General features: G+C 28.8%; 57 protein-coding genes and 2 tRNA genes (2 of these 59 only partly in view). 29 read left to right on the top strand and 30 right to left on the bottom strand.

The features are described from left to right. The 3 genes in view from H9W90_RS04865 to H9W90_RS04855 are tightly spaced (at most 30 nt apart) and all read left to right on the top strand, a layout consistent with a single transcriptional unit that may run on beyond the window. A protein-coding gene (locus H9W90_RS04865) for a hypothetical protein (protein ID WP_187483336.1) crosses the window boundary here: on the top strand, positions 1–275 show its 3' portion. Its footprint begins 52 nt before the window's first position; the window shows 275 of its 327 coding nt (coding positions 53–327); its start codon lies beyond the left edge, outside the window; the stop codon is at positions 273–275. Between the two features lie 2 nt (positions 276–277). Then, complete coding sequence (locus tag H9W90_RS04860; protein WP_187483335.1) at positions 278–1,108, top strand: N-formylglutamate amidohydrolase; 831 nt, start codon at positions 278–280, stop codon at positions 1,106–1,108. A gap of 30 nt (positions 1,109–1,138) precedes the next feature. Further along, complete coding sequence (locus H9W90_RS04855; RefSeq protein ID WP_187483334.1) at positions 1,139–2,299, top strand: peptidase MATCAP family protein; 1,161 nt, start codon at positions 1,139–1,141, stop codon at positions 2,297–2,299. Position 2,300: 1 nt separating this feature from the next. On the opposite strand, the gene H9W90_RS04850 is transcribed toward H9W90_RS04855, so the two are convergent. Together H9W90_RS04850 and H9W90_RS04845 are read right to left on the bottom strand one after the other, a co-directional pair. After that, positions 2,301–3,482 (bottom strand): aspartate aminotransferase family protein, encoded by a 1,182-nt coding sequence (locus tag H9W90_RS04850; RefSeq protein WP_187483929.1) that lies wholly within the window; start codon positions 3,480–3,482, stop codon positions 2,301–2,303. Between the two features lie 2 nt (positions 3,483–3,484). Beyond that, the gene (locus H9W90_RS04845; RefSeq protein WP_254712527.1) at positions 3,485–5,140 is read right to left on the bottom strand and encodes an OstA-like protein; all 1,656 of its coding nucleotides are present in this window, start codon (positions 5,138–5,140) and stop codon (positions 3,485–3,487) included. Between the two features lie 173 nt (positions 5,141–5,313). Here H9W90_RS04845 and H9W90_RS04840 point away from each other — a divergent pair, with 173 nt between their 5' ends. Beyond that, complete coding sequence (locus tag H9W90_RS04840) at positions 5,314–6,750, top strand: pyridoxal phosphate-dependent decarboxylase family protein (protein ID WP_187483333.1); 1,437 nt, start codon at positions 5,314–5,316, stop codon at positions 6,748–6,750. Here H9W90_RS04840 and H9W90_RS04835 read toward each other — a convergent pair. Continuing rightward, a complete protein-coding gene (locus H9W90_RS04835; RefSeq protein WP_187483332.1) occupies positions 6,719–7,939 on the bottom strand; it encodes a hypothetical protein in 1,221 nt (406 codons plus the stop codon). The genes H9W90_RS04840 and H9W90_RS04835 overlap by 32 nt on opposite strands. Beyond that, a complete protein-coding gene (locus H9W90_RS04830; RefSeq protein ID WP_187483331.1) occupies positions 7,936–8,373 on the bottom strand; it encodes an RrF2 family transcriptional regulator in 438 nt (145 codons plus the stop codon). The genes H9W90_RS04835 and H9W90_RS04830 overlap by 4 nt, the downstream gene beginning before the upstream one ends. Positions 8,374–8,517: 144 nt before the next feature. On the opposite strand from H9W90_RS04830, the gene nirK reads away from it, so the two are divergent. The 5 genes from nirK to H9W90_RS04805 are packed head-to-tail and all read left to right on the top strand — an operon-like array spanning position 8,518 to position 12,230. Further along, on the top strand, positions 8,518–9,972 hold the full coding sequence (gene nirK, locus H9W90_RS04825) for a copper-containing nitrite reductase (protein WP_187483330.1): 1,455 nt from the start codon (positions 8,518–8,520) through the stop codon (positions 9,970–9,972). 2 nt (positions 9,973–9,974) lie between these two features. Continuing rightward, entirely contained in the window at positions 9,975–10,742 is a 768-nt protein-coding gene (locus tag H9W90_RS04820; RefSeq protein ID WP_187483329.1) for a formylglycine-generating enzyme family protein, read from the top strand. Between the two features lie 7 nt (positions 10,743–10,749). Continuing rightward, on the top strand, positions 10,750–11,472 hold the full coding sequence (locus H9W90_RS04815; protein WP_187483328.1) for an SCO family protein: 723 nt from the start codon (positions 10,750–10,752) through the stop codon (positions 11,470–11,472). Between the two features lie 6 nt (positions 11,473–11,478). After that, positions 11,479–11,862 carry a group III truncated hemoglobin gene (locus H9W90_RS04810; protein WP_187483327.1) on the top strand — a complete coding sequence of 128 codons (384 nt, stop codon included), beginning with the start codon at positions 11,479–11,481 and terminating at the stop codon, positions 11,860–11,862. Between the two features lie 29 nt (positions 11,863–11,891). Beyond that, positions 11,892–12,230 carry a cupin domain-containing protein gene (locus tag H9W90_RS04805; RefSeq protein WP_187483326.1) on the top strand — a complete coding sequence of 113 codons (339 nt, stop codon included), beginning with the start codon at positions 11,892–11,894 and terminating at the stop codon, positions 12,228–12,230. Positions 12,231–12,389: 159 nt separating this feature from the next. Here the strand turns inward: H9W90_RS04805 and H9W90_RS04800 are convergent, their stop codons facing one another. The 4 genes from H9W90_RS04800 to H9W90_RS04785 all read right to left on the bottom strand — a co-directional run bounded on the left by H9W90_RS04800 (position 12,390) and on the right by H9W90_RS04785 (position 17,747). After that, on the bottom strand, positions 12,390–13,661 hold the full coding sequence (locus H9W90_RS04800; RefSeq protein ID WP_187483325.1) for an adenylosuccinate synthase: 1,272 nt from the start codon (positions 13,659–13,661) through the stop codon (positions 12,390–12,392). 40 nt (positions 13,662–13,701) lie between these two features. After that, complete coding sequence (locus H9W90_RS04795; RefSeq protein ID WP_187483324.1) at positions 13,702–14,151, bottom strand: Fur family transcriptional regulator; 450 nt, start codon at positions 14,149–14,151, stop codon at positions 13,702–13,704. Between the two features lie 72 nt (positions 14,152–14,223). Next, positions 14,224–16,443 (bottom strand): RelA/SpoT family protein, encoded by a 2,220-nt coding sequence (locus H9W90_RS04790; RefSeq protein ID WP_187483323.1) that lies wholly within the window; start codon positions 16,441–16,443, stop codon positions 14,224–14,226. A gap of 71 nt (positions 16,444–16,514) precedes the next feature. Further along, positions 16,515–17,747: a M48 family metallopeptidase gene (locus H9W90_RS04785; RefSeq protein ID WP_187483322.1), complete on the bottom strand. Its 1,233-nt coding sequence runs from the start codon at positions 17,745–17,747 to the stop codon at positions 16,515–16,517. A gap of 169 nt (positions 17,748–17,916) precedes the next feature. Between H9W90_RS04785 and H9W90_RS15480 the strand changes: the two genes are divergently transcribed. Next, positions 17,917–18,045, top strand: a complete 129-nt coding sequence (locus H9W90_RS15480) for a hypothetical protein (protein WP_302849811.1) — start codon at positions 17,917–17,919, stop codon at positions 18,043–18,045. A gap of 77 nt (positions 18,046–18,122) precedes the next feature. Here the strand turns inward: H9W90_RS15480 and H9W90_RS04780 are convergent, their stop codons facing one another. From H9W90_RS04780 to H9W90_RS04770, 3 genes are all read right to left on the bottom strand, one after another. Next, positions 18,123–18,926 carry a carboxypeptidase-like regulatory domain-containing protein gene (locus H9W90_RS04780; RefSeq protein WP_187483321.1) on the bottom strand — a complete coding sequence of 268 codons (804 nt, stop codon included), beginning with the start codon at positions 18,924–18,926 and terminating at the stop codon, positions 18,123–18,125. Positions 18,927–19,005: 79 nt separating this feature from the next. Beyond that, positions 19,006–19,089 (bottom strand) — tRNA-Leu (locus H9W90_RS04775). Positions 19,090–19,137: 48 nt separating this feature from the next. Next, positions 19,138–19,210 (bottom strand) — tRNA-Lys (locus H9W90_RS04770). Positions 19,211–19,306: 96 nt separating this feature from the next. On the opposite strand from H9W90_RS04770, the gene H9W90_RS04765 reads away from it, so the two are divergent. Then, positions 19,307–19,822: a shikimate kinase gene (locus tag H9W90_RS04765; RefSeq protein ID WP_187483320.1), complete on the top strand. Its 516-nt coding sequence runs from the start codon at positions 19,307–19,309 to the stop codon at positions 19,820–19,822. On the opposite strand, the gene H9W90_RS04760 is transcribed toward H9W90_RS04765, so the two are convergent. Both H9W90_RS04760 and H9W90_RS04755 read right to left on the bottom strand, forming a co-directional pair. Next, a complete protein-coding gene (locus H9W90_RS04760) occupies positions 19,814–20,317 on the bottom strand; it encodes a phosphoribosyltransferase domain-containing protein (RefSeq protein ID WP_187483319.1) in 504 nt (167 codons plus the stop codon). The two genes, H9W90_RS04765 and H9W90_RS04760, sit on opposite strands and share 9 nt — an antisense overlap. After that, positions 20,314–20,694 (bottom strand): RNA-binding S4 domain-containing protein, encoded by a 381-nt coding sequence (locus tag H9W90_RS04755; RefSeq protein WP_187483318.1) that lies wholly within the window; start codon positions 20,692–20,694, stop codon positions 20,314–20,316. The genes H9W90_RS04760 and H9W90_RS04755 overlap by 4 nt, the downstream gene beginning before the upstream one ends. A gap of 81 nt (positions 20,695–20,775) precedes the next feature. Here H9W90_RS04755 and H9W90_RS04750 point away from each other — a divergent pair, with 81 nt between their 5' ends. Continuing rightward, positions 20,776–21,648 carry an FKBP-type peptidyl-prolyl cis-trans isomerase gene (locus H9W90_RS04750; protein ID WP_187483317.1) on the top strand — a complete coding sequence of 291 codons (873 nt, stop codon included), beginning with the start codon at positions 20,776–20,778 and terminating at the stop codon, positions 21,646–21,648. A 79-nt stretch (positions 21,649–21,727) separates the two neighbouring features. Here H9W90_RS04750 and H9W90_RS04745 read toward each other — a convergent pair whose 3' ends face one another. The 5 genes from H9W90_RS04745 to smpB form a co-directional block, all read right to left on the bottom strand. Beyond that, on the bottom strand, positions 21,728–22,321 hold the full coding sequence (locus H9W90_RS04745) for an outer membrane beta-barrel protein (RefSeq protein WP_187483316.1): 594 nt from the start codon (positions 22,319–22,321) through the stop codon (positions 21,728–21,730). A 50-nt stretch (positions 22,322–22,371) separates the two neighbouring features. Beyond that, complete coding sequence (locus H9W90_RS04740) at positions 22,372–23,325, bottom strand: transketolase family protein (RefSeq protein ID WP_187483315.1); 954 nt, start codon at positions 23,323–23,325, stop codon at positions 22,372–22,374. A 123-nt stretch (positions 23,326–23,448) separates the two neighbouring features. Then, positions 23,449–24,027: a Maf family nucleotide pyrophosphatase gene (locus tag H9W90_RS04735; protein ID WP_187483314.1), complete on the bottom strand. Its 579-nt coding sequence runs from the start codon at positions 24,025–24,027 to the stop codon at positions 23,449–23,451. Then, positions 24,028–24,954, bottom strand: a complete 927-nt coding sequence (locus H9W90_RS04730) for a geranylgeranylglycerol-phosphate geranylgeranyltransferase (RefSeq protein WP_187483313.1) — start codon at positions 24,952–24,954, stop codon at positions 24,028–24,030. 9 nt (positions 24,955–24,963) lie between these two features. Further along, on the bottom strand, positions 24,964–25,428 hold the full coding sequence (smpB, locus tag H9W90_RS04725; RefSeq protein WP_187483312.1) for an SsrA-binding protein SmpB: 465 nt from the start codon (positions 25,426–25,428) through the stop codon (positions 24,964–24,966). Between the two features lie 82 nt (positions 25,429–25,510). Between smpB and H9W90_RS04720 the strand changes: the two genes are divergently transcribed. Then, positions 25,511–26,266: a DUF6503 family protein gene (locus H9W90_RS04720; RefSeq protein WP_254712526.1), complete on the top strand. Its 756-nt coding sequence runs from the start codon at positions 25,511–25,513 to the stop codon at positions 26,264–26,266. 20 nt (positions 26,267–26,286) lie between these two features. Here the strand turns inward: H9W90_RS04720 and H9W90_RS04715 are convergent, their stop codons facing one another. Together H9W90_RS04715 and clpB are read right to left on the bottom strand one after the other, a co-directional pair. Next, positions 26,287–26,784: a SixA phosphatase family protein gene (locus H9W90_RS04715; protein WP_187483311.1), complete on the bottom strand. Its 498-nt coding sequence runs from the start codon at positions 26,782–26,784 to the stop codon at positions 26,287–26,289. Positions 26,785–26,873: 89 nt separating this feature from the next. Beyond that, positions 26,874–29,483, bottom strand: a complete 2,610-nt coding sequence (clpB, locus tag H9W90_RS04710; protein ID WP_187483310.1) for an ATP-dependent chaperone ClpB — start codon at positions 29,481–29,483, stop codon at positions 26,874–26,876. Positions 29,484–29,682: 199 nt separating this feature from the next. On the opposite strand from clpB, the gene ytxJ reads away from it, so the two are divergent. The 7 genes from ytxJ (at position 29,683) to H9W90_RS04675 (ending at position 37,635) form a co-directional block, all read left to right on the top strand. After that, on the top strand, positions 29,683–30,084 hold the full coding sequence (ytxJ, locus tag H9W90_RS04705) for a bacillithiol system redox-active protein YtxJ (RefSeq protein WP_187483309.1): 402 nt from the start codon (positions 29,683–29,685) through the stop codon (positions 30,082–30,084). A 60-nt stretch (positions 30,085–30,144) separates the two neighbouring features. Next, positions 30,145–31,695, top strand: coding sequence for a DEAD/DEAH box helicase (locus H9W90_RS04700; RefSeq protein WP_088353420.1), 1,551 nt, complete (start codon positions 30,145–30,147; stop codon positions 31,693–31,695). 552 nt (positions 31,696–32,247) lie between these two features. Continuing rightward, the gene (locus tag H9W90_RS04695; protein ID WP_187483308.1) at positions 32,248–33,639 is read left to right on the top strand and encodes an arginine decarboxylase; all 1,392 of its coding nucleotides are present in this window, start codon (positions 32,248–32,250) and stop codon (positions 33,637–33,639) included. Positions 33,640–33,684: 45 nt separating this feature from the next. Continuing rightward, positions 33,685–34,629 (top strand): agmatinase, encoded by a 945-nt coding sequence (gene speB / locus H9W90_RS04690; protein ID WP_187483307.1) that lies wholly within the window; start codon positions 33,685–33,687, stop codon positions 34,627–34,629. A 6-nt stretch (positions 34,630–34,635) separates the two neighbouring features. After that, a complete protein-coding gene (locus tag H9W90_RS04685) occupies positions 34,636–36,171 on the top strand; it encodes a carbon-nitrogen hydrolase family protein (RefSeq protein ID WP_187483306.1) in 1,536 nt (511 codons plus the stop codon). A 128-nt stretch (positions 36,172–36,299) separates the two neighbouring features. Beyond that, entirely contained in the window at positions 36,300–37,268 is a 969-nt protein-coding gene (locus H9W90_RS04680) for a deoxyhypusine synthase family protein (protein ID WP_187483305.1), read from the top strand. An 88-nt stretch (positions 37,269–37,356) separates the two neighbouring features. After that, a complete protein-coding gene (locus H9W90_RS04675) occupies positions 37,357–37,635 on the top strand; it encodes a hypothetical protein (protein ID WP_187483304.1) in 279 nt (92 codons plus the stop codon). A gap of 210 nt (positions 37,636–37,845) precedes the next feature. Here H9W90_RS04675 and H9W90_RS04670 read toward each other — a convergent pair whose 3' ends face one another. Together H9W90_RS04670 and fahA are read right to left on the bottom strand one after the other, a co-directional pair. Beyond that, positions 37,846–38,301 carry a hypothetical protein gene (locus tag H9W90_RS04670; RefSeq protein ID WP_187483303.1) on the bottom strand — a complete coding sequence of 152 codons (456 nt, stop codon included), beginning with the start codon at positions 38,299–38,301 and terminating at the stop codon, positions 37,846–37,848. Between the two features lie 191 nt (positions 38,302–38,492). Then, positions 38,493–39,770, bottom strand: a complete 1,278-nt coding sequence (gene fahA, locus H9W90_RS04665) for a fumarylacetoacetase (protein WP_187483302.1) — start codon at positions 39,768–39,770, stop codon at positions 38,493–38,495. 196 nt (positions 39,771–39,966) lie between these two features. Between fahA and glyA the strand changes: the two genes are divergently transcribed. Together glyA and H9W90_RS04655 are read left to right on the top strand one after the other, a co-directional pair. Then, entirely contained in the window at positions 39,967–41,241 is a 1,275-nt protein-coding gene (gene glyA / locus H9W90_RS04660) for a serine hydroxymethyltransferase (protein ID WP_187483301.1), read from the top strand. Positions 41,242–41,392: 151 nt separating this feature from the next. Next, on the top strand, positions 41,393–43,111 hold the full coding sequence (locus H9W90_RS04655; protein ID WP_187483300.1) for an FG-GAP-like repeat-containing protein: 1,719 nt from the start codon (positions 41,393–41,395) through the stop codon (positions 43,109–43,111). Between the two features lie 84 nt (positions 43,112–43,195). On the opposite strand, the gene H9W90_RS04650 is transcribed toward H9W90_RS04655, so the two are convergent. The 3 genes from H9W90_RS04650 to H9W90_RS04640 form a co-directional block, all read right to left on the bottom strand. Further along, a complete protein-coding gene (locus H9W90_RS04650) occupies positions 43,196–43,381 on the bottom strand; it encodes a CsbD family protein (RefSeq protein ID WP_187483299.1) in 186 nt (61 codons plus the stop codon). A 115-nt stretch (positions 43,382–43,496) separates the two neighbouring features. Next, on the bottom strand, positions 43,497–43,736 hold the full coding sequence (locus H9W90_RS04645) for a hypothetical protein (protein WP_187483298.1): 240 nt from the start codon (positions 43,734–43,736) through the stop codon (positions 43,497–43,499). A gap of 87 nt (positions 43,737–43,823) precedes the next feature. After that, a complete protein-coding gene (locus H9W90_RS04640; protein WP_187483926.1) occupies positions 43,824–45,167 on the bottom strand; it encodes a DNA recombination protein RmuC in 1,344 nt (447 codons plus the stop codon). Positions 45,168–45,211: 44 nt separating this feature from the next. Here H9W90_RS04640 and H9W90_RS04635 point away from each other — a divergent pair, with 44 nt between their 5' ends. Then, positions 45,212–45,751, top strand: coding sequence for a 1-acyl-sn-glycerol-3-phosphate acyltransferase (locus tag H9W90_RS04635; RefSeq protein WP_187483297.1), 540 nt, complete (start codon positions 45,212–45,214; stop codon positions 45,749–45,751). Positions 45,752–45,903: 152 nt separating this feature from the next. Here the strand turns inward: H9W90_RS04635 and pepT are convergent, their stop codons facing one another. The 3 genes from pepT to H9W90_RS04620 are packed head-to-tail and all read right to left on the bottom strand — an operon-like array spanning position 45,904 to position 48,753. Continuing rightward, entirely contained in the window at positions 45,904–47,145 is a 1,242-nt protein-coding gene (gene pepT, locus H9W90_RS04630) for a peptidase T (RefSeq protein ID WP_187483296.1), read from the bottom strand. Positions 47,146–47,147: 2 nt separating this feature from the next. Beyond that, positions 47,148–47,705: a hypothetical protein gene (locus H9W90_RS04625; RefSeq protein WP_187483295.1), complete on the bottom strand. Its 558-nt coding sequence runs from the start codon at positions 47,703–47,705 to the stop codon at positions 47,148–47,150. A 4-nt stretch (positions 47,706–47,709) separates the two neighbouring features. Then, positions 47,710–48,753 (bottom strand): WD40/YVTN/BNR-like repeat-containing protein, encoded by a 1,044-nt coding sequence (locus H9W90_RS04620; protein WP_187483294.1) that lies wholly within the window; start codon positions 48,751–48,753, stop codon positions 47,710–47,712. A gap of 45 nt (positions 48,754–48,798) precedes the next feature. Here H9W90_RS04620 and H9W90_RS04615 point away from each other — a divergent pair, with 45 nt between their 5' ends. Then, the gene (locus H9W90_RS04615; protein WP_187483293.1) at positions 48,799–49,767 is read left to right on the top strand and encodes a patatin-like phospholipase family protein; all 969 of its coding nucleotides are present in this window, start codon (positions 48,799–48,801) and stop codon (positions 49,765–49,767) included. Between the two features lie 285 nt (positions 49,768–50,052). Here H9W90_RS04615 and H9W90_RS04610 read toward each other — a convergent pair whose 3' ends face one another. Together H9W90_RS04610 and H9W90_RS04605 are read right to left on the bottom strand one after the other, a co-directional pair. Beyond that, on the bottom strand, positions 50,053–51,525 hold the full coding sequence (locus tag H9W90_RS04610; protein ID WP_187483292.1) for a GFO_1087 family putative carboxy terminal peptidase: 1,473 nt from the start codon (positions 51,523–51,525) through the stop codon (positions 50,053–50,055). 1 nt (position 51,526) lies between these two features. After that, a complete protein-coding gene (locus tag H9W90_RS04605) occupies positions 51,527–52,978 on the bottom strand; it encodes a S41 family peptidase (RefSeq protein WP_187483291.1) in 1,452 nt (483 codons plus the stop codon). A 167-nt stretch (positions 52,979–53,145) separates the two neighbouring features. Here H9W90_RS04605 and H9W90_RS04600 point away from each other — a divergent pair, with 167 nt between their 5' ends. The 5 genes from H9W90_RS04600 to H9W90_RS04580 form a co-directional block, all read left to right on the top strand. Continuing rightward, entirely contained in the window at positions 53,146–53,655 is a 510-nt protein-coding gene (locus tag H9W90_RS04600; RefSeq protein ID WP_187483290.1) for a GFO_1088 family ECF-type sigma factor, read from the top strand. Continuing rightward, positions 53,642–54,064 carry a PG0215 family putative anti-sigma factor gene (locus H9W90_RS04595; protein WP_187483289.1) on the top strand — a complete coding sequence of 141 codons (423 nt, stop codon included), beginning with the start codon at positions 53,642–53,644 and terminating at the stop codon, positions 54,062–54,064. The genes H9W90_RS04600 and H9W90_RS04595 overlap by 14 nt, the downstream gene beginning before the upstream one ends. Positions 54,065–54,104: 40 nt before the next feature. Then, positions 54,105–54,623: a GFO_1090 family protein gene (locus tag H9W90_RS04590; RefSeq protein WP_187483288.1), complete on the top strand. Its 519-nt coding sequence runs from the start codon at positions 54,105–54,107 to the stop codon at positions 54,621–54,623. Positions 54,624–54,687: 64 nt separating this feature from the next. Next, positions 54,688–55,233, top strand: coding sequence for a GFO_1091 family lipoprotein (locus H9W90_RS04585; protein ID WP_187483287.1), 546 nt, complete (start codon positions 54,688–54,690; stop codon positions 55,231–55,233). A 146-nt stretch (positions 55,234–55,379) separates the two neighbouring features. Beyond that, on the top strand, positions 55,380–57,671 hold the 5' portion of the coding sequence (locus tag H9W90_RS04580) for a M1 family metallopeptidase (RefSeq protein WP_187483286.1). It continues 150 nt past the right edge of the window; only the first 2,292 of its 2,442 coding nucleotides appear in the window; its start codon is at positions 55,380–55,382; the stop codon falls past the right edge of the window.

Raw genomic sequence — 57,671 nt, 5'->3', positions numbered from 1 at the left:
CAGCACATTGCAATCATATAGAAGATATAGAAGAGCAAAGATTTATACGTTCTAAAGTAGATGAAAAAACATTTCATAGAATTCACACAGAAGTTGTGGTAGATTCTGATGAAATAAATTTAAATAAAATTCAGCAATATGTTTCTGATAATGATTTTTCTGAAAACGAAAAAGAACAATTATTAAGAGATGTTAAGAACGTTTTTTTTGCTGATGGTTCTGTAGATTTTTTAGAAAAAAAAGTTTATAAAATTTTAAAGAAAATAATTGGCTAGCTATGTTAAAGTTATCTGTTGAAGAAATCATTAAAAAGATTCAAAATGAAGAAACTTTTGAAGCAGTTTCTAGTGATTATTCTTTTACTATAAAAATTGAAGAATACGTGTATTATGCTTGTGGTGCAGTACATGATGGTTCTCAATTTAGAAAAGAATTATGGAATAATTGTTTGCATACTGCATACGAACGTTGGTTTGAAGAAGATCCAGAAACTAAAGAAATGGTTAAATCTCATCCAATAATAATTGCTGGGTTAGATTCTCGTTTCGAATACGATTTAAACAGAGCACCAGAAACCGCAATTTATGAAGATGCATGGGGAAAACAACTTTGGAAAAACCCTTTACCAAAAAATCAGAAAGAAAAAAGTTTACAAAAACATGCTAATTTCTACAGAGTTGTACATGCTTTAATTACTAAATTAGAACAAAAATTTGGAGTTTGTATTGTATATGACATGCATTCATATAATTGGAAAAGATGGACAAGAGAAGTACCAACTTGGAATTTAGGAACTAGTAATGTAGACAATAATCGTTTTGGAAATGAGATTGAATCTTGGCGAGTAATTTTAGAAAAAACACCTTTTCCTAATGGAATAAAATCGACATCAAAAATTAACGATACATTTCAAGGAAATGGTTATTTCTTAAAATACATTACTCAAAATTTTAAAAACACATTGGTTCTTGCTACAGAAATAGCAAAAATTTATTGTGATGAATTAACACAAATAATGTATCCAGAAGTTATTTCATCCGTAGAAAAATACTTAAAAACGGAATTAAAAAAACATGCAGAAACTTTTTATACAATTCATAATTCGTAAATTTGTAATACTTTTTTAGAAAATTAAATTATGATGCATGATGTTTTTGTAAAAAACAAAAATCTTTTTGAAATTGACAAACAGATAGATGAACTAGTTAAAGAAATAGAACTTTTAAACTATGTAAATCCAATTAATATTGAGTCTGAAAAAGAGAAGTTCTTTAATTCTAAATATTTAACAGATCCAAAATTTAAATATCCAAAGAGAGATTTCGATAAATTTAGCTTACACAAAGAGTTTTTTAAACTTTCTATTGGCAAAATAGAAGATGAAAACTTACAAGATTTCTACGAAGATATTATCTATTTTTATTCAGGTTTAATACAATGTATAGAAACCGTTGGTAAAGGTAAAAAGTTCTATTATAATAGTTTACGATCTTTTGGTACACCAACTGAAAATGATGTAGAAAATGCAAAATTTATTCTTCATTTCGATTCTGAAGATGAAAATGATGACATTTTTAAACCTAAATATACAGCAGATGAATCTTTTCATTTTTTTAAAGAATATTCTAAAAAGTATAATTTTACTTATGCTATAAAAAAATCATCTGCAATGGGTGCAATTGCAATGGTTTCTAATAGTATAAAAGCGTTAGTCTTAAATGAAAACCATGTTTTTTCAGATAATGAAATAAATGTGCTTACCAATCATGAAATTGGTGTGCACATGGTAACAACTATGAATGGTTTGTTACATCCTTTAAAAATATTTTCTCACGGATTTCCAAATAACGAAGAAACACAAGAAGGATTAGCCGTTTTTAGCGAATACATGTCTGGTAATTTAACTATAAAACGATTAAAAGAATTGGCTTACAGAGTATTAGCTGTAGATAGTTTGGCAAAAGGTTATACGTTTTCCAGAACGTTTAGATTGCTTCATAACGCTTATGATTTAGGAAGAGAAGAAGCTTTTCATATTTCTGTTCGTGCACACAGAGGTGGTGGTTTTACTAAAGATTATTTGTATTTGTCTGGCCTTAAAAAGATTTATAATTATTATAAAGAAAACAAAGATTTAAATCTATTATTAGCAGGAAAAGTATCTTTAGAGTTTGTAGATGATATAAAATATATGATTGATAATAAATACGCAGTAAATTCTAAACACATTACAGATTCTTACGCTATTAACAACAATTCTAATAAAACAGTCGATTTTATTCTAGAAAATTTGAAATAAATTACTTTTTAATTTCATTAATAGATTTCAATATAATATTACAACCTTCTGTAATTTCTTCATCAGAAATTGTTAAAGGAGGAGTAATTCTCATGGCTTTTCCTTCAAAAAGTAAAAAGAAGAGAATCAAGCCGTTTTCTAAGCATTTATGAATAATTTTGGCTGCCAATTCTGGAGTTTCAACTAATGCCGCTAACATTAAACCTTTACCTCTAATTTCTTTAATTGAAGGATGTTGTAAATGTTTTTTTATCAGTTCTTCTTTTCGTAAAGTTTCAGAAATTAAATTAGAACTAATTATTTGTTGCGCTGTTGCAAGACCTGCAGCAGCAACTACAGGGTTTCCTGCAAACGTAGAAATATGGCCAAGTTTGGGGTTGTCTTTTAATAAACTCATATTATCAAAAGAAGCAATGAAAGCACCAATTGGCATTCCACCACCTAAACCTTTACCAGTTATAATAATGTCGGGTTCTACGTTGTAGTTTTCAAAACCCCAAAAAGTACCAGTTCTTCCAATTCCTGTTTGTATTTCGTCTAAAATTAATAATGCACCAACTTCTTTACAACGTTTTTTAACTTTATATAAATAATCGTTTATTGGTTCTATAAATCCAGCTCCTCCTTGTATAGTTTCTAAAATAACAGCAGCAGTTTTATGAGTTATTTTCTCTAATTCTTCTTCATTATTAAATTTAATAAATTTTGTACCAGGAATTAAAGGCCTAAATGCTTGATTTTGTCTTTCTACCCCAGAAACACTCATTGCACCCATGGTATTTCCATGATAAGAATTTTTTGCAGCAATAATTTCTGTTCTTTCAGTAACTCTTTTTGCTAGTTTTAAAGCACCTTCTGTTGCTTCTGTACCAGAATTTGTAAGGTAAACAGAATTCAATTTTTTAGGAGAATTCTCTACCAATAATTTACACAATTCCAATTGGGGTTTTTGAATAAATTCTCCATAAACCATTACATGAGCATATAAATCTAATTGATTTTTAATGGCATCAATTACTTTAGGGTTAGAATGTCCTAAACTATTTGCAGAAACACCTGCAACAAAATCTAAATACTTGGTGTTAGAAGTGCTGTAAATATAACTTCCTTTTGCGTGAGAAATTTCAATAGCAAGAGGATAGGGAGAAGTTTGTGCTTGATATTTCAGAAAATCTGATTTCATCATTATTCTTTCTTTGTAGATAGTTCTGGTATACCTTTTCTTTTAGAACCTTTTTTATCGAAATTCTTTTTAGATTTAGATTTTTTTTCTAAAACTGCTGCATCTTTTTTTAATGTATCTTGTCTAGTAGGAGGTTCATCCTTTTGGTCATCTTTAATAAAAATATCTTCTTTACTTTTTGGTTGTTCATTTTCTCGCCAAATAAAACCTTTTAGCTTACGCACATCATCTGGTAATTTAGATGGAGGATAAGTAACTCCTTCAGATTTTTTTAAGTACTTAATAGTTTCAATTTGTCCTTTTTCTAAAGTAAATTCAATATTACTAGAAACCTCTTTAGTAATAGTTTCTAGAATATTAGTTTCTTCATTTCTATTGTAATAAACAGATTCTGCATTTCCTTTTACCAATAATAAATGAAGTTTATTTTCTTTAAACTTTCCAAACATATTTCTTCCTTTAATTTGGTTGAAATCATTTTCTGATAAAGAATCTTTAGAAACTATAAACGAGTTATTTAACACCTTTAAAGAGTCTAATTTTTCAGTTTGTACATTAGAAATTAAATGAATTGTATCTCCAGTAATTTGGTTTTTATCAGACCATAAAACAGGTTTTCTAAACATTCTTGTTAATCCTGTAGACTGATCTGTGTGAATAGAATCGCACTTTCCTTGCAAATCCGATTTAAAAATTTTTACATTATGATATGTTCTAACAATTCGTTTATCTGGTTTACCTGTTACCAATAAAGTGTCTCCATGTATAAAAGTAGAATCTTTATCTACAATAGAAATTGCAACAGCTCTTTTAATGATAAAAAGTGAATCTTTAAGTTCAAAAATTTCTGCATAATTCCCTTTAGTTACAAAATTTTTAACGGTATCAATTACTTTTATATTATTTGTTGCAGATGCAAAACCTTTATTTTTATCATAATACAAACTATCACCTTCAATAGTTCTTTCTTTTAGATATAATTTTGCGTTTTTAACAAAATGTGAAATATCTGTTTTGGTATTGTAAAAACCTCTTTCACAATAAATTCTATTCTTGTTTTTTGTGTTTGTTATCGTAGATGGGCCATATAAATACGTTAAACCAGAATTTGTGTAATAATCTAAATGATTCGATTCTAAATTGTGTTCAGGATTTACTACTGTTACTCTTGTAGTTGCGGTAAACTTTTTATTTTCTAAATAATAATTACCGTTTTTACTTTTTAATGTATTTGTTTGGTCTTTAATGGTGGCAAAACTTCTGTAATATAATTTCTGATTTAACCGATCGAAATGTAAAGTATCTGAAGTTAACGTCATTGTTGGGTCTTTTAAAACCACATTTCCCCAAGAAAGAGCTTGTTTAGAATTGGCATCATAATCTGTATAATCACTATTTTGAGTAATAGAATCTCCCTGTTTTATAAGTACTTTACCAATTGCTTTAAAAAAATTTTTATCTTTAAAATAGAAAGCTTTTTGGCAAGTTAATTTAATACCATCATGAGAAATTCTAACATCTCCCAATAATACTGTGGCTCCATCGTATTTATCTTCTTCTGCATATTGAATTTCTGCGTTTTCTATGATAATTTTCTTTGTTTGTGAAAAAGAAACAACATAGAAAGTTAGAAAAAATAAAAAAAGTATTCTTTTCAAGATATATATTTTGAAGCAAAAATAATGAAAAGAATATGGCTATCTATTAAAGAAAAGTGAAATTTATAATTTATAAGAATACTATTTATTTAAAGTATTTTGATTTTAATAAAAATGCTTTTTAAAATGGTATTCAACTTAAAGTTTACGAAATTTGTAAAAAATTATATAAAATGGATTCACATTTTGATTTATCTGTAAAAGAGATGAAAGATTATGGCTATAAAATAGTAGATATTATTGTAAGTCATTTTTCAGATATAGAAAAGAAAAAGCCTGTAATGAAAGCTTCTAGAGAAGAAATGGATGTTGTTTTCTTACAAGAAGCCCCAGAAAATGGAACTTCTGCAGATGAAGTTTTAAATTTTGTAATGAAAAATGTAATTCCAAATAGTGCTTTGTCTTCTCATCCAAAATCGTTTTCATTTGTTCCAGGGCCAAGTAATTTTATAAGTACTATGGCAGATTCGCTGGCAACTGGCTTTAATATTTTTTCTGGTGGATGGATAATTTCTCCTGCAGCAGCAGAATTAGAAATTGTTACCATTAATTGGTTGCTAAAAATGTTTAATTTTCCAGTTAGAAAAGGTGGAGGAATTTTTACTAGTGGTGGTTCTATGGCTAATTTAACGGCTTTAACAACTGCAAGAAGAATAAAATGTGGCGAAGATTTTTCGAAAGCAATTATCTATTTATCAGATCAAGCACATTCTTCGAATATAAAAGCGATTCGAGTTTTAGGTTTTAAGAAAGAACAAATAAGAATTATTCCAACTGATATTGAGTTCAAATTTAGCATCAATAAATTAAAAAATGAGATAGCAAAAGATCGCTTAAATGGCAAACAACCTTTTTGTATAATTGCAACTGCAGGAACTACAAATACAGGAACAGTAGATCCTTTAGACACAATTGCAGATATTTGTGAAAAAGAAAATTTATGGATGCACATAGATGGCGCTTATGGCGCAGCTGCAATTCTCTCTAAAAAAGGAAGCAGAATTTTAAGAGGGATTGAACGTGCAGATTCTTTAACAGTAGACCCACATAAATGGTTTTTTCAACCTTATGAAATTGGTTGTTTATTAGTAAAAGATAAATCTTGGTTAAGCAATACCTTTAGCGAAAAACCAGAATATTTAAGAGATATAGAAGGAAATGAATCTGAAATTAATTTTTATGATTATGGAATTCAATTAACAAGAAGGTTTAGAGCTTTAAAATTGTATATGTCCATTAAAACGTATGGATTAAATACATTTAAAAAAGCAATTTCTTATAATATCGATTTAACAGAAGAAACAGAAGATTTGCTTCGAAAAAGTAAGAACTGGGAAATCGTTTCGCCAGCAACTTTAGCAATTATTAATTTTAGATATAATCCTTTAGATATTCAATTATCGGAAAAAGAGTTAGATACTTTAAACCAAGAAATTTCTAGTAGAGTAGTGGCTTCTAAAGAATCATTTTTGGTAACTACAGTTTTACAAAACCAAGTGGTTATTAGAATGTGTTTAATCAACCCAAAAACAACAATAAAACATATAAAAGATACATTAAACCAGTGTGATGTTTTCGCTAAAGAAGTTCTTTTGGAGTGGGATAAGTAGGTTTTAAATTCATAATGAATATGCCTAAAAGACTAATTGGTATTAGTGAAGAAACAATCATTAAAATCGTATAATAATTATTAATAATGCTTAATTGTTGCCAATTGCAAAAACCTTTGTAGAAGATTAAAATTTCTGAAACAATAAACCCAGTTAGGTAAATTTTAACCCAGAATTTCGACAATTTTAAAAGTTTGAAATAGTTTAAGAAAGCAAATAAAGACAAACTTACAACTCCTAAAAAAGTAAGGTGTAAATACCCAATTACAAAATCTGTTATTTGTGAAACTAATATAGCAAAATAAGGAATTGCAGTTAAGAATTGTAGGATAATTTTGAAAGCAAATAGGAAGTATACAAATTGTAATAATGTATATGTAAAAGGTTTTGTTCTTTGAAAAAATTCAGCTTTACTATTTTTCAAAATTTGATGAAATTTAATTAAAGCTATTACTTGAATTAAAGCTCCAATAAACCCTAAAATATAAATAAATATTGATGGTTTTATCCAAAGAAAAGATAAACACAAAGTAAGGCAACAGCTAACAATCATCAACTTATAAAAAAGGAAATTGTTTTTTTTATTAATGTTGATTTTATTCTTTTCTAAAATGAAAAATAAAATCCCTAAAACACAAAAGATAAACCATCCATTATATTGAAAATGCAAGTAGAAATAAATAGCGTTTTTATACCAATGAGAAGTACTTCCTAAAGTACTCATAATAATTCCTAAAGCCCACGGTCCAATACTAGATAGCACCATAAATAGGAGGGAAGTATTTATAAATTTGTAGGAATAATTGGTTTTATCACAAGTATTGTGTTTTCTAAAAAAGAAATAAAACCAGTAAGAACAAATCAAAAATAATGTTGAAAAAATAATAGAAAATAACGCATAACCAGTAATTGGAAAACTAACCAACATTCCTAAAATAGTAATTTGTGTACACCAGAATAAAATTGAATATTTCTTCTGAACTTCTTTTTTAATAAAAAGATGATAAATCAAAGAAGTTAAACCCACGTAAACCCAACCCAATAAAGCTACATGAGAATGTGTATGTACAATATATTTGTAAGTAGCACTTACTTCAGTTACAGGAAATAGGCGCAATAAAACACCTAAACTTCCAGCAATTAAAAAATAGAAAAGTGCTATTAAAACTTGTTTTTTTATTGAGATCATTTTATAATTTCAGATAGATTGTTGTTTTTAGAATATTCAATTGCCATCTCTAAAATTGTTTTAGTTTTCAGTTTTTTTACTAATTTTTCTTTAAAAGGAGCGTATAAATAATGTACAACACAAGGGTTTTCTTCATTACATTCATGTTGCCCCAAATAACATTGATTAAATTTATCTATATCATCTATGCATTCTATAATATCATAAATTGTATTTTTTTCATTGATTTCTGATAAATAAAAACCTCCATTAGGTCCTTTTACAGAAGATACAATTCCTTTTTTAGTTAGTTCTTGTATTACTTTAGCTAAAAAAGGTGCAGGAATATTTAATTTTTCTGCAACCTCTTTTGAACTTATTTTATTGCTTATAGAAGCTGTATTAGTTAAATATAATACTGCTGAAATGGCATATTTACTTGCTTTTGATAACATAGAATTTATTTTTACAAAAATATAAAGATAAAATTATCTTTTTATATGATAATTGTCATATTTCACAATTTAAAAGAATCTTAAATTTGTTTTATAAAAGATAAAAAGGTCTTTTTATTTTAAATTAACTAAAAACAAAAATAAATGAAACTATTTAAAATGGCTTCTTTACTAATTATTACAAGCTTAATAATAGTAAGTTGTAAAAGTGAAGATAAAAAAGAAATGGCAAGTATAAATACAGCAGATATTTATATACAAGGAACCATGGATGCAGAATTGACTTCTCCACCTTATGTTCCTGCGCCAGTAGGAAATAGAACTGCAAAAAAACTATTAGTAAATATGGAAATTCTTGAAAAAGAAGGAACCATGTCTGATGGTGTGCAATATGTTTATTGGACTTTTGGAGGTTCTGTACCAGGAAGTTTTATAAGAACTAGAGTAGGAGATTTAGTAGAGTTTACGTTATCTAATCACCCAGATAATAAATTACCACATAATATAGATTTACACGCTGTAACTGGCCCAGGAGGTGGAGCAGAATCTTCTTTTGTAGCGCCAGGCCATAAAAAAACGTTTTCGTTTAAAACTTTAAATCCTGGTTTATATGTATATCATTGTGCAACTGCACCTGTAGGAATGCATATTGCAAACGGAATGTATGGTTTAATTTTAGTAGAACCAGAAGGTGGTTTGCCAAAAGTTGATAAAGAATATTACATTATGCAAGGAGATTTTTACACAAAAGGAGCTACTGGGGAAAAAGGTTTACAGCCTTTCGATATGACAAAAGCTGTAAAAGAAGATGCAGATTATGTAGTTTTTAACGGAAAAGTAGGAGCCTTAACTGGTGACAATGCAATTACAGCAAATGTTGGCGAAACTGTACGTTTATATGTTGGTAATGGTGGGCCAAATTTAACTTCTTCATTTCATGTTATTGGTGAGATTTTCGATAATGTACATGTAGAAGGTGGAGATTTAATCAATAAAAATGTTCAAACTACTTCTATTCCTGCAGGTGGAGCAGCAATTGTAGATTTTAAAGTTGATGTTCCTGGGACATTTATTTTAGTAGATCACGCAATCTTTAGAGCATTTAACAAAGGTGCTTTAGGAATGTTAAAAGTAACAGGAGAAGAAAAAAAGGATTTATATTCTGGTATTAAACAAGAAGGTATTTATCACCCAGAAGGAAGCACAATTCAAACAATGCCAGAATCTAAAGAAAAAAAGAAAGAAGCTGTTTCAACCAAAGATAAAACATTGGCACAAAAGATTGCAGATGGAAAACAAGTGTACATGAAAACATGTTTTGCTTGTCATCAAGCAGAAGGACAAGGAATACCAAATGCTTTTCCTCCTTTGGCAAAATCAGATTATTTAAATGCTGATGTAAAAAGAGCTATAGGTATTGTGTTGCATGGAAAAACAGGAGAAATTACTGTAAATGGAAAAAAATATAACAGTATAATGACTAAACAGACCTTAACGGATGAAGAAGTTGCAGATGTTATGACTTACGTTTACAATTCTTGGGGCAATAACAAAACCAATGTTAGCGTAAAAACGGTTAAAGAAGTTAAAAATAAATAAGCATGAAAACTATTTTAAGATTGACAATTTGTGTGCTGTTTTTAAATTCAATTATAACAAATTGTCAATCTAAAATGGTACCAATAAAAGGAGGAGAATACATTCCTTTATATGGTAGAGACTCTATGAAAGTTTCTATTGATAATTTTTTGATGGATGTATACCCTGTTACCAATAAAGAGTATTTAGCGTTTGTAAAAAAGCAACCAAAATGGCAAAGAAGTAAAGCTATTAAATTATTTGTTGATGCAAGTTATTTAAGAGATTGGAAAACGGACACAATTCTAAATCATAATCAAAAATCGAATTCTCCTATTACAAATATCTCTTGGTTTGCAGCCAAAAGTTATTGTGAAAATCAAGGAAAAAGATTGCCAACTGTAGATGAATGGGAATATGTTGCAATGGCTAACAAAAAAATGCCAGATGCAAGAAAATTGAAAGAGTATAATGCCTTTATTTTAAGTTGGTATGAAAAACCAAAAACATTCAATCAAACAATTGGTTCTACTTTTAAAAATTATTGGCGAGTTTATGATTTACATGGTTTAGTTTGGGAGTGGACTTCAGATTTTAATTCGGTTTTAATTACGGGAGAATCGAGAAAAGATGTAGATACAGATAGTAATTTGTTCTGTGGAAGTGCAGCTGTAAATGCAACAGATTTAATGAATTATGCAGCATTTATGCGTTATGCAATTAGAGGAAGTTTAAAAGCGAAATATACAATGAAAAACCTCGGTTTTAGATGTGTAAAAGATGATAAATAAAAGAAAAATGAAACAGATAATAAAAATAATATTTTTTGTAACAGTTACATTATTAGTTTCTTGTGATAAAAAAGAAACAAAAAAAGTAGTTGAAATTGGTTTTCAATGTCCAATGAAATGTGAAGGCGAAAAAGTTTATGGAGAAAAAGGTTCTTGTCCAATTTGTAAAATGGATTTAAGACCAAATTCAAAATTATTAGAAAAAAATAAAAAGATTTTAAGTGATAAAATTTCAGAAGAATCAATTTTTAACCTAACTTCTAAATGGAATACAGAAGAAGGAAAAACTATCCAATTAAAAGAACTAAAAGGAAAAACTTTGGTCATGGTAATGATTTACACAACTTGTAAAGCTGCTTGCCCAAGATTATCTGCAGATATGAGAAATATTAAAGACAAAATTCCGAAAGAATTAAACGAAGATGTTCAGTATGTTTTGGTAAGTATAGATCCAGAAACAGATACGCCAAAAAGATTGAAAGAGTTTGCCATAGAAAATTATATGGATGGTAATGAATGGACGCTTTTACAAGGAACAGAGAGTGGTGTTAGAGAATTTGCGAATGTTTTATCCGTAAAATATAAAGAAATATCTCCTTTAGATTTTTCACATTCTAATATAATTAGTGTTTTTAACCCACAAGGAGAATTGGTGCATCAGCAAGAAGGTTTGGGGGTAAATAATAAAGAAACCATCGAAAAAATTATGGAAACAGTAAATAATCAATAGATGTTTATGAAAGAGATAGAAACAAGAGAAGATATTTCGCTATTAGTAAACATATTTTATTCTAAAATAAGAAAAGATGATTTGTTGGGACCTATTTTCAACAGTCATATTCCTGAAGAAAGATGGCCAGAACATTTAGAGAAACTAACAGATTTCTGGGAAACCAATCTTTTTGGAATTGCTAAATTTAAAGGAAACCCAACACAGAAACATTTAAATGTAGATAGAAACTTAAACCACAATACAAGTCAAGAACATTTTGGACGGTGGTTACAAATTTGGTTTCAAACTATAGACGAACATTTTGAAGGGTTATTAGCAAACAAAGCAAAAGAAGCATCTAGAAGAATGGCTCATGGACAGTTTATGGCGATTTTTAATCATCGTTAACATAAAAATAATTATCAAAAATCATAAAAATGAAAACAGCAGATATATTTAATGAATTAGAATTTAACAAAGAAAAACCTTTAATAAAAGTATTGTTCGAAACTTCATTTACAAAAGAAATAAGAATTGCAATGCATAAAGGAACAGAGATGAAAAAGCACAAAACATCTTACCCAATTGTTGTTGAAATTGTGAATGGAAATATAGATTTTGGTGTAGAAAATGAAGTTTTAAATCTTCAAAAAGGAAATTTAATAAGCTTAGATAGTAATGTTCCTCATGACTTAAAAGCAAAAGAAGATAGTGTTATACGATTGACATTAACAAAAAATGACGAAACAAGTAGGGTTAAAAAAGTAATTGAATAATAATTTATTTCAATTAGGAATATAAATTACCACAATAGTATAAAATAGAGTAGTGGCTACAAATAATATTTAAAATATTTTTTAGTTAGTTTTTTAATAGAAAAAGCATCATTTAATGAATTAAATGATGCTTTTTTGCAAATTCTTATTTTATAAATATTACCTATTAATTGTCTGTTTTCTATCTGGACCAACAGAAACAATAGATACAGGAACTCCAGTTTCTTTTTCAATAAAAGCAACATAGTCTAATAAATTCTTTGGTAATTGATCTGCAGAAGTCATTTTTGTTAAATCTTCATCCCAACCTTTAAATTCAGAATAATTTACAGAAACATTTTCAGGCTCAATATTATATGGTAAATGAGAAATTTCTTCTCCTTTATAATTGTAAGAAGTACATACTTTTAAAGTATCAAAACCAGAAAGAACATCTCCTTTCATCATCATTAATTGAGTAACACCATTTACATCTACAGCGTATTTTAAGGCAACTAGATCTAACCAACCACATCTTCTTGGTCTTCCTGTTGTAGCTCCAAATTCATGACCAATTCTTGCCATATCTTCACCATCTTTGTCAAATAATTCAGTTGGAAATGGTCCAGAACCAACACGTGTTGTGTAAGCTTTAAAAATTCCAAAAACTTCACCAATTCTGTTTGGCGCAACACCTAAACCTGTACAAGCACCTGCAGCTGTTGTATTAGATGAAGTTACAAATGGGTATGTTCCAAAATCAATATCTAATAAAGATCCTTGTGCGCCTTCAGCTAAAATTGTCTTTTTATCTTTTATAGCCTGATTTAAAAACTCTTCGCTATCAATAAATTGTAATGTTTTTAATTTATCTATTCCTTTTCTAAATTCAGCTTCTAGCTCTTTTAAATCATATTCAATTTTTACATCAAAAAAAGCTAACATTTTTAAATGCTTTTCTGTTAAAGCATCATATTTTTCTTTCCAGTTTTCTAATTCTAAATCTCCAACTCTCATTCCGTTTCTACCGGTTTTGTCCATATAAGTTGGGCCAATTCCTTTTAAAGTAGAACCAATTTTTGCTTTTCCTTTAGAAGTTTCTGAAGCTGCATCTAATAATCTGTGTGTTGGTAAAATTAAATGTGCTTTTCTAGATATTAATAATTTAGAGGTATAATCGATGTTATGTTTGTCTAAATTTTCTAGTTCTTTTTTAAAGATAACTGGGTCAATTACAACTCCATTTCCAACAACATTTAATGCTGTTTTGTGAAAAATTCCAGAAGGAATTGTGTGTAAAACGTGTTTAAATCCATCAAAAATTAATGTATGTCCAGCATTTGGGCCACCTTGAAAGCGAGCAATGATGTCATATTTTGATGTAAGTACATCTACAATTTTACCTTTTCCTTCATCTCCCCATTGTAATCCTAGTAATAAATCTACAGCCATTAGTTGTGTTAATTTGTTGTTTGTGTTGTTGTATTGTTAATTAAGATTTGTTCTTTTTTGTTCCATAAAAATAAAGTGAATGATTATGAATATCAATATCAAAAACTTCTTCTATGGTTTTTTTTATAATTTGTATTCTTGGATCGCAAAACTCTTTTACTTCACCAGAATCTGTAAAAATTACATGATCGTGATTTTTATCGAAATAACTTTTTTCATAACGTGCCATAGATTGCCCATCGAATTGATGTTTTCTTACCAAACCGCAATCTTGCAATAAATCTATAGTATTGTACAAAGTAGCTCGACTTACACGATAATTCTTGTTTTTCATTTTAATATAGAGAGATTCTATATCGAAATGTTCTTCTGCTGCGTATATTTCTTGAAGTATAGCGTAACGTTCAGGAGTTTTTCTGTGTTTGTTTTCTTCTAGATAAGTAGTAAAAACTTTTTTAACTATTTCTTGATTTTCAAGAGAATTACTCATGGATTTCATTTTTACGAAAAAACAAATTTACAGTTATTTCTTAATAAAAAAGACTTTTTGAAAGAATGATATTTACAAAGTATTAACACGTTCTACTTTTCTTACTCCTTCTACTTTTTTTATGCTTATTAAAAGTTTGTTTAATTGAGAGCTATTTTTAACGCTTAAGCTTATTTTTCCTTCAAAAACACCTTCATCTCCAGCTATATTTATACTGTTAATAAAAACTCCCATATTATTAGAAATAATTTTAGTTACATTATTTATAATTCCTTTATTGTCTACACCACTTATTTTTAAAATTGCTTTAAAATCTTGTTTTGTAGAATCTATCCATTTAGCTTGCATAATTCTATATGCGTAGTTAGATTGTAAAGAAATTGCATTTGGGCAATTCATCTTATGCACTTTAATACCGTCATTAATTGTTAAAAAACCAAAAACTTTATCTCCAGGAATAGGATTACAACATTTAGAAAGTTTGTAATCTAATTTTTCTTCTTCTTTTCCAAAAACTAACGCATCATATTTGTTAGTAACTTCATCTGTTTCTGGAGAATCTTTACCAGTAGGACTTCTTCTTAACTTGGTTTTAAAGAAGTTTAAAATTGTGCTATTTCTTTGAGAAACAAAAGCTTTTAGTTGTGTATTATCTATTGCACCGTTACCAAACCTATAAAATAAATCGAAACTTGTTTTTAACTTAAAATAATTAACTAATTCATTAGTTGTTTTTTCATTAAAAGGAATTTTTAAATGACGAAGTTTGCGTAACAACGCTGCTTTTCCTTCTTCTGCAATTAACTTTTCTTCTTCTTTTAAAGCAGCTCTAATTTTTGTTTTTGCTCTAGCCGTAATTACAAAATCTAACCATCTAGAGTTTGGTTTATTGGTAGAACTTGTAATAACTTCTATCTGATCTCCACTTTTTAAAGTATAGCTTAAAGGAACTAATTTTCCGTTTACTTTTGCTCCTCTGCATTTTAATCCAACATCTGTATGTATTGTAAATGCAAAATCTAATGCAGATGCATCTTTTGGTAAAGATTTTAATTCTCCTTTTGGAGTAAAAACATAAATTTCTTTAGAGTATAAGTTTAATTTAAACTCTTCAACAAAATCCACAGCGTTTAAACTTTGGTTTTCTAAAGATTCTTTTAATCTATTTAACCAAGCTTCTAAACCACTTTCGTTTGTGTTTCCTTGTTTGTATTTAAAATGGGCAGCATATCCTTTTTCTGCAATTTCATTCATTCTTTTAGAACGAATTTGAACTTCTACCCATTGTGCTTTTGGGCCAACAACAGTTATATGTAACGCTTCATAACCTGTAGATTTAGGTTGAGAAATCCAATCTCTTAATCGAGTTGGATTCGGTTTAAAGTAATCTGTTACAATGGTATAAATTTTCCAAGCATCAAATTTATCGTCATCTGAAGTAGGTGAGTAGATAATTCTAATAGCATATTTGTCATATACTTCATCAAAAGTAACATTCTGACTTCTCATTTTTCTTCTGATGGAGTAAATGGACTTAAAACGTCCTTTTATATCATAAGTAAAATTCTCTTTATCAAGACCTTTTTTTAAGGTTTCTGCAAAAGTTTCTAAATAACTTTGTTGCTCTTCTTTACTTTCTTTTATTTTAGTTACAATATCTGCATAAACTTCTGGTTCTGTATATTTTAAACCTAAATCTTCTAACTCTGTTTTAATGTTATACAACCCTAATCTATGTGCTAAAGGTGCATAAATATATAAAGTTTCAGACGCAATTTTAACCTGTTTATGAGGTGGCATTGCATCCATTGTTTGCATGTTATGTAACCTGTCTGCAATTTTTATTAAAATAACTCTTACATCATCATTTAATGTAAGCAACATTTTCCTGAAGTTTTCTGCCTGTATAGAGGCATCTTGCTCTTTATTTAAACGAGAAATTTTGGTTAAACCGTTTACAATTCTAGCAATAGTTTCTCCAAACAATTGCTCCATATCATCAATAGTATAATCAGTATCTTCTACAACATCATGTAACAGTGCAGCAGCAATAGAAACAGCACCTAAACCAATTTCCATAGCTACTATTTTAGCTACAGCTATTGGATGAAAAATATAAGGTTCTCCTGTTTTTCTTCTTTGTTTAGAGTGAGCATCTACAGCAATATCAAAAGCTTTTCTTATGAGTTCTTTATCTTCTTTAGATAAAACTTCATAAGTCCCCTTTAACAAATCTTTGTAACGATTTGCAATTTCTTTATTTTCTTCTTCTACAGTTGCTGTGTATTCCATGAATTATTGAAAATATTGATGTTTAAAATTCTAAAGTGAATTTAGGAATAAGAATTTTAACATACAAGAAATTACTTTTCTAAATTTTGAATTCTTTCTAATAAAGTTGGATGTGAATAGTGCATAAATACATATGCAGGATGTGGTGTTAAATTACTCAAACTATTTTTAGATAATTTTTTAAGGGAAGTAATTAATGGCTTTGCAGCAAAAGTTTCTTTAGCAAAATTATCTGCTTGGTATTCAAATTTTCTTGAAACATAATTCATAAATAGACCTGTAATTTCTGATATTGGTGAATACAAAATACCGAATGCAATTAAACCAATATGAAAACTTGGTATAGAAACACCCAAAGCTTGAGATAAAAGCGGCGAATTGATAAATAGGGATAAAATAAATAAGGTTAACCCAGTTAATAAAATTGAAGTAGTTAAATTAAAAATAATGTGTTTTCTTTTATAATGACCAACTTCATGTGCTAAAACGGCTACAATTTCGTCAGTTTCTAAATCATTAATTAAAGTATCGAACAACGTAATTCTTTTCTGTGAACCAAAACCAGAAAAATAAGCATTTGCTTTTGTAGATCGTTTAGAACCATCAATAACAAAAATATTATTTAATGTAAAGCCAACTTTTTGGGCATATTTTTCTATGGCAGATTTTAATTCTCCATCTTCTAAAGGTGTCTGTTTATTGAATAACGGGACAATTAATTTTGAATAAAACAGATTCATAAACAAAGAAAACACAGCAACTAAAACCCAAGCATAAACCCAAAAATTCTTTCCTGTAAGTTGATAAAACCAAATTATGAGTGATAAAATTCCACCACCAAGAATTATACTCATAAACCAACCTTTAATTTTATCTAACCAAAATATTTTTTTTGTTGATTTGTTAAACCCGAACTTTTCTTCAATAACAAAAGTTTTATAATAAGAGAAAGGTGTTGTTAAAATATCTGAACCTAGCATAATTATTCCGAAGAAAATGAGTGCAACCAAAATAGGATTATCAGTATAACTTCTTGCAAAATTGTCTACATATTTAAAACCATCAACAAAGAAAAAAAGAAGCGTTAAAATGATTGAAAATGTAGACGTTAAATTAGAAAACTTGTCATTTGTCTTTTTATAAGCTTGAGATTTTTTGTATTCGGTTTCATCATATACGTCTGCTAACTTTTCTGGTATTTCATCATTAAAATGTTTAGCATTTAATGTGTCTAGAATTTTATCAATAATAAAACTGATAACTAATATAGATATAAGAATATAAAAAAGCGTTGTAGGTTGCATTTTTCTAAAGTTTAGGAATAAAAATGGGTAATGTATGATGCGCTAAATTATATTTTTAAATGTTTAGAAGCAAGTTTAACTCCATTTCTTAAAGTTGTGTTAAACTCATTTATTTACGTAACTAATTAAAGATGTAGTCGTCATATAGTTGTAAATAAAAAATATAAAAATGAGTACAATAAATAATACAACAAAAGAGAATAGCAAGAATGATTCAACTGAAATTATTACTTCAAAAAGATACACTTGGAATACAAGAAGAAAATATAACTACAAATACATAACAACTGTATTTTAGTTAGTAATTAGTTAGTTTTTAATAGTTGATTAGGGTCAAAAGTTTAATAGCTTTTGGCCCTTATCAATTTAAAGAATTTAATTTTTTTCAGGTATTTTGTTACGTTCTATTTTACCTTTTTTGAGAGCTTTGTAGTTTTCATAACAATCTAAAACAGCTTCAATCATTTGTAAATCTGATGCTTTTTTAATAAAATATTCAGAGTAGTTACAATCTGTTAATAGTTCAGAAAGTTCTTGTCTATCCATATCTAGATATTCCATCATTACTTCTCTGTCAAACTTACCAGCTAACATTTTACGTAAATCGTCTTCTTTTTTTAATTTCTGAAGCTTTTTAAGTTGTTTAGGTTTTTTACCAAATAAATTATATAAGAAATCTACAGGCTGAAAAAGTGCTGCAATAGGAGAGGAGAAGTCTTTTCCTTTAGGTTTTCCAACTTCGTAAGTTTGTGGTAAACCATTAATTTTAATTCTGGTAAACCTATCTTTTGGAACTTGCTTTATATCAACTTCTAAAACACCAATTAATTTGGTAGATTTAATTACAACTTCTCTAATTTCTTCAGGTTTTTCATACAAAGCAATTAATAGTTCGTTTCCTTTTAATAAATCGTTGGTAACTTTTAATTTAATAGAAGCATAACCTAAATAAGAAACTAAAATTGTATCATTAACTCTAGTTGGTAGTTCAAAAAAACCTCTATCGTTTGTAATTGTACCTTGTACAGAGTTTAGGTTTAAAATATGTGCAGCACTTAATGCCTTTTTATTTTCACCATGAATAATTTGACCTTTTAGGTTTTTAACACTAATAGTATCATTTTGAGAAAAAGCGCTTATAGTAACCAATAAGCACAGAGTAAATAGTATTTTTTGCATTTGGCAAAAATAATAATAAAAGTACTTGTAAAGGTTAATTATTTGTGAAGAAGTAATAAAAAAGGAAAAATTAAAAAAGTGCGCACGAGAAGATTCGAACTTCCACGTTCTTGCGAACACAGCCCCCTCAAGGCTGCGCGTCTACCAATTTCGCCACGTGCGCTTTAGTTTAAAATAAAAAAAGTTAAGCGATTGCTTAACTTTTTTTTTGTGACCGGGCTGGGGCTCGAACCCAGGACCCTCTCCTTAAAAGGGAGATGCTCTACCAACTGAGCTACCAGGTCTTCTTCTTAAATCGAGTGCAAATATACTATCAATATTGAAAATATAACAATCATTTTGATTTTTTTTTTAAGATATTTGTAAAAAATAAATAAAGTGTGAAAATAGTTTTATTAGGATACATGGCTTCAGGAAAATCTACCATTGGGAAACAATTGGCTAAAAAGCTGTATCTCAATTTTATAGATTTAGATGATTATATAGAAGAGAAAGAAAAAATGAGTATTTCTACTATTTTTAAAGAAAAAGGAGAAATCTATTTTAGAAGAATAGAACACATTTATTTAAAAGAAATTCTAAATTCTGATGAAAAATTAGTGCTTTCTTTAGGTGGAGGAACACCATGTTATGCCAATAACATGGATTTTATAAACACTACAAACGCAATCTCTGTATATTTAAAAACAACCATAAAAACTTTAGTGGAGAGGCTTTTAAAAGAAAAAAGTAAAAGACCATTAGTTGCAAGTTTAGATAATGAAAAAATAACAGAATTTGTTGCAAAACATCTTTTTGAAAGAGGTTATTTTTATGAACAAGCTAATTTTACTTTACCAATAGATAATAAAACAATTAATAAAATTGTAACTGAAATTAGAATCTTGTTACATTAAATAAGCAATTGATTTATTTTTAGAAAATTCAACTTGTACATGTTCTTTTATAGAAGTTGATAGTGAAATTCCTTTAAAGTCTGCTTTTACTGGATATTTTTTATGATTTCTATTAACTAGTACAGCTGTTTTAAACCTTTTTAAAGGAACATCTAAAAAATGTTTAATTCCGTATATTAATGTAGTGCCAGAACTTAAAACATCATCTACCAAAACTAATGATTTGTTTTTATAATCATCAACATCAATTGAGGTAGTAATAGGTTTTAAAGGGTTTTTCTTATCAATTCTTACTTCACAAATAGTTACTTTTAATGTAGATATTTTAAGTAAAGTATCAACTAATTTTTCAGCGAAAATAGATCCATTACCAATAATACCAGCTATTACAACTTCTTTTTCGTTGCTGTTAGCTTCATATATTTGATAGGCAATTCTTTTAATCTTTTGCTCAATTTCTTTAGCATCTAAAATTACATTATTGGTAGTTGTCATATTTCTTCTGTTGTATCTTCTTGGTAATCGTCTATATCTCTTCTGTCTTTTTTGGTAGGTCTTCCTGTACCTTTTTTCCTGTAATAATCCTTTGCGAATTTAAGCATTTCGTTTTTCTCAAACGCTTCTTTTGGTGTAACATCTTTTCGATATTGGTCTACTAATTTGGCGCCAACTCTACTTTCAGGTAAATCTAAAACTTTTATTTGATAATTTATCTGGTTTTTTCTTACCAAAAGTAATTCGTTTCCAAAGACTTCTTTAGAAGGTTTTATACTAGTATTATCTATCTTTACTTGACCTTTTTTACAGGCTGTTGTTGCTAAACTTCTTGTTTTAAAAACGCGAATGCACCACAAATATTTATCAATTCTCATAAAAAAAGTTAAAATGTAACGTTTGTCTTTTTACAAAGGTATAAAAATGGTAAATTGCGCCTTCAAAATTTTAGTATTAAAATGAATAAAATAAAAAATATAATTGCACTTGCAATTTTTACTATCCTAATCTATTCTTGTGGAGATAATAATTCTCTTACTGTAGATAATTTCGATCATGAAGCACAAGCTTTAATAGATAATGATTCTTTAGTTTCATTTTTCAAAAAACATTATTACGATTCTACTTTAGATTCTGTTAAACTATTAACTAGTGGTAAAACAGCATTATCTGAAGATGCAAATTTAAAGTCTATAGATGTAACTGAAAATGATATAGACTACATTTTATATTATTATGTAAATAGAATTGGAAACCCAGAGCCTGTAAAAGGTTTTCCTACAGTAATGGATTCTGTTTTAGTAAAATATTCTGGTCAAAGAATTCTTAAAACAGATAGCTTAAGTACTACTTTTGATAGAAACAACGGAATTTGGTTTACTTTAAACAGCGTTATTAGAGGTTGGGCATATAGTTTTCCAAAATTTAAAGGCGGTAAAAATGTTACTGCAAACGGACCTATTACTTATGAAAACGGTGGAAAAGGTATTTTATTTATTCCTTCTGGATTGGCATATAGAAATGTAGGTAATACTTCTATTGGAGCAAATGAAAATTTATTATTTTATATTAACTTATATGATATTATAGAAAACACAGACCATGATAATGATGGTGTTGCTTCTATTTTTGAAGATCCTGATGGAGATTTAGATCCAAGAAATGATGATACAGATGGAGATTTTATAGCTAATTATTTAGACGTAGATGATGACAATGATGGTACTTTAACTAAAGATGAAGATGAAAATGGTGATGGAAATCCTGCAAATGATTTTAGTGATCCTAATAATCCTGATTTACCAGATTATTTAAATCCAGATATTAATTAATTAATTTAGGTAAAACTATCACATAAAAAAAGGCTCTTGAGAAATCAAGAGCCTTTTTTTGTAAAGTGTATTTGTTTTTTTACAGTCTTAAAGAAAGTCCAAATATTATTTGATTTGTTCTATTATCTACAGTAACGTTTGCAAAATTTGCTTCAGTTGAAGATAAACCTCTTTCCCAACGTACATCTATACCAACTCTTCCTAATTCTACACCAACTCCCATTTGAAGTCCTACTGAAAATTTATCAAAATCATCTGTAGATACGTTTCTAAAGCTAAATTCATCATCAATTATATATTGAAAAGATGGACCAATAAATGCATTAGCAACTCCTAAAAATTTCTTTCCTAATAAAACAGGAACATCAATTTTTTTGAATTCATAATCAGATTTTGCGTTATTTGTGTCTGTATATTCACTTTTAACTTGTGTAAAGACAATTTCTGGTCTTAAATACAAACCAATTACTGGAATTTTACCACGAAACCATAAACCTGCATGATAACCAGATTTAGATTTTGCACCTGTAATAACATCATTACCAGCAGATTTAAATGTAGCGTCTCCATTATTATTATAATTTACACCACCTTTTAAACCAAAGTCTATTTGTGCAAAAGAAGTTTGACTAAAAGCGAAAGCCAAACACAACATTAAAATAACTTTTTTCATTTTTTTTCTATTTTAAATTAATTTATTGAGGGTTTTTAATATAAACGAATTTATTTTCTTGAAATTACTTTTTTAACAGCTTTAACAACAGCATCTGCATCTAAACCATACTTTGCCATTAATTGTTCTGGTGTTCCAGATTCTCCAAAAGTATCATTTGTTGCAACAAATTCTTGAGGAGTAGGAGCGTTAGTTGCTAAACATCTTGCAACACTTTCACCTAAACCACCATATTTATTATGCTCTTCAGCAGTAACTATACAACCAGTTTTTGCAACAGACTTTAAAATGATATCTTCATCTAAAGGTTTAATTGTGTGTATGTTTATTACTTCAACAGAAATTCCTTCTGCTTCTAATTTTTCTGCAGCTTGTAGAGATTCCCAAACTAAATGACCTGTTGCAACTATAGTTACATCTGTTCCTTCAGTTAATTGAATTCCTTTACCTATTTCGAATTTTGCATCTTCTGGCATAAAAACTGGTACTTTTGGACGACCAAAACGTAAATACACAGGACCATCAAAATCAGCAATTGCAATAGTTGCAGCTTTTGTTTGATTATAATCACAAGGATTTATAACAGTCATTCCTGGTAACATTTTCATTAAACCAATATCTTCTAATATTTGGTGTGTTGCTCCATCTTCACCCAAAGTAACTCCTGCGTGAGATGCACAAATTTTTACATTTTTACCAGAATAAGCAACAGATTGACGAATTTGATCATATACACGACCCGTAGAAAAGTTTGCAAATGTTCCTGTAAAAGGAATTTTACCACCAATTGTTAAACCAGCTGCAATACCAATCATATTTGCTTCTGCAATACCAATTTGGAAAAATCTTTCTGGGTTTTCTTTAATAAATTGATCCATTTTTAAAGAACCAATTAAATCTGCACATAAAGCAACTACGTTAGGGTTTGTTCTACCTAATTCAGTTAAACCGTCTCCAAAACCAGAACGTGTGTCTTTTTTTTCTGTGAATGTATATTTCTTCATTATAAAATTATAAAAATGTTGTGTTGTAAAATTTTGCGTAAAAATAAACTTTTATTTCACTTAAAAGAAGATAAAAGAGAGTTTAGAGTAAAGACTTTTTAACATAATGTGAGGAAGTCTCTATTATAAATCCATCAATTCCTTATAAAGTTTATGAACTGGTAAACCTGCAACGTTAAAATAACTTCCTTCCATATTATTAATGGCAATAAAACCAATCCATTCTTGAATGCCATATGCGCCAGCTTTGTCATAAGGATTGTAGTTTTTAATGTAGTAATTTATTTCTTCGTCTGTTAACTCTTTAAAAGTAACAAAAGTTGTATCATTTACTATTTTCTGAAAATATTCACTTTTAATACTTATTGATGTAATTACTTCGTGTTTTTTTCCGGATAAATCACGTAACATTTCAAAAGCTTCTTGCTCATTTTTTGGCTTTCCTAAAGCTTTTTCATTTAACCAAACAATGGTATCTGAAGTTATTAAAATATCATTTTTTGTTAAGTCTTTAAAAGGTTTCGATTTTAAATCGGCCAAGAAATCTGTAATTTCTGTTCCTTTTAACTCTTCAGGGTAAATTTCTTCAACTTCTTTTAGTTGAATCGTAAAATCGATATCTAAATCTTTAAAAAATTGCTGTCTTCTTGGCGATTTAGAAGCTAAAATTACATTGTAGTTTTTTAATTTTTCTCTTAACATTTATTGAATTGTAAATAATAACATTGATAAAATTCCAAATAGCATAATAAGCTTCATTAAACTACTCAATTTAGAAAAGTCTTTTTTCTTTTCTGCGGATAGTAATTTGAATAAAACATAAATTAGAGGTATTATAATAAAGGCTATTGCATAAGATATAAAAACAACCTCATTTTCAAAAAAATGCAATATTATAATGATAATAATTAATAATATTACTGTAAAAAAAATAGCCACCATACTTGATCTATTTCTACCTATAATGATTGGTAATGTTTTGGCATTTAATTTTAGATCTCCATTAATATCTTCAATATCTTTTATAATTTCTCTTACTAAAGTTGTTAAAAAAGCAAAAAACGAATAGGCTAAAACGGGTCCAAGTATATCATGATGATTTATTTTATAAACAACAAATTCTTCTAATGATTCTGAATAAATTATAGCTTCAGATGTAAAAACATAAGTAATATAAATTACCATTGATAAACAAAAGGAAATAGCAAGATTTCCTAAAAAAAATGTTTTTTTTAAATATTTAGAATAAACAAAAAGTATAAAAATGATAAGTAGAAAATATAAACTATTACTTGTTGTTCCTTCAAAAAAAGACAAATAAAAACCTAGTAATAGACCAATTGAAGTTAATAAAAAATAAACTTTCCAAGCATTTTTTTTTGAAATGATATTATCTATAAAAACCTTATTAGGTTTATTTATTTTATCAATTTCTATATCATAAATATCATTTACAATGTAACCTCCAGCCATTATAAATATTACTGAAAAAATTAGAATAGAAAACTGATAATTTCTTTCTGGAATACTAATAAATATTGAATCTAATAAAGCATATTTAGTTAAAACCATCGTTAATAAAACCATTAAAAGATTTTTATAGCGAATGAGTTTTAAAAAAGAAATCATAGAATAGTTTTAAGAATTAAAACTCTTTTTTATTCTGGCTAAATCACGTTTGTTATCTCTATCTTTAATAACTTCACGCTTGTCGTGGGTTTGTTTTCCTTTTGCTAAAGCTATTTCCAATTTTGCAAAACCTCTGTCATTTATAAATAAACGAAGTGGTACAATTGTGTTTCCTTTTGCTTCCACATCTTTTTTTAAACTACGTAATTCGCGCTTATTCATTAACAATCTGCGTTCACTTTTTGGTTTATGATTAAAGTGATGGCCAAACATATATTCTTGAATGTACATGTTTACAATAAACAATTCGCCTCGATCGTTAAATTCACAGAAACTCTCTGTAATTCTTGCCTGGCTTAATCTTATCGATTTTATCTCCGTTCCAGTTAATTGAATTCCAGCCACATATTTGTCTAAAATTTCAAATTCGAAACGCGCTTTTTTATTTTTTATGTTGATGTTTTTTTGAACCATCAATAATCAATTTTTATTTTTAACAAAGATACATTTTTAGATTCGGGAAAGAAATGTAATTTTGAATTCTATTTTCGACAAAATGAAACAAAAACCAATGAGATATTTACCTTTATTTTTATTCATCTTTCTAATTTCCTGTAATAATTCTGAAGAAAAATTAACTGCACAGCAAATTATAGATAAAACTATTGCTTATTCAGGTGCAGATAAAGTTGCTAATTCTGTAATCTCATATAATTTTAGAAATGTAGATTATTTGGCTGAAAGAAATAATGGGATTTTTAAGTTAACCAGAAGTTTTGAGAAAGATTCCGTATTAATTGAAGATATTTTAACAAATACTAATTTTGAAAGATTAATTGATGATGAAATAGTAAATTTAGATAGAAAAGTTGCTTCAAAATATACAAATTCAGTTAATTCTGTACATTATTTTTCAGTTTTACCTTTCGGTTTAAATGATAAAGCAGTTCATAAAAAGCTTTTAAAATCATCAACAGTTAAAGGAAAAGAATATTATAAAGTTGAAATAACTTTTTCTGAAGATGGAGGAGGAGAAGACTTCGAAGATGTTTTTATTTATTGGGTTGGTAAAGAAGATTTTTTGATAGATTATTTAGCGTATTCTTATCACACAAATGATGGTGGAAAACGCTTTCGTGTTTTAAAAGAACAATGTGTAAAAAATGGAGTTCGTTTTGTAGATTATCATAACTACAAACCTTTAAATAAGGATATTAAATTGATAGATATAGATAAAGCTTACGAGGAAAATCAACTTAAAAAAGTATCTGAAATCGTTTTAAAAGATATTGAAGTTATTATTTTAGAGTAAACTTTTTAGAAGATACTTCCTTATTCAATCTTTTCTATTCTGCTTGTTTTTTTATCTCCAGAAATAGTAACAATAAACAAGCTTGCATTGTCATTATCGTCCAAATCCTCATGCTTTTTCTCTCCCAAAATTTTATTTACAAAAGCAGGAGTTGTGTTGCTATGCCCAACAACTAAAACTGTTTTTCCTTTAGTAGCTTTTTCAAATTCAGCATCAAACATGTTTCTTGGGTCGTAGTTTAGAATCTCCAAAGCTTTGCTTTCTGCAGTTGGAGTAGCTGTCTGCATGGTTCTATTGTAGTTAGTAGAATACACAGCATCTAAATCGATATCTTCAAAATAATCTGCCCAATTTGCCGCTCTTTTTTGACCATCTTCATTTAAATCTGGGTTGCTATTTGTTTTATCTGATCTATCTTTTTCTGAATGACGAATTAAATAATACGTTGTCGTTTCTTGAGAAGTACAAAAAGTTAATAAACCAAAAGCAAATACAAATAAAAATAAGATTTTTTTCATGATAGTTAAATTTGAACAACGAATATAATCAAAAAAGAAAAAGCGATGCCTTTTACAACATCGCTTTTTCCAAACTAACCAAACTTAACTTATATGTTCTCAACCAAATCCGACTGATTTCTAAAAACTAATTTATCATCAAAAGAATCTAATAAAATAATACTATCTGTTGTTATTTTTCCTGATAAAATTTCTTTCGAAAGTTCGTTTAAAACTTCTTTCTGAATTACTCTTTTTACAGGTCTTGCTCCAAATTCTGGCTGATAACCTTTTTTTGCCAAGTATTTAATTGCTTCATCTGTTGCATCTAATGTAATTTCTTGTTTGCCAATTACTTTCTTTAAATGCTCTATCTGTAATTTTACAATTTCAAAAATATTACCCTGTGTTAAAGGTGTAAACATAATTACATCATCAATTCTGTTTAAAAATTCTGGTCTTACAGATTGTTTTAACAACCCTAAAACTTCAATTTTTGCAACTTCAGTAACTGCTTCTAAATCTGCTTTTGGGTCTGCAAATTTCTCCTGAATTATATGACTTCCCATGTTTGAAGTCATAATAATTATGGTGTTTTTAAAATCTGCAACACGTCCTTTATTATCCGTTAATCTTCCTTCATCCAAAACCTGTAAAAGGATATTAAAAGTATCTGGATGCGCTTTTTCAATTTCATCTAAAAGCACTACAGAATAAGGTCTTCTTCGAACAGCTTCCGTCAATTGTCCACCTTCATCATAACCAACATATCCTGGAGGCGCACCAACCAATCTACTTACAGAATGGCGTTCTTGGTATTCACTCATATCAATCCTTGTCATTGCATTTTCATCATCAAAAAGATATTCTGCCAATGCTTTTGCCAACTCTGTTTTTCCAACTCCTGTAGTTCCTAAAAACAAGAAACTACCAATTGGTTTATTCGGATTTTGCAAACCTGCTCTCGAGCGTCTAACAGCATCTGAAACTGCAACAATTGCTTCTTCTTGGCCAACAACTCTTTTATGTAATTGGTCTTCTAATTTTAGCAATTTATCACGTTCAGATTGTATCATTTTTATGACAGGAATTCCAGTCCATTTTGCAACAACTTCAGCAATATCATCTAAAGTAACTTCCTCTTTTATTAAAGATTTCTCATTCTTATTTTCGCTTAATATTTTCTGAAATTCTTCTAATTTACCTTCAGCTTCTTTGATTTTTCCATATCTAATTTCAGCAACTTTACCATAATCTCCATCTCGTTCTGCTTTTTCTGCTTCAATCTTAAAGTTTTCGATATCAGATTTTGCATTCTGAATATTATCTACAACCTCTTTTTCAGATTTCCATTTTGCATTAATTTCGTTTCGTTCTTCCTTTAAATTTGCTAAATCAGAACGTAGAGATTTCAACTTCGTTTCGTCTTTCTCACGCTTAATTGCTTCAATTTCAATCTCTAACTGCATTACTTTACGGTCTAAAACGTCTAATTCTTCTGGTTTAGAATTGATTTCCATACGTAATTTGGAAGCAGCTTCATCCATTAAATCAATAGCTTTATCTGGTAAAAAACGGTTGGTAATATAACGTTGAGACAATTCTACAGCACCAATAATTGCTTCGTCTTTAATACGAACTTTATGGTGTGCTTCATATTTCTCTTTAATTCCTCTTAAAATAGAAATGGCACTTTCTGTATCTGGTTCGTTAACAATTACTTTCTGAAAACGTCTTTCTAATGCTTTGTCTTTCTCGAAATATTTTTGATATTCATCTAAAGTCGTCGCTCCAATTGCACGCAATTCTCCACGAGCCAAAGCAGGTTTTAAAATGTTTGCTGCATCCATGGCACCTTGTCCACCTCCAGCACCAACTAAGGTGTGAATTTCATCAATAAAAAGTACAATATCTCCATCTGCATTTGTAACCTCTTTAATAACGGCTTTCAGTCGTTCTTCAAATTCTCCTTTGTATTTTGCACCTGCAATTAATGCACCCATATCTAAAGAGAAAATTAATTTGTCTTTTAGATTTTCTGGAACATCTCCATCTACAATTCTGTGTGCTAAACCTTCTGCAATAGCGGTTTTACCAGTTCCTGGTTCTCCTACCAAAATCGGATTATTCTTTGTTCTTCTTGATAAAATTTGTAACAATCTTCTAATTTCTTCATCTCTACCAATTACTGGATCTAATTTTCCATCTTGCGCTAATTTATTTAAGTTTTTAGCGAATTTGTTCAAAGAATTGTAGGTTTCTTCTTGAGATTGAGAAGTTACCCTTTCTCCTTTTCTTAATTCTTCAATTGCTGCTTTTAAATGCTTTTCTGTAACACCTTGGTCTTTTAGAACTTGTGCAATGTTACTTTTCGATTTAAAAATTGCCAAAATTAAATGTTCGATAGAAACATAGTCATCTTTCATGTTTTTAGCAATTACAGACGCTTCTGTTAATGTTTTACTTGCTTCTCTCGAAATCATTAATTCTGCTCCAGAAACTTTAGGTAAACTCTCTAATTGTTTGTCTAAAATTTGGTCTACAACATTTAAGTTAATATTTAATTTCTTCAATAAAAAAGGCAACACATTTTCATCTACTTGTGTTAATGCTTTAAAAATATGCTCATTTTCTATTTGATTATGACCAAAACCTTGCGCAATCTGCTGCGCCATTTGTATGGTCTCTTGCGATTTTGTTGTATAATTATTAAAATTCATATTTATTTTTTTTAGCAAAGGTTTTAAAGCCCTTGTTGTTATTTAATTTTTCATTTACAATCGATAATGAGCAATTTTAATACCAAATAAAATTATCGTAAAAAACAAGTCAAAATGTCTTGTAAAGTATTGTTTTTACTGACTTTATGTCAATTGAAAGTTTCTTATATTTGTATCGACAAAGAACAAAAACATAGAGATGGGCATATTTAACAATATATTTGGCGACAAAAGTGAAAAGGAAACAAAACCAGAAAAAAAGTCATACTTAAACTGGATTCCATTAACTTCTTTGGAGCAATTAGAAATGATTAAAAAGGAATCTGAAATAGGAGCTGTACTAATTTTTAAGCATTCTACAAGATGTGGTATTAGTAGTATGGTTATAAAACAGTTCGAAAAGTTGTTTTCGGAAGAACATGAAAATTTAAAAGTGTATTATTTAGACTTGTTAAATTACAGAGATGTTTCTGATGAAGTAGGGTATAAGTTCCAAGTAATGCACCAATCTCCGCAATTAATTGTGGTTAGAAATGGAGTTTCTGTCTATGATGCTTCTCACTACGAAATCACACAAACAGACTTATCGAGATTTATGTAGTTAAAATTTGGGTAAAACCTATAATAAGTCTTATTTTTGTCTTTCTAAATTTTTAAACTTTTGGCAGAAACAAACACTTCGCAAACAATTATAGGTAAAGAATTATACGGTTATCAAAAAGATGCACTTCAAGAGATTTTTAATCGATTTGAAACAGCGCCTCAAGATTATCATTTATTATATCAATTACCAACAGGAGGTGGAAAAACAGTAATTTTTTCTGAAATTGTAAGACGTTATATAGAAACTTTTAAAAAGAAAGTTTTAGTATTAACGCACAGAATTGAATTAAGTAAGCAAACCTCTAAAATGCTTATTGAGTTTGGTGTAGAAAACAAAATAATAAATAGTACAGCAAAATTAGACGATCAAGACGAGTTTATGTGTTTTGTGGCGATGGTTGAAACTTTAAAAAATAGATTAAATGACGATAAGTTAGATATTTCTGATATCGGTTTAGTTATTGTAGATGAGGCACATTACAACTCTTTTACTAAAATTTTTAAGTTTTTCGATCAATCTTTCATTCTTGGTGTAACTGCAACTCCTTTAAGTTCTAACATTAAATTACCAATGTATGAGAATTATCAGGAATTATATGTTGGTGAGCCAATTCATCATTTAATTGAAAGTGGTTATTTAGCACAAGCAAATATGTATTCTTACAATGTTGGTTTAACTTCTTTGGAAGTTGGGGCAAATGGAGATTATACTGTAAAATCTTCCGAAGATTTATACATGAATACAGACATGCTTACCAAATTGGTAAGTGCGTATGAAGAAACCGCAAAAGGTAAAAAAACGTTGATTTTTAACAACGGTATTAATACTTCAATTCAAGTTTTTCACGCATTTAAAAAAGCAGGATATCCAATTGCGCATTTAGACAATACAAATACAAAAAAGGAACGTGAGCTTATTTTAAGATGGTTTCACAAAACTCCAAATGCAATTATTACCTCTGTAAGTATTTTAACAACTGGTTTTGATGAGCCAAGTATTGAAGCAATTATCTTAAACAGAGCAACAAAATCGTTGACTTTATATTATCAAATGATTGGACGTGGTTCTCGTATTTTTGGAGATAAAAACACGTTTGATGTAATTGATTTAGGAAACAATTTCCACAGATTTGGTCCTTGGGGTGCAGATTTAGACTGGCAAAAAATGTTTAGAGCGCCGGATTATTATTTAGATGCTATTCTTTCGGATGAAGAAATAGAAAGTACCTTTAGATATGAATTACCAGCAAATGTAAAAGTGGAATTTGCAAATTCTACAGATACTTATTTCGATATGAAAAATGTATATATCGAAACAATAAAAGCTGGAGAATCTTCTAAAAGAGTATTAGAAAAATCAATTGTTCATCATGCAAAAATGTGTATTGAAAACAGTGAAGATGTTTTTGATGCTTTAATTTTAGCAAAAATGTTAGGTGAGGAGATAGATGATAGAATTAACAGATATGCAAAATGTATTTCTAAAAGTACGCACAATTTTGTAACGTGGTTAAAAGACGATTACAGAAAGAAACTAAACGCTTATTTAAGAGAAAATTTCGATGAAGATTTTGAAGAAATTCATGGTCATCCACCAATAGATGAATAAAAATGTAAATTAAAAGCTCTGAAAATTCAGAGCTTTTTTATGCTTTATAATTGCGTTTTTATGAGGAAGAATGTTTTTTATAGTTTTTGTTGATAATTGACGTTTTTAGGCAGAAATTATAATCAAATTTTAGAATAAAATTTCACTTCAGTATAAAAATCACATTCAATTATCATTCGAAACACTTGTATTTACTGATAAAAAATATATTTCAAAAAAAAGATACTTTTTTTTTGCTTTTGTAATTTATATTAAAAAATAATATACATTTGCTGTACTTATTTAAGTAAAATGTTTAGTTTTTCTTATTTCGGATGTAATACTCAATTGGAGAATACGTATTACAATGCATTTTGGAAATGCAACCGAAAAATTAAGGTTTCTCCATTTTCAATTCTTCAAGAATTGCAGCTTTTCTCAAAGTTGCACGTAGTTTACTTACAAATTATACAGTGATAATCTTACTTTTTTAAAAGTACTTATTTCTATTTCAACATTTTTAAAATGTTTTGATTTAGACAAACTTATCATATCTATAATTTAAAAATAAAAGTGAACACAAAATACGCAGATTTAGTAGACCAAACATTCTACTTTCCACAGGAAGAGTTTAAAACAGAAAACAACAAATTATTTTGGCATGGCATAAATTTAATGGAGCTTATTGAAGAATATGGTTCTCCATTAAAATTTACTTACCTACCAAAAATATCAGAAAACATAAACAGAGCAAAAGGCTGGTTTAAAAATAGCTTCGAAAAACATGATTATAAAGGTAAATACTTTTATAGCTATTGTACAAAAAGTTCTCATTTTAAGCACATTTTAAACGAGGCTTTAAAAAATGATATTCATATTGAAACATCATCTGCTTTTGATATAGATATTGTTAAAAGTTTAAAAAAAGAAGGCAAAATAAAAGACGATACTTTTGTTATTTGTAACGGATTTAAAAGAGACCAATATGTAAAGAATATTGGCGAGTTAATCGAATCTGGACATAAAAACTGTATTCCTATTATTGACAATTATGAGGAATTACCGTTAATTCAAAAAGAAACAAAAAAGAAGTTTAAAGTTGGTATTAGAATTGCTTCTGAAGAAGAACCAAAATTTGAGTTTTATACGTCAAGATTAGGAATTGGTTATAAAAACATCGTTTCCTTTTATGAGCGTGAAATTGCTGATAATACTCAAGTAGAATTAAAAATGCTACATTTTTTCATCAATACTGGTATTAAAGACAATGCGTATTACTGGAACGAATTAATGAAATGTTTAAATGTGTACATCAACTTAAAAAAGGTGTGTCCTACTTTAGACAGTTTAAATATTGGTGGTGGTTTTCCTATAAAAAACTCATTGGCTTTTGATTATGATTATCAATATATGATTGATGAAATTACAAATCAAATAAAACAAGCGTGTGATGAAGCAGGAGTAGATGTACCAAACATTTTTACAGAATTTGGAAGTTTTACAGTTGGTGAATCTGGAGCAGCTATTTACAAAGTTTTATATCAGAAAAAACAAAATGATAGAGAGCGTTGGAACATGATAAACTCTTCATTTATAACCACTTTACCAGATTCTTGGGCAATTAACAAACGCTTTATAATGTTACCTTTAAACAAATGGAACATGAAATACGAACGTGTTTTATTAGGAGGTTTAACTTGTGATAGTGACGATTATTACAATTCCGAACAACATGTAAATGGAATTTATTTACCAGTTTACGAGAAAGAAAAACCATTATATATTGGATTCTTTAACACTGGAGCATATCAAGAAACCATTGGTGGTTTTGGTGGATTGCAACACTGTTTAATTCCAACTCCAAAACATTTAATTATCGACAGAGATAAAGAAGGTAAATTGGATATTAAAGTCTTTAAAGAACAACAAAAAAGTAGCGAATTATTATCAATATTAGGATATTAACAAACAACACAACAAGGGTTTAAACCCATTGCAACAAAAAATAAAATGAACACAAATAACACATATGCAGGAATTCCAAACGAGTTTGGAAACCTGTCAACATCAAAAATAGTAATCATCCCAGTTCCTTATGATGGAACTAGCACTTGGCAAAAAGGGGCAGATAAAGGTCCAAAAGCTTTTTTAGAAGCTTCAGAAAACATGGAATTGTATGACATAGAAACAGATTCTGAAGTGTATAAAGAAGGTGTTTTCTTAACTGAACCAATTACAGAAAATTCTTCTCCAGAAGCAATGGTAGAAGCTGTTCACCAAGAAACAAAGAAGTACATCAATAGAAATAAATTTGTTACTGTTTTTGGTGGAGAGCATTCAGTTTCTATTGGAACTATTAGAGCTTTTAACGAATGTTTTAGCGATTTAACGGTTTTACATATAGATGCACATGCAGATTTACGTAAAGAATATGAAGGTTCTTCTTGCAATCACGCTTGTGCAGTTTATGAAGCGAATCAGAATACAAACTTAGTTCAGGTTGGAATTAGAAGTATGGATATTTCTGAAAAAAGAAGCATGAATTTAGACAAAGTTTTCTTTGCACATGATATGGCTGAAAACGAAGATTGGATGGATGATGTAATTGATCAATTAAGTACAAATGTGTTTATTACTTTTGATTTAGACGCGTTAGACCCTTCAATTATGCCAAGTACAGGAACTCCAGAACCAGGAGGATTATTTTACTATGAAACGTTAGAATTCTTAAAATCTGTTTTCGAGCAAAAGAATGTTGTAGGTTTTGATATGGTTGAATTATGTCCGAATGAAAATGAAAAATCTTCTGACTTTTTAGCAGCTAAATTATTTTATAAAATGTTGAGCTATAAATTTGCTTCTAATGACGATTCTTATGACAATGGAGATGATGCTACTGATAACAATCCTTTCAGTAAATTATCGAAATTTAAAAATGATGACGACGATTTTTAAATCATTATGAAAATCGAAAACATAGAAAATATAGAGTTGCAATATTTAACGATTGAAGATTATCAAGCGTTAAAACAAGCAATGATTGAGATTTATTCTAATATGCAAAGTACGCATTGGGAAGAACCTCAAATACAATCTTTAATAGATAAATTTCCTGAAGGACAAGTAGTAATTAAAATAAATGGACAGCTGGCAGGTTGTGCTTTGTCTTTAAGAGTTGACTATGATAAGTTTGATGATCATCATACATACCAAGAAATTACAGGTAATTTTACCTTTAGTACACACAGTAATTTTGGAAATGTTTTGTACGGAATTGATGTTTTTATCAAACCAGAATATAGAGGTTTAAGATTAGGGCGAAGATTGTATGATTATAGAAAAGAATTGTGCGAAAAACTTAATTTAAGAGGTATTGCTTTTGGTGGAAGAATTCCGAATTATCATAAACATTCAGAAAAATTATCTCCAAAAGAATATTTAGAAAAGGTAAAACGTAAAGAAATTCACGATCCAGTTTTAAACTTTCAAATATCCAATGATTTTCATCCTTCAAAAGTGATGAAAGGATATTTAGAAGGAGATGCAGATTCTAACGATTTTGCAGTTTTATTGGAGTGGGATAATGTGTATTACAAAAAAGAAACTGCAAAAGCGGCCATTAAAAAGAAAGTAGTTCGTTTAGGATTAATTCAGTGGCAAATGCGTTTGTACAAAGATTTGGAAGAATTAATGCAACAAGCAGAATATTTTGTAGATGCAGTTTCTGCATACAGGTCTGACTTTGCATTGTTTCCAGAGTTTTTTAATGCACCTTTAATGGCAGATAATAATCATTTGCCAGAATCTCAAGCCATTAGAGAATTGGCAAAATATACACCAGAAATAGTTCAGAAGTTTTCTGAATTGGCTATTACATACAACATCAATATAATTACAGGAAGTTTTCCAGAATTAAAAGATGGAATGTTATACAATGTTGGTTATTTGTGCAAAAGAGATGGTTCTACAGAAAGGTATGAGAAATTACATGTAACTCCAGATGAAGCAAAAGTTTGGGGAATGCAAGGAGGAAATGAACTTAAAACATTCGATACAGATTGTGGTAAAGTTGGAGTATTGATTTGTTACGATTCCGAGTTTCCAGAATTGAGTAGAATTTTAGCTGAAGAAGGTATGGATATTTTGTTTATTCCGTTTTTAACTGACACACAAAATGGATATTCTAGAGTGAGACATTGTGCACAAGCAAGAGCCATAGAAAACGAGTGCTATGTAGCAATTGCAGGAAGTGTTGGGAATTTACCGAAAGTGAATAATATGGACATTCAGTTTGCACAATCGATGGTTTTTACACCTTGCGATTTTTCATTTCCTGCAAACGGAATTAAAGCAGAAGCAACTACGAATACAGAAATGATTTTAATTGCGGATGTAGATTTAGATTTGTTAAAAGATTTGAATCAATTTGGAAGTGTGAGAAACCTAAAAGATAGAAGAACAGATATTTACGAAGTAAAGAAACTTCAAAAAAAATAATTAAAAATTAAAATTTTAGATATTAAATAAAATTATTATTGATAACTATTAGTGTCAGTTCAAGTGATTTTTCCTATTTGAAAAATCGTATCGAGAGCATTTTAAAGGGTATCATAAAAAATAAAAAAATGAGCAAACCAATTACAAGTTTTATAGAAAAATACTTTTTACACTTTAATGCCGCAGCTTTAGTAGATGCAGCAAAAGGTTATGAAGCACAATTAAATAAAGGATCTAAAATGTTAGTTTCTTTGGCAGGAGCAATGAGTACAGCAGAATTAGGAAAGATTTTTGCAGAAATGATTCGCCAAGATAAAGTACAAATTGTTTCTTGTACAGGTGCAAATTTAGAAGAAGATGTTATGAATTTAGTAGCACATTCTCACTACAAACGTGTTCCTAATTACAGAGATTTAACTCCACAAGACGAGTGGGATTTGTTAGAAAAAGGCTTAAACAGAGTTACAGATACTTGTATTCCTGAAGAAGAAGCTTTTAGAAGAATTCAAGAACATATTGTAAAAATATGGAAAGATGCAGAGGCAATAGGAGAGCGTTATTTACCACATGAATACATGTACAAATTATTACTTTCAGGAGTTTTAGAGCAGTATTACGAGATTGATATTAAAGATTCTTGGATGTATGCTGCAGCAGAAAAAAACTTGCCAATTATCTGTCCTGGTTGGGAAGATTCTACCATGGGAAATATTTTTGCTTCTTATGTATTAAAAGGAGAATTAAAAGCAAGTACAGTAAAATCTGGTATTGAATACATGACTTTTTTAGCAGATTGGTACACAGATAATTCTGAAAATGGAATTGGATTTTTCCAAATAGGAGGAGGAATTGCAGGAGATTTCCCTATTTGTGTGGTGCCAATGTTATACCAAGATATGGAAAAACCTGAAACACCATTTTGGAGTTATTTCTGTCAGATTTCAGATTCTACCACAAGTTATGGTTCGTATTCAGGAGCAGTTCCTAACGAGAAAATTACTTGGGGAAAATTAGATATAGACACACCAAAATTTATTATAGAAAGTGATGCAACCATTGTTGCACCTCTTATTTTCGCTTATTTATTAGAAATGTAACATCACTAACGTTTTTTTCAAAAAAAGTTTATTATTTTTATTTTAAACTTGATTAAAAAAACGGACCAGAAATATAAAAGGTATTATAATGAAAAGAGTAATAGTAGAATACGCAAAACTGACAAAAGACATATTAGATATGTTAATTGACAAATATCCTGATGGTTATGATTATAGTGATGTAATTTCCTTTAAAAACGCCAAAGGAGATACTGTAAAAGCAGTTGAAGTAAAAACGGAAGACACTGTTTATTTAGTTAAAATAAGTGATCGTTTAGAAAATGCCATGGAAGAATATGCAGAAGATGAAGAATTCTTTGATGATAATGATGATTTTGATGCTAATGATTTGGAGGATGAAGATTAGGTTAACTAATTGATTTCTAAAAATATAAAAATCTCTTTTCTTGACTGGAAAAGAGATTTTATTTATTTTTAAATCACGTGTTTTTGTATGAGCAGTTTTGTATTTTAAAGCACTAAAGAAGTAAATAAAACACAAATAGAAAGTTCGAGAGGACTTTCGTATTTAAGCTATAACTAGCAATGAATTATACATGGTGTTATAGCAAGTTTTTTATTCAAATATTATTTCCTTTTCCGTTTTTGGTATTAAAACAATATGAAAAGGCTGACTATAATTTAAAGTTGAAAAGTCAATTTCTTTTGTAGTTATAACTAAATTGTCAGAGTTTTCAGTTATTTCAGTAATTTCAACTTCCCAACCGCTACTTTTAAGTTCTAAAATTGTCGCAATTATGTAATGAGTATCAAAGTTAATTTCATTAGTCGCAAATCCATTACTTACATTTTCTATCGAATTCATTTGTGAAACTAAACTATTCCAATCTTCGATATTTTTTATAATAGTTTTCGTTTCAAGTATATTTTCAAATCCACTTCCAGTTAAATTTCCTTTTCCAATTTCTACAAACTGAATTAAAAAAGGAAATTTTTCAGGTTCATTTTCGCTTTCAGAGTTTGTGCAATTTGTTAAAATAATAATGTTCAATAGTAAAATAATTCGTTTCATTTCAACTTGGTTTTAAATTGCTACAACGTCAAAACGTTTATTTAACGTATTAATGTTCCATAAACGTAGTTAGCGAAGTTAGATTTTTTTAATTAAAAAGTCAACTAGTAAAAACCCATATTTTCTAAAAAACAAAAAACCTCACAACTAAAAATAGGAGTGAGGTTTATAATATTTTGTTTGTATTTAGTTTATTTGGCTGGTAACACTTTACCAATACATTCACCAAAACCAATTCTAACATCATCATTTTTACAATGTGCACGCATAATAACAGTATCGTTATCATTAATAAATTTACGCGTTGTTCCGTCTTTTAAGGTAATAGGGTTTTGTCCTTTCCAAGTCAATTCTAACATAGAACCATAACTATCTTTTGTTGGTCCAGAAATAGTTCCAGAACCCATCATATCTCCAGCTTCAACAGGGCAACCATTTACTGTATGGTGTGCAAGTTGTTGTGCCATTGTCCAATACATATATTTAAAGTTCGAATTTGCAACAACAGTTTCTTCGCCATTTTCTGGCTGAATACCAACTTGTAAATGAATATCGTAACTTCCTTTTCCTTCTTGTTTTAAATAAGGTAAAGGTTCGTGCACTTGTTTTGGGTTGTCTGTTCTAAAAGGTTCTAAAGCATCTAAAGTTACAATCCAAGGAGAAATAGTAGAAGCAAAGCTTTTTCCTAAAAATGGGCCTAGTGGCACATATTCCCAGCCTTGAATATCTCTTGCAGACCAATCGTTAAATTGTACCAAACCAAAAATATATTCTTCTGCTTCTTCAATAGGAATTCTATCTCCTAAAACATTAGCATCTGTAGTAATAAAAGCCATTTCAAGCTCAAAATCTAATAATTTTGAAGGGCCGAAATTAGGTGTATTACTACCTTCATCTGGTTTTGTTTGTCCATAAGGTCTTCTAATTGGAACACCAGATGGAATGATAGAAGAACTTCTACCATGGTAACCAATTGGTATGTGTAACCAGTTTGGCAATAATGCATTTTCTGGATCTCTAAATAAAGAACCTACATTTGTTGCATGTTCTTTACTTGCATAAAAATCTGTATAATCTCCAACGGATACTGGTAATAACATTTCTACTTCATCCATTCTAAAGATAATTTTATCTTTATGATCTGCATTATCCCTTAATATTCCATTAGTAACATCAAAAACTTCTGCAATTCTATTTCTAACTAAACGCCAAGTTTTACGTCCATCAGCAATAAAATCATTTAAATTATCTTGTAAAAAAATATCGTCTGTTAAAGGAATTCCTTCAAAATAGCCTAATTGATGAAATGCGCCTAAATCTATAGCGAAATCACCAATTCTACTTCCAATAGTTATAATATCATCTCTTGTTATAAAAACTCCAAAAGGAATATTTTGAATTGGAAAGTCAGACTCTTCGTCTACTTTTAACCAAGATTTTCTATTCGGGTTATTTGCTGTTATGATCATTCTGTAAATTCTTTAATTTGTTCAAATCTATGCAATTTTTTCTCATTTCTAAAAAGAAATTTCACGAATAACTTATTTTTAACACACCTTTTTTTGGAATTGTATAAATCTTAATAAGTTGTTGAAAATATACAATAAACTTATTTAATAGCGCTTTGTTTTTTGTTACTTTTGATTCTTATTCAAAACAATAACAATGCAATTAGACAATCAAATTTTTGACCTTATTCAGGAGGAAAAAGAAAGACAATTAAACGGTTTGGAATTAATCGCTTCAGAAAACTTTGTAAGCGACCAAGTTATGCAAGCTCAAGGTTCTATTTTAACTAATAAATATGCTGAAGGATATCCTGGTAAAAGATATTATGGAGGTTGTGAAGTTGTAGATGTTATAGAACAAATAGCAATTGATAGAGCTAAAGAATTATTTGGTGCAGAATACGTAAATGTGCAACCACATTCTGGTTCTCAAGCGAATACAGCTGTTTTTTCAGCGTGTTTAAAACCTGGAGATACTATTTTAGGTTTCGATTTATCTCATGGTGGACATTTAACACATGGTTCTCCAGTAAATTTTTCTGGTAAATTATACAATCCTGTATTTTACGGAGTTGATAAAGAAACTGGTACCATTGACTACAATCATCTAGAGCAACAAGCAAAAGAATACAAACCAAAATTGATTATTGCTGGTGCATCTGCATATTCTAGAGACATAGATTTTAAGAAATTTAGAGAAATTGCAGATAGTGTTGGAGCTATTTTAATGGCAGATATTTCGCATCCTGCAGGTTTAATTGCAAAAGGAATTTTAAATGATCCAATTCCTCATTGTCATATTGTTACAACAACAACACACAAAACTTTACGTGGACCAAGAGGAGGAATGATTATGATTGGTAAAGATTTCGACAATCCGTTTGGAGAAACTTTAAAGAATGGAAATCCTAAAAAAATGTCTACTTTAATTAATTCTTCTGTTTTTCCAGGAAACCAAGGTGGACCTTTAGAGCATGTTATTGCTGCTAAAGCTGTTGCTTTTGGAGAAGCTTTAACAGATGAGTTTTTAGAATATCAATTACAAGTAAAAGAAAATGCAGCTGCAATGGCAAAAGAATTTGTAGCAAAAGGATATGATATTATTTCTGGCGGAACAGACAACCATTGTATGTTAATTGATTTAAGAAATAAAGATATTTCTGGTAAAGATGCAGAAATTGCTTTAGGAAAAGCTGATATTACAGTAAACAAAAACATGGTTCCTTTTGATGATAAATCTCCTTTTGTAACGTCTGGAATTCGTGTTGGAACTGCAGCAATTACAACTCGTGGCTTAAAAGAAGAAGATATGGTTGCTGTAGTTAATTTTATTGATGAAGCAATTCAGAATGCGAACAATGAAGAAGCATTACACGAAATTGCAGAACGTGTAAATGATATGATGAGCGCAAGAAGATTATTTGTAATGTAAAAGAAATGCCTTAAATTTGGGCATAAAATATTTAATTTTTAAAAAGCTGATATCCTTAAAAAGATATCAGCTTTTTTGGTAAACGATTAAATGCCATGATAATATAAATTAATAATTAAGTTTATATTTGTAAAATATAATTATTAAAATAATGAGAATAACTTTAATCTTGGCATTATTGATATCCAACTTTTGTTGGTCTCAAGTAAAATTTTCTGAAATAGCTTCAAGTTCAAATTTAAATTTTTCGTTTGGTGCAGGAGTTTATGGTGGTGGAATTTCTTTTGTAGATTATAATAACGATGGATGGGACGATTTAACAATAGCTACTGAAACTGGTAGTTCTATTCGTTTTTTTAAGAATAATTCTGGAAACTTTATTGAAGATACTACAATATCTATAGATAATATTACTTTAGAAACCAAGCAAATTATTTGGGTAGATTTTGATAATGATAATGATAAAGATTTATTTCTTACAAGTAGAGAAGGAGTCGTAAAATTATTTCAAAATAATGGTAATCTTGTTTTTGATGACATTTCTTCTCAAGCAGGTTTAACATCTTTTGCAACATCTACTTGGGGGGCTTCTTGGGGAGATTTTAATAATGATGGATATTTAGATATTTTTTTAACTTTTTTAAAAACAGGAAATACACAACCAAATGCATTGTTAAAAAATAATGGAAATGGAACTTTTACTAATGTAAGTATTTCTGCAGGAATTAATCAATTAAATGACCCAACATTTTGTGCCGCTTTTTTCGATTATAATAATGACGGCTTGCAAGATATTTTTGTAACAAATCATAAATACGACCAAAGTTACTTGTACAAAAACAATGGTAATGAAACTTTTTCTGATGTTAGTGTAGCATCTGGAGCAAATATTTTAGCAGACGGTATGTCTTCTACAATAGGAGATTATAATAATGATGGTTGGTTTGATATTTATGTTACCAATTCTGCTGCAGGAAATTTTCATCTCAAAAACAATGGAAACAATACATTTACGAGAGTTGAAGATGATATGGGTACTAAATTTTTAAATGTTTCTTGGGGTGCTGTCTTTCTAGATGCAGATAACGACTCCTATTTAGATTTATATGTTAGTGGGCAAGAAAATGGAACTGATAACTTATTACCATCTGCCTTTTACAGAAATAATTTGAATCTAAACTTTGTAATTCCAGAAAATATTGGTTTAGAAGAAGATAAGAGAAGAAGTTTTTCTAATGCAATCGGAGATATAGATAATGATGGATATCCAGAAATTTTTGTGGTTAATGAAAATGAATCAAATTTTTTATGGAAAAATGAATCAGTAAATAATGGTAATAATTGGTTAAAAATAAAATTAGTTGGTATAAATAGCAATAAAGATGGTGTTGGAAATAAAATTGAAGTAATTGCTAATGGAAAATCACAATTTAGGTACACACTTTGTGGAGAAGGTTATTTAGCACAAAATTCTTCTTATGAATTCTTTGGTTTATCAGATGCTACTTCAGTAGAATCTATAAAAGTTACTTGGCACAAAACAGGAGTTGTAGAAACAATACAGAATGTTGCAATAAATAAAGCAATAATTATAGAAGAAGGAAATGGCATTTTAAATACAAATTCATTTAAAGAGAATGATATATTTGTTTCTCCAAATCCGAGTTCTAATGGAATTTATAAATTTCATTTTCCTGAATTTAAAATATATACTATATCTGTTTTTGATGTTTCTGGTAGAAATATTATAACTAAAAAAATGACAAGTATAGATTCTATTTTGGATTTAAGTAAACACGCAAAAGGTATTTATTTAGTAAAAATGAGAGCTGGTAATCATCAAAAAGTAATAAAACTAATTAAACAATAACTAGCTTGTTTTTCAAACATAAAAAAAGCATCAAGTTTTTAACTTGATGCTTTTCTTATTTTCTAAACAATTTTTAAAGTTGAATTACCAACTCTTAACTTCTTTTTCAATTTTTTCTCGAGTTTCTCCGTATTTTTCTTGAATTTCTCCAACTAATTTATCAAAAGAACCTTCAGCTTCTGTAGACTTATCATTTGTAGCTCTACCAAACTTCTCTTTAAATTCTCCCTTAATTTGTTTCCACTTTCCTTCGTTTGTATCTGAATTCATGCTATTTATTTTTATGTACTTTACTAGTACTGATTAATATTAATACAAAAATAAGTTAGAATGAAGAGAGAGCTTGCTTCAAATGATGTAAAAGTGTGCTCAAAAGAAAAACATTTTATTTTTTATCTGAATTCTGAATTTCATCTGCAACTGCATTAGAGTCATCAGTTGCACTGTGTACTTGGTCTTTTAGTTTATCTTTATCTTCTCCTTTTAAACGGTCTTTATTACTGTCTTTATCTTTATATTCATCTTTTTTAACAGTACCTTTTAATGGATGTAAACCTCTTTCATGTACATCTCCTGAATTTCCTTTGGTAATATTTTCTGCGCTTGCTCGTTCTTTTTTAGACATAATTATGTGTATTTAGTTTTTAGTAAAACTATAAAAAACACACATTTTACTTTAACGATATCAATAAAAATAAGAACTCAAAAGAAATTAATCTTCGTCTTTTGCACGTTCTATAATATTTTCTGGCAATGCTTTTTTAGCTTTAGCTCCCATTTTCTTTAACTTTTCTACACTTGTAATTAAATTTCCTTTTCCTTCAAAAAGCTTATTCATTGCAGCATTGTAATCAGTTTTAGACGCATCTATTTTCTTGCCAACACCAATTAAATCGCTTAAAAGACCGTGAAACTTATCATACAAAGCACCAGCTTGTCTTGCAATTTCAAGCGCATTTCTTTGTTGTTTTTCATTATTCCACATTGTATCAATTGTACGTAAAGTAGCGAGAAGAGTAGAAGGAGTAACAATTACAATGTTTTTTTCGAACGCTTTATTATATAAGTTATTATCGGAATTTATTGCAACAGCAAAAGCTGGTTCTATTGGAATAAATAACAAAACAAAATCTGGAGATTCTATTTTATAAATATCTTCGTATTTCTTTTCACTTAATTGTTCTACATGCCTTCTTAAAGAAAGTATGTGTTCTTTTAGAAAACGTTCTTTTAAATCATCTTCTTCAGCATTTACAAATTGTTCATAAGCAACTAAAGAAACTTTAGAATCTACAATCATTTTTTTGTTATCTGGTAAGTGAATTACAACATCTGGCAAAACTCTTTTTCCATCATCGTTGGTAAAGCTTTGCTGTACAAAATATTCTCTATCTTTCTCTAAACCAGATTTTTCTAAAACTCTTTCTAGAACTAATTCTCCCCAGTTTCCTTGGGTTTTATTATCACCTTTTAATGCTTTGGTTAAATTGATGGTTTCCTTACTCATTTGTAAGTTCATCTCTTTTAAACCTAAAATTTGCTGACGTAAAGCCGCATGATAATCGATACTCTCTTTATGTGTTTTTTCTACTTTATCCTCAAAACCTTTAATTTTTTCTTGAAGTGGATTTAAAATAACTTTTAAGTTTTCTTTATTTTGAAGTGTGAATTTTGTAGACTTTTCATCTAAAATTTTATTCGCTAAATTCTCGAACTCTTTATTAAATTTCTCATGTAATTTTTCTACTTCTTCTTTATTTTCTGATAATTTTTCTTCAGTGTTTTTATATTCTGTTTCTAGACGAGTTTTATCAGAAATTAAACTTTCTTTTTCTTTTTGAATGAATTTTAATTCACTTTGTAGTTCACTAATCTTGTTTTCAGAATTTTTAACGCTTACTTGCAAAGAAGAGTTTTGCATTTCTAACGTTGTTCTTTCTTTTTCTGAATTTCCTTTTTCTTTTTCAAAATTCAGTTTGGCAAGTAATCTTCCTATAAATAAACCAATTACAGAAAATAATATAGCAATTAATAAGTAAATAAATATTTCGTTCATCATATCAAATTAAGTCCTTAAATTTATCACTTTTAATAGACAACATGAAACGATTCGCAAGATTTATATTATTTAATATTTTAGGTTGGAAATTGGTTGGTGACTTCTCTAAAGAAGTTAAAAAATATGTAGTTATTGCTGCACCTCACACAAGTTGGGTAGATTTTCCTATTGCAATTTTATCTAGAATGGCTTCTGGGGTTATGATTAATTTTATTGGAAAAAACTCCTTATTTAAAGGACCTTTTGGTTTTTTCTTTAGAGCAATGGGTGGTACACCAGTAGATAGAACAAAAAGTAATAATTTAGTTGATGCTATTGTACAAATATTTAACAACAAAGAAGAATTTAGATTGGGTTTATCTCCTGAAGGAACTCGTAAAAAAGTTGATAAATGGAAAACAGGTTTCTATTATATTGCCAAAGGAGCCAATGTTCCTATAGTAATGGCAACGTTAGATTTTGAAAATAAACAAATTAAAATATCCGAACCATATTACACTACAGCCAATAAAGACAAGGACTTTGAGGTGTTTCATTCTTTTTACAAAGGTATAAAAGGAAAAAATCCTGAATTATTTTAACACTTATGTCTAAATATAAATAAAAATGACTAAATTTGTGCTGTAGACAATATTTTTTTAATAGAGATTAGGGGCTTTATTATTAATGAGTTTGCTAATATAGCATACGCTATGATATAAGTCTTCAGTTTACTGGAGACTTTTTTTTATGCTTATTTAAATTTTTCTGATACCTTTTCTGCAACCTTAACAATAACTTCTGTTGCTTTAATCATAGATTCTACAGGTACATACTCAAAACGTCCATGAAAATTATGTCCTCCAGCAAAAATATTAGGACAAGGTAAACCTTTATATGAAAGTTGAGAACCATCTGTTCCGCCACGAATTGGTTTAATTAACGGGGTAATACCAATATCTTTCATTACTTCTTCAACAATATCTACAATATGCATAACAGGTACAACTTTTTGTTTCATATTAAAATATTGATTTTTAATTTCAACCTTAATCAGTTCTTGACCTAAACGTTCATTAAAATCGAATGCTATTTTTTGCATTAAATATTTACGCTTTTCAAATAAATCTAAATCATGATCTCTAATAATGTATTCCAAAACAGTTTCTTCTACATTTCCATTCATATCATGTAAATGGAAAAAACCTTCATAACCAGTTGTTTTTTCTGGAACTTCTTCTGGGGGAACTACACTTATAAATTCATTTGCAATTAGCATTGAGTTAATCATTTTTCCTTTAGCATAACCAGGATGCACAATTTTACCCGTAATTGTAATTTTTGCTGAAGCTGCGTTAAAATTTTCGTATTCTAGTTCGCCAATTTGGCTTCCATCCATTGTATATGCCCATTCTGCGGCAAATTTTTCTACATCAAATAAATGTGCTCCTTTACCAACTTCTTCATCTGGCGTAAAACAAATTCTAATTTTACCATGTTTTATCTCTGGATTATTTATTAAATATTCCATTGCAGTTACTATTTCAGTAACACCAGCTTTGTCATCTGCGCCTAAAAGTGTGGTACCATCTGTGGTAATTAAAGTCTGACCTTTGTATTGTAATAAATCTTCGAAATAATCTGGTGAAAGAATAATGTTTTTTTCTTCATTTAAAATGATATCATTTCCTTGGTAATTCTCAATTATTTGCGGATTCACGTTTTTTCCTGTGAAATCTGGACTTGTATCAATGTGCGCAACAAAACCAACTGTTGGTACATCATAATCTAAATTACTTGGCAATGTTGCCATGATGTAACAGTTTTCGTCTAAATCGACATCTTTTAACCCTATTTTCTTTAAATCTTTAACTAATATCTTCGCTAAATCCCATTGTTTTTCTGTACTTGGAAATGCAGGGTTGTTAGGATCAGATTCTGTATCTATTCTTACGTATTTAATAAAACGGTCTGTAATATGTTGTTTATCAATCATTTTTATTGATTTATTTTTATATTTTCTATAAGTGAAATTGCTTCACACATTCTTTTATTTACTAAAGAATCTCCATAAATTTCAGCTTTCGCTAAAATGAAGTTTTGCTCGTTTAATTTAATAAAAGCTTGACAAACTTCATATTTGTAAACGCCTTTTTTTCCTTTAGATAAGGTGTAATAAGAAGGTTTATCTAATAAAATTACTTCTTTACCTTCAGTTTGAATTAATTGTTTTCCTAAACTTTCTTGCTCTTGTTTCAATTTAAAAGCTTCATCAAAATTAATAGAATTTCTAATAAAAGTAACATCTAAAAGTAAAGTTTCTGTTAATTGTTTTGTAGTATCTGCTGTATAAATAGATGATTGCGTTTCATCATAATATAAGTTTGTTTTCCAGCTTTTAGGAAGTTGAAGAGTAAAAAGTTTCTTTACATCTTTAGTTTCTTCTAAATTTTTAAAACTTGTAGATTCACAATTAAAACTCTTACTAATTTCTGATTGTTTTTGGCAAGAAAAGAGTAGAAGTATAGCAAAAAAGCTAATAATAAGATATTTCATAAATCTATTTTAAAAGCAATTTGCCTATTTTATTATTTCCAGATAACCAAGCTGTGTTTTTATCTACAAACTGAATGGAATAATAACCATCTTTAGAAACTTCTTTCCAAGTTTTACCAGCATTATTAGAGAAAGAAATTCCTGTTTTTCCAACCGCAAAAACTTCTTTTCCATCTGTATTTGGAACGTATTGCACACAACTTTTGTAGTTTGGGTTTTCACCATCTGCAAGAAGTGTCCAAGTTTTTCCACCATCAATTGTAATTGCTTTGTTAGCTTTGTTCTCTTCTGGTTTAGAATAATCGCCACCAATTACAATTCCGTTATTTTTATCAGCAAAATCAATAGAATAAATACCTTGTGGGCCATTTCCCTGTATAATTGGCGTATTATAAATTGCCCAAGTTTTCCCAAAATCATCAGATTTTAAAACCCTTGCTTTTTTTCCTCCAGATGCAATCCAAACTGTACTTCCAATTGTTTTAATATTGGTGTTACTTGCTGCAAAAAATGCTTCTCCGTCTTCAAAAACAGGTAAATTATTACAAGAAATTTTGTTCCAAGTTTTCCCTCCATCTTCAGTAAGAATAATTGAGGCACAATTTTCTGTTGGATCTCCAACTGCAATTCCGTGTTTGTTATCATCAAAAAAATGCATAGAATCATAAAATACTTTTACGTGTTCTTCAGAATAAACTAATTCCGTTTCATTATCGGTAATTTTATACAACAATGCAGGGTTTCCAACAGATAGAACAAAAGAATCTTCTTTATTTAATGCAAGACTTCTAAAAGCGGGTTTTATGGAATCTTTATACATAATAGTTGTTTTCTCCCATGAATTTCCGCCATTCTTTGTAAAACCAATATTTCCGTTAGAACCTGCAAAATATACAGTTTCTGAATCTATTACTTGAATTGCTCTAATACTTGTACTCTCTATTTTATATTCTTTAATAGTAACTTTTTCTATATTTCTAGGTATATATTCTTGCTTACAAGAAATTAAAAAAAGGAAAGCAAAAATAATTACGATTATTCTTTTCATTTTTAATATTTTTATACGACTAAAGTAAACAAATCATAATAGATAATGAAGAAAGCATTGGTAATTTCTGGAGGTGGAAGTAAAGGCGCGTTTGCAGGTGGTGTTGCACAATACCTTATGAAAAATGAAGGAAATACATATGATTTGTTTTTAGGAACTTCTACAGGAAGTTTAATGGTTTCTCACTTAGCTTTAGGTATGTTAGATGAGTTAAAAGAATTATACACAAACGTAAATCAAGAAACCATTTTTAGTAACAATCCGTTTACAATTAAAAAAGTTGCTGGCGAAAAAATTATAAGCATCAACCATTTAAATACTTTTTGGAACTTCTTAAACGGTAGAAAAACTTTTGGAGAAAGTAAAAACTTAAGAAGCTTAATCAAAAATAAGATTACCAAAGAAATGTATGTTAAGATTAGAGCTGCCAACAAAGAAGTTGTGGTGACCGTTTCTAATTTAACGGCAAACCAAATTGAATATAAATCTATACAAGATTGTACTTACGAAGACTTTTGCGATTGGATTTGGGGTTCTTGCAACTACGTTCCTTTTATGAGTTTGTTAGAAAAAGATCATTGCCAATATGCAGATGGAGGTTTTGGTTCTTTGGTGCCAATTAGAGAAGCCATTTTAAGAGGAGCAACAGAAATTGATGCCATTATTCTAGAAACAGAAGTAACCCAAATAAACAGATTGCATTCTAAAAATCCGTTTTCTTTGCTGTTTGATGTCTTCGATTTTATGTTAACACACGTAGAAAGACACAATATTACCATTGGTAAATTGGCAGCTAACAACAAAAATGTAAAACTAAACTTATATTATACACCAACTGTTCTAACAACAAATTCATTGGTTTTTGATCAAAATTTAATGCGCAAATGGTGGAAATCTGGATTTAAATATGCCAAGTCTAAACGAGAAGAATTAATGAGTGAATTTAGACCAGATATTCTTACAGATCAAGAAATTGAAGAAGGAATAGAAGATGTAGAAAACTTGAATATTTAAGTTTTTTTTGAAGCTATTTCCTGCTTTTCGCACTCGCTTTTTTTCAAAAAAGAAAAAAGAGCTCAAACAAATGCTACAATCAGGGCTAGGCTTGTTTGCCAACTTTTTTTTAATTATTGAAGCATAAAACTATTTAAATAATAAAATCCAAAAAATATAGATTAAAGAATTTGAGTTAAAAATTCCGAATGAAGAAGAGGAAAATTCGAATAATCAAATGAGTTTATTGTAAAAAAAAAATCCAGCAAAAGCTGGATTTTATATTTTTAGAAGTTAATTAAAGTTTTATTTCTTTAAAACTTTAACATACATGTTGTTACTTGCAGGTGTTGCTAATTTAGAATTATAAATTTCAGAATATTCAACACTTTTTTGACTAAAATTCCCTTTAGATCCAGTAGAAATATAAGTAAGAGTTCTATCCAATAAAGGATCTGATCGTTCTCCTAAAACACCTAAATTACCATAATCTTCAGCTAATGCAATTCCTGGACTTGTAACCGAACCTGGTGTATAACCATTTGGATTATTTTGGCCGTTCTTGTTAGAAATTTCTAAAACAATGGGCTGCATTGCGTATCTATGATCTGGGTTTAAATTATTTCCATCTCTTTGTAAATCTTCAGAATCATATAATGTAATAGAACCTACTTGTTTACCAACAGTTTTTGTTCCAACTAGTTTCACATCAATATAAGCACTTAAAGCATTAATAACCAATTCTGATGCAGATGCAGTACTACCAGAAACAATAAAATAAACGCTATTTAAATTTAAACTATTAATATTTTCCTGTACAACTACATTACCATTTTGGTCGGTATTTTTAATTTCATCTGTAAAGTTATTTAAAAACCTATCCGCAGAAACAGCATCTTGTACTTTTTCATTCCAAATTTCTTTAGAATATAATTGTCCGTTAAATTGACCAGTTATCATACCTCCTAAATAGGTTGACGTTCTAACAGAACCACCACCATTGTAACGTAAATCTATAATTAATTCATCTACATTTGCAGCTTTAAAATTAGCAAAAGCGGCATTTAATTGCCTGTCATAAGTACTTGCAAATTGATTGTATAATAAATATCCTATTTTTTTATTTCCATCTGTAATCACTTTAGAAATTGCCACAGGATTTTCTTGAAGTTGAGTTTTATTTAAATTAACAGAAGTACCGTTAGAAATTGGATTCCCATTATTATAATCTGCAAACTCTGCTGTATAATTTGTAGAATTTCCAAACAATAAACTAGTGTAATTACTATCTGTTAATTGAGTTCCGTTAACTGCGTTAAAAAGCATTCCACGTTTTATTCCTTTAGCTGCAGCATCTGAATTTGGTATTACATAACGTACATAACCATAAATATTTACAGCACTATTATTATATCTTTTTAATCCAAACTCCATTCCGTTACTAACATTAATTCCTTGGAAAGAGTTTTCTAGTTCAATATAATCATCAACAATCCAAGAAAAACGATCTGCTGGTCTGTTTAACAAACTTTCAAAAACATTTTCTGGTGAAGAATAACCTCTAAAGTAAGTATATAACTCACTAAAAGTAGCAAATCTATTATCTGCTAAATCTGGAACATCTTTCTGCCATAAATAGTAAGCATTCATTCCATTCCAAATAAAATAATTGATATCATCATTTACAACTGGTTCAATGACATCTTCAGAATCACTTTTTGTACAAGATGCAATTAAAAGTAAAAAAGTTAGTATGCTTAATTGTATAATTTTTTTCATATTAATTGGTATTTGGTAAATTTTGTTTGATAAATACACCTTTATCAGTTTCTCTTTGTGCATTAATACTGTTATAAATAAACTCTAAATCGGAAGAATTACAAGTAGAACTACCAACATTACCGGTTGAAACATAATTTAAAACACGGTTTAAAATCGGGTCAGATGTTTCTCCAAAAACTCCTAAATTTAAAATATTCTCATTTGCACATAAATCTACGTTGGGTGTAAATCCGTTTTCATATGTTTCGTCGTTTTTATTTAGAAAACTTAACACAATAGGTTGTAAAGCTACAGTATGAGTTTCATTTCTATTAGCAAAATCGTAATCTTCAGAATTGTATAAAGTTATTGAACCAGTATTATTTCCGCTAGTAGAATTACCAATAACATGAACGTTTATATGAGGTCTTAAGCTATTAATTAATAATTCTATAGCAGAAGAACCTGTAAAATTATTTCCATTTAAAATAATATAAACATCCGATAAATTCAAGCTATTAATGTTTGCTGTTTTATTTAGCTTTAATGGAAACTTGGTTACCAAAGAATCTGGCTGATTTGCCAAAAACCAAGGTTGTGCTTTTGTATTCCATTCTTCTTTTATAACAACTTCATCTGTAAACTGCCCAGTTATCATAGCAGCAATTTGCGATATATTTTTAGCAAAACTTCCTCCACCAATATTATATCTTAAATCTAAAACTAATTCATTAACAGATTGATTTTTAAAACTTAAAAATGTCTCGTTTAAATCGTTTATGTAATTTCTAGAAAAATCATTATTATAAACTAAATAGCCAATATTGTTTGCTCCAGAAGTAAAAGTTTTTTCTAGAAAGATAGCCGAATGTTCATAATCTAATCTTTCTAAAGTAACTTGTTTAAGATTTGGTGTAACTGTAGTTCCATTAAAATCTGCCATTTCTAAAGTTAATGTTGCAGTTGTTGGATATAACAAATCTAAAAAATTATCTTTAGTTAATTGTATACCATTTACAGCATGAAAAAATTCACCTCTTTCAATATTTTTTGTAGTAGCATCAGAATTTGGTAAAATAAGAGAAACATATGCTAAAACATTATTCATGCTACCAGGTTCTGCTATTATTCCGAATTCCATTCCGTTAGTTAAAGAATTTCTTAAAGGAATTTCGTCTAAATTGGTGTAATCTTCAATTAAAGTCGATTTTGCATCCGTATTTATAAGCAAACTAGAAAACAGTGTGTTGTAATCTGGAAATCCACTTAGATAAGCATTTAATTCTTGATCAGAATTAAAACGCCTATCAGATAAATCTTCTATTTGATCTTGATGTAAATAGTATGCGTTTAAACCTTTCCAAACAAAATCATGAACAATTAAATTGTCTGGAACTTCATAATCTTTAGAACAATTAAAAAAAAATGAAGTTATAAAAAGAATTGCAGCTATTTTAAAAACGTTTTTCATGTATATTTTTATGAATCTTTATAGTAAAACTAACGCAATATAAATAGAAATAGTATTATTTTTAAAATATGTTGTAACAAAATATATTGTTGTTCGTCGTAATTATGTAAACCCGATAAAAAGAAAGATAAAAATTTAGAGTTTACAAAAATAATCAACCAAAGAAAATGAACCAATCAGACTTTTTAAAAGTGGTTTTACCGTTTAAAGATAAGGTCTTTCGTCTAGCAAAAAGATTGTTAGTTTCTAGAGAAGAAGCTGAAGATGCTACACAAGAACTCCTTTTTAAACTGTGGAAAAGCAAAGAAAAAATTGCTGATTATAAAAATGTTGAAGCTTTTGCTATGACCATGACAAAGAATTATTGTTATGACAGACTAAAATCTAAACAAGCAAGTAACTTAACATTAGTACATAGCAATTACAAAGAGAAAGAAACAGCTCTGGATAAGAAAATAGAACATCAAGACAGTGTAAACCAAGTACACCAATTGATAGAAAACTTACCAGAACAACAAAAAATTATTATTCAATTAAGAGACATTGAACAATATGATTTTGATGAGATCTGCAAAATGGTAGATATGAAACCAACTGCAGTTAGAGTAGCCTTGTCTAGAGCAAGAAAAACAATTAGAGAAGAATTAATTAAAAAACACAACTATGGAGTTAGCTAACATAGAAAAATTAGTAGAAAAATATTTAAACGCAGAAACTTCATTGCAAGAAGAAACAACCTTAAAAAACTATTTTAAAGAAGGTAATGTGGCACAGCACTTGCAAGAGTATTCATATATGTTTAATTATTTTGAAGCAGCAAAAGATGAAACGTTTACAAAAACCATTCAGTTAGAACCAAAGAAATCTAAAAAGAGAAACTTTAAATGGTTATCTGTAGCAGCGTCTATAATGCTTTTATTTAGTGTGTTTATCGGAAACGAACAATACAAAAAACACCAAGCAGAAAAGAAGTTTGAACAAGTAAGTAATGCTTTAAAGTTGTTATCTACCAATCTTCAAAAAGGAGAACAAGCAGTAGCAACTTTATACACATATGAAAACACAGTTAACAAAATATTAAAATAAACCAAGTAAAAGTTAAATAAACCAAGTAAACACAGAAATTATGAAAAAAATAATATTATTAATAGCGTTAATAGTTACTCCAATGGTAACAAGCGCACAGTCATTTTTCGATAAATTAGAAGATATGGATGGAGTAGATGTGGTAGTAGTTACCAAAGATGCTTTTGAAATGATCTCTAAATTCAAAAATGTAAAAATAGAAGATAATGAAACACTTAAGGTTTTTGAAATGATTCAAGAATTAAAAGAACTAAAAGTATTTTCTACAGACGATGCAGGTATTGCAAACCAAATGGATGTAATGGTAAAAACAGCCATTAAAACACAAAACTTAACAGAATTTATGCGTGTAAAAAGCGATGATTCTAGAGTTAAAATTTACATGAAAACTGGTAAAAACAAAGATTATGTTAGTGAAGTTTTAATGTTTGTAAAAGGTGTAAACAAAAAAACGAAAGAGGATGTAGATTCTGTAATCATTTCTTTAACAGGAAATATAGATATCAACAAATTGTCTGATTTAGCAGATACTTTTTCGAAAGACAAGAAAAATAAGTAAACTAGATTTATAAGTCGGGTTTTCTAAAAATCCGACTTTATTAAATCGTTAAAACCCATATCAAATGAAAAAATTAACCACAATATTCTCTCTAATCCTATTAGTTGCTTTTGCTACTTCTTGTAAAAATGAAAAATCTTTACAAAGTTATTTAGTAGACTCTAGTGCTAAAGAAGGTTTTATGACAGGAGATTTACCAGTTGGTTCTATGCTAACTGCTAAAGCAGATGTTTCTGACGAAGTAAAAGAAACCATAAAAAGCATTAAAAAAATTAATGTTGCTTTCTTACAAAAAACTGCAGATAATGATACTGCTTATGAAACTGAAAAAGCAAAATTAAAAAGCATTTTTGCAGATAATGACACTTACAAAACGTTAATGTCTATGAAAATGAAAGGAATGAATGTAAAACTTTATTATTCTGGCGATACAGAATCTATAGATGAAGTAATTGCTTTTGGTTATGGAAAAGAAGCTGGAGTAGGAGTTGCAAGGTTGTTAGGAGAAAACATGAATCCTGCAAAAATTATAGAGATGATGAACAGTGTAAACGTAGATGGAAATGGTTCTTCAATAAAACAATTTGCTAAAATGTTTAATGTAAAATAAATTTACAACCATATTTTTAAAAGCCACAATCTTATTTAGATTGTGGCTTTTTTTATTTGTTTTGGTATACTTTTTGAAATTAACTAGTCATTAACAGCTTCAACCTTTTTATTTCTTATTTTTGAAGCTTGAAGAAAATGATATTTATGAAGATTCAAAAAATCCTACTATTTCTTTTTGTAATGCTAGCAACTGTTAGTTTTTCGCAAAACTCTAATACTTATAGACCAGAAAGAGATAAAGTTCATGATTTAGTGCACACCAAATTAAAAGTCGATTTCAATTTTAGTGAAAAACAATTAAATGGAGAAGCTTGGGTAACTGCAAAACCTCATTTTTACGCTTCAAATACTTTTACTTTAGACGCAAAAAGTATGATTATTCATCAAGTTTCTATAAATAATAAAAAATTACCATACAATTATGATGATTTTCAGTTGTTAATAGAGTTACCTAAAGAATATAAAAGAGACGAAGAATTTACTATTTACATTAAATATACTGCAAGACCAGAAAAAGTAAAACAGCAAGGAAGCTTGGCAATTACAGATGCAAAAGGTTTGTATTTTATAAATGCAGATGGTGCAGATAAAAATAAGCCAACCCAAATTTGGACACAAGGTGAAACTGAAGCAAGTAGCTGTTGGTTTCCTACAATTGATTCCCCAAACCAGAAAACTACACAAGAAATTTATATTACAGTTCCAGATAAATTTAAAACACTTTCTAACGGAAAATTGGTCAATCAAACCAAAACCGGAACAAACAGAACAGATTACTGGAAATTAGACCAAAAACACGCACCTTACCTGTTTTTTATGGGAATTGGTGAATATGAAATCATTAAAGATTCTTACAAAAATATTCCTATTGATTATTATGTAGAAAAAGAATACGCACCTTATGCAAAAGATATTTTTGGTTTAACACCAGAAATGATGGGCTTTTTCTCTACGCTTTTAGGCGTAGATTATCCTTGGAACAAATACAGCCAAATTGTTGGTAGAGATTATGTTTCTGGTGCAATGGAAAACACAACTGCTGTAATTCATGGCGAAAAAGCATATCAAAAGCCAGGACAATTAATAGATAAAAATGTGCAAGAAAACACTATTGCACATGAACTGTTTCATCATTGGTTTGGTAATTTAGTAACATCAGAAAGTTGGTCTAACTTAACTTTAAATGAATCATTTGCAAATTATAGCGAGTATTTATGGAGAGAACATAAATACGGAAAGTTAGATGCAGATATGCATTTGTTTGAAGATGTGGAGGCGTATATGAATGGTCAGAATTTTGACAAGCATTTAGTACGTTTCAATTATGATGACAAAGAAGACATGTTTGATTTGGTTAGCTACAACAAAGGTGGAGCAATTTTACACATGTTGCGAAATTATTTAGGAGATAAAGCTTTCTTTGAAGGTTTAAAGACTTATTTAACCGAGTTTCAATACAAATCTACTGAAGCACATCAATTGCGTTTAATCTTTGAGAAAATAATTGGTAAAGATTTAAATTGGTTTTTTAATCAATGGTATTTTGGAGCTGGACATCCAAAAATTGAAATTTCTTACGATTACAACACCATTCAGAAAAAAGTAACTGTAAACATTATTCAATTACAAGCAGCAACGTTTAAATTTCCTTTTGCAATTGATATTTTCGAAGATGGTAAAAGAACTCGCCACACAGTTTTTGTAGATGGTAAAGATGCATCATTTACTTTTCCTTATATAAAACAACCAACATTAATTCAGGTTAATGCAGATGGAGTAGTTTTATGTGAAATTAATGAAAATAAGGTTTTAAGCGATTATATGTTTCAATTAAAAAATGCTGAAAACTTTGCACATAGAAAAGAAGCTTTGTTAGAAGTAGTAAAAAAACAAGATGACAAAGATGCTTTTAAAGCAGTAGTAGATGCAATGAACGATCCTTCTTACAAGATTAGAATTTTGGCGTTAGAAAATGTAGATTTAATAAATAAGTTTTCTAAAAAAGATGCCATTCAGAAAATAATGAAAATTGCAAATTCAGATAAAAAAACATTAGTACAAGCTGCTGCTATAGAAACATTAGGGAAACTTACAGATCCAGTATTAAAATCTGTATTTGTTAAAGAGTTAGAAAGCAAATCGTATGCAGTTCTTGGCAAGGCATTGGTTGCTGTTTATTATGTAGACAAACCTTTGGCTATAGCTAAATCTAAAGAATTACCAGATGAAGTAAGACAAATTTTAGCAGCGCCATTAACACGTATTTTTATTGAAGAACAAGATGAAAGTGAATTGCCATTTATAGCAAAAAATGTTTTATCTGGAATGTTTTTAACAGGAGATGATGCAACAAAAGTAATTTTTCAAAAAGCATTTAAACAGATTTCTGAAAGCAATAATTCGGAAGCCATACAAAATTTAGTAGATGATATGGTT

This window comes from Polaribacter pectinis, assembly GCF_014352875.1.
GTDB lineage: Bacteria > Bacteroidota > Bacteroidia > Flavobacteriales > Flavobacteriaceae > Polaribacter > Polaribacter pectinis.
This window is presented reverse-complemented; position numbering and strand designations above follow the sequence as displayed.

Coding starts and splice junctions, on each gene's coding strand:
- H9W90_RS04860 (WP_187483335.1), top strand. CDS start 278: ATGTTAAAGTTATCTGTTGAAGAAATCATTAAAAAGATTCAAAATGAA.
- H9W90_RS04855 (WP_187483334.1), top strand. CDS start 1,139: ATGATGCATGATGTTTTTGTAAAAAACAAAAATCTTTTTGAAATTGAC.
- H9W90_RS04850 (WP_187483929.1), bottom strand. CDS start 3,482: ATGAAATCAGATTTTCTGAAATATCAAGCACAAACTTCTCCCTATCCT.
- H9W90_RS04840 (WP_187483333.1), top strand. CDS start 5,314: ATGGATTCACATTTTGATTTATCTGTAAAAGAGATGAAAGATTATGGC.
- H9W90_RS04835 (WP_187483332.1), bottom strand. CDS start 7,939: ATGATCTCAATAAAAAAACAAGTTTTAATAGCACTTTTCTATTTTTTA.
- H9W90_RS04830 (WP_187483331.1), bottom strand. CDS start 8,373: ATGTTATCAAAAGCAAGTAAATATGCCATTTCAGCAGTATTATATTTA.
- nirK (WP_187483330.1), top strand. CDS start 8,518: ATGAAACTATTTAAAATGGCTTCTTTACTAATTATTACAAGCTTAATA.
- H9W90_RS04820 (WP_187483329.1), top strand. CDS start 9,975: ATGAAAACTATTTTAAGATTGACAATTTGTGTGCTGTTTTTAAATTCA.
- H9W90_RS04815 (WP_187483328.1), top strand. CDS start 10,750: ATGAAACAGATAATAAAAATAATATTTTTTGTAACAGTTACATTATTA.
- H9W90_RS04810 (WP_187483327.1), top strand. CDS start 11,479: ATGAAAGAGATAGAAACAAGAGAAGATATTTCGCTATTAGTAAACATA.
- H9W90_RS04805 (WP_187483326.1), top strand. CDS start 11,892: ATGAAAACAGCAGATATATTTAATGAATTAGAATTTAACAAAGAAAAA.
- H9W90_RS04800 (WP_187483325.1), bottom strand. CDS start 13,661: ATGGCTGTAGATTTATTACTAGGATTACAATGGGGAGATGAAGGAAAA.
- H9W90_RS04795 (WP_187483324.1), bottom strand. CDS start 14,151: ATGAGTAATTCTCTTGAAAATCAAGAAATAGTTAAAAAAGTTTTTACT.
- H9W90_RS04790 (WP_187483323.1), bottom strand. CDS start 16,443: ATGGAATACACAGCAACTGTAGAAGAAGAAAATAAAGAAATTGCAAAT.
- H9W90_RS04785 (WP_187483322.1), bottom strand. CDS start 17,747: ATGCAACCTACAACGCTTTTTTATATTCTTATATCTATATTAGTTATC.
- H9W90_RS15480 (WP_302849811.1), top strand. CDS start 17,917: ATGAGTACAATAAATAATACAACAAAAGAGAATAGCAAGAATGATTCA.
- H9W90_RS04780 (WP_187483321.1), bottom strand. CDS start 18,926: ATGCAAAAAATACTATTTACTCTGTGCTTATTGGTTACTATAAGCGCT.
- H9W90_RS04760 (WP_187483319.1), bottom strand. CDS start 20,317: ATGACAACTACCAATAATGTAATTTTAGATGCTAAAGAAATTGAGCAA.
- H9W90_RS04755 (WP_187483318.1), bottom strand. CDS start 20,694: ATGAGAATTGATAAATATTTGTGGTGCATTCGCGTTTTTAAAACAAGA.
- H9W90_RS04750 (WP_187483317.1), top strand. CDS start 20,776: ATGAATAAAATAAAAAATATAATTGCACTTGCAATTTTTACTATCCTA.
- H9W90_RS04745 (WP_187483316.1), bottom strand. CDS start 22,321: ATGAAAAAAGTTATTTTAATGTTGTGTTTGGCTTTCGCTTTTAGTCAA.
- H9W90_RS04740 (WP_187483315.1), bottom strand. CDS start 23,325: ATGAAGAAATATACATTCACAGAAAAAAAAGACACACGTTCTGGTTTT.
- H9W90_RS04735 (WP_187483314.1), bottom strand. CDS start 24,027: ATGTTAAGAGAAAAATTAAAAAACTACAATGTAATTTTAGCTTCTAAA.
- H9W90_RS04730 (WP_187483313.1), bottom strand. CDS start 24,954: ATGATTTCTTTTTTAAAACTCATTCGCTATAAAAATCTTTTAATGGTT.
- smpB (WP_187483312.1), bottom strand. CDS start 25,428: ATGGTTCAAAAAAACATCAACATAAAAAATAAAAAAGCGCGTTTCGAA.
- H9W90_RS04720 (WP_254712526.1), top strand. CDS start 25,511: ATGAAACAAAAACCAATGAGATATTTACCTTTATTTTTATTCATCTTT.
- H9W90_RS04715 (WP_187483311.1), bottom strand. CDS start 26,784: ATGAAAAAAATCTTATTTTTATTTGTATTTGCTTTTGGTTTATTAACT.
- clpB (WP_187483310.1), bottom strand. CDS start 29,483: ATGAATTTTAATAATTATACAACAAAATCGCAAGAGACCATACAAATG.
- ytxJ (WP_187483309.1), top strand. CDS start 29,683: ATGGGCATATTTAACAATATATTTGGCGACAAAAGTGAAAAGGAAACA.
- speB (WP_187483307.1), top strand. CDS start 33,685: ATGAACACAAATAACACATATGCAGGAATTCCAAACGAGTTTGGAAAC.
- H9W90_RS04685 (WP_187483306.1), top strand. CDS start 34,636: ATGAAAATCGAAAACATAGAAAATATAGAGTTGCAATATTTAACGATT.
- H9W90_RS04680 (WP_187483305.1), top strand. CDS start 36,300: ATGAGCAAACCAATTACAAGTTTTATAGAAAAATACTTTTTACACTTT.
- H9W90_RS04675 (WP_187483304.1), top strand. CDS start 37,357: ATGAAAAGAGTAATAGTAGAATACGCAAAACTGACAAAAGACATATTA.
- H9W90_RS04670 (WP_187483303.1), bottom strand. CDS start 38,301: ATGAAACGAATTATTTTACTATTGAACATTATTATTTTAACAAATTGC.
- fahA (WP_187483302.1), bottom strand. CDS start 39,770: ATGATCATAACAGCAAATAACCCGAATAGAAAATCTTGGTTAAAAGTA.
- glyA (WP_187483301.1), top strand. CDS start 39,967: ATGCAATTAGACAATCAAATTTTTGACCTTATTCAGGAGGAAAAAGAA.
- H9W90_RS04655 (WP_187483300.1), top strand. CDS start 41,393: ATGAGAATAACTTTAATCTTGGCATTATTGATATCCAACTTTTGTTGG.
- H9W90_RS04650 (WP_187483299.1), bottom strand. CDS start 43,381: ATGAATTCAGATACAAACGAAGGAAAGTGGAAACAAATTAAGGGAGAA.
- H9W90_RS04645 (WP_187483298.1), bottom strand. CDS start 43,736: ATGTCTAAAAAAGAACGAGCAAGCGCAGAAAATATTACCAAAGGAAAT.
- H9W90_RS04640 (WP_187483926.1), bottom strand. CDS start 45,167: ATGAACGAAATATTTATTTACTTATTAATTGCTATATTATTTTCTGTA.
- H9W90_RS04635 (WP_187483297.1), top strand. CDS start 45,212: ATGAAACGATTCGCAAGATTTATATTATTTAATATTTTAGGTTGGAAA.
- pepT (WP_187483296.1), bottom strand. CDS start 47,145: ATGATTGATAAACAACATATTACAGACCGTTTTATTAAATACGTAAGA.
- H9W90_RS04625 (WP_187483295.1), bottom strand. CDS start 47,705: ATGAAATATCTTATTATTAGCTTTTTTGCTATACTTCTACTCTTTTCT.
- H9W90_RS04620 (WP_187483294.1), bottom strand. CDS start 48,753: ATGAAAAGAATAATCGTAATTATTTTTGCTTTCCTTTTTTTAATTTCT.
- H9W90_RS04615 (WP_187483293.1), top strand. CDS start 48,799: ATGAAGAAAGCATTGGTAATTTCTGGAGGTGGAAGTAAAGGCGCGTTT.
- H9W90_RS04610 (WP_187483292.1), bottom strand. CDS start 51,525: ATGAAAAAAATTATACAATTAAGCATACTAACTTTTTTACTTTTAATT.
- H9W90_RS04605 (WP_187483291.1), bottom strand. CDS start 52,978: ATGAAAAACGTTTTTAAAATAGCTGCAATTCTTTTTATAACTTCATTT.
- H9W90_RS04600 (WP_187483290.1), top strand. CDS start 53,146: ATGAACCAATCAGACTTTTTAAAAGTGGTTTTACCGTTTAAAGATAAG.
- H9W90_RS04595 (WP_187483289.1), top strand. CDS start 53,642: ATGGAGTTAGCTAACATAGAAAAATTAGTAGAAAAATATTTAAACGCA.
- H9W90_RS04590 (WP_187483288.1), top strand. CDS start 54,105: ATGAAAAAAATAATATTATTAATAGCGTTAATAGTTACTCCAATGGTA.
- H9W90_RS04585 (WP_187483287.1), top strand. CDS start 54,688: ATGAAAAAATTAACCACAATATTCTCTCTAATCCTATTAGTTGCTTTT.